The organism is Hallella faecis (genome assembly GCF_018789675.1).
Classification (GTDB): domain Bacteria; phylum Bacteroidota; class Bacteroidia; order Bacteroidales; family Bacteroidaceae; genus Prevotella; species Prevotella faecis.
On sequence record NZ_JAHKBE010000003.1, the window covers coordinates 1 to 57,671 of the forward strand.

Annotated in this window: 35 protein-coding genes (1 of these 35 running past the window's edge); 16 read left to right on the forward strand and 19 right to left on the reverse strand. The window is 56.3% G+C overall.

Translation table 11 applies throughout. The features are described from left to right. The 4 genes from KM934_RS01265 to KM934_RS01280 form a co-directional block, all read left to right on the forward strand. Positions 1-289, forward strand: a 289-nt coding sequence (locus KM934_RS01265; RefSeq protein ID WP_215758802.1) for a tetratricopeptide repeat protein, incomplete at its 5' end; no start/stop codon positions are given. 15 nt (positions 290-304) lie between these two features. Beyond that, positions 305-430, forward strand: coding sequence for a tetratricopeptide repeat protein (locus KM934_RS13315; protein WP_215758803.1), 126 nt, complete (start codon positions 305-307; stop codon positions 428-430). A gap of 218 nt (positions 431-648) precedes the next feature. Further along, a complete protein-coding gene (locus KM934_RS01275; protein WP_215758804.1) occupies positions 649-930 on the forward strand; it encodes a hypothetical protein in 282 nt (93 codons plus the stop codon). After that, on the forward strand, positions 927-2,318 hold the full coding sequence (locus tag KM934_RS01280) for a tetratricopeptide repeat protein (RefSeq protein ID WP_215758805.1): 1,392 nt from the start codon (positions 927-929) through the stop codon (positions 2,316-2,318). Before KM934_RS01275 ends, KM934_RS01280 begins: the two co-directional genes overlap by 4 nt. 135 nt (positions 2,319-2,453) lie before the next feature. Here the strand turns inward: KM934_RS01280 and xylA are convergent, their stop codons facing one another. The 5 genes from xylA to KM934_RS01305 all read right to left on the reverse strand — a co-directional run bounded on the left by xylA (position 2,454) and on the right by KM934_RS01305 (position 16,138). Next, positions 2,454-3,773, reverse strand: coding sequence for a xylose isomerase (xylA, locus tag KM934_RS01285; protein ID WP_215758878.1), 1,320 nt, complete (start codon positions 3,771-3,773; stop codon positions 2,454-2,456). A gap of 10 nt (positions 3,774-3,783) precedes the next feature. Next, a complete protein-coding gene (locus tag KM934_RS01290) occupies positions 3,784-5,289 on the reverse strand; it encodes a xylulokinase (protein ID WP_215758806.1) in 1,506 nt (501 codons plus the stop codon). 214 nt (positions 5,290-5,503) lie between these two features. After that, on the reverse strand, positions 5,504-8,296 hold the full coding sequence (locus KM934_RS01295) for a M6 family metalloprotease domain-containing protein (RefSeq protein WP_215758807.1): 2,793 nt from the start codon (positions 8,294-8,296) through the stop codon (positions 5,504-5,506). A 9-nt stretch (positions 8,297-8,305) separates the two neighbouring features. Continuing rightward, complete coding sequence (locus KM934_RS01300) at positions 8,306-9,352, reverse strand: Omp28-related outer membrane protein (protein ID WP_215758808.1); 1,047 nt, start codon at positions 9,350-9,352, stop codon at positions 8,306-8,308. A gap of 105 nt (positions 9,353-9,457) precedes the next feature. Then, positions 9,458-16,138 carry a carboxypeptidase regulatory-like domain-containing protein gene (locus KM934_RS01305; protein ID WP_215758809.1) on the reverse strand — a complete coding sequence of 2,227 codons (6,681 nt, stop codon included), beginning with the start codon at positions 16,136-16,138 and terminating at the stop codon, positions 9,458-9,460. Between the two features lie 163 nt (positions 16,139-16,301). Here KM934_RS01305 and KM934_RS01310 point away from each other — a divergent pair, with 163 nt between their 5' ends. From KM934_RS01310 to KM934_RS01320, 3 genes are all read left to right on the forward strand, one after another. Next, positions 16,302-17,933, forward strand: coding sequence for a tetratricopeptide repeat protein (locus KM934_RS01310; protein WP_215758810.1), 1,632 nt, complete (start codon positions 16,302-16,304; stop codon positions 17,931-17,933). Positions 17,934-18,478: 545 nt separating this feature from the next. Then, positions 18,479-19,834, forward strand: a complete 1,356-nt coding sequence (locus KM934_RS01315) for an alanine/glycine:cation symporter family protein (RefSeq protein WP_215758811.1) — start codon at positions 18,479-18,481, stop codon at positions 19,832-19,834. A 642-nt stretch (positions 19,835-20,476) separates the two neighbouring features. After that, positions 20,477-21,355 carry a patatin-like phospholipase family protein gene (locus KM934_RS01320; protein ID WP_252344839.1) on the forward strand — a complete coding sequence of 293 codons (879 nt, stop codon included), beginning with the start codon at positions 20,477-20,479 and terminating at the stop codon, positions 21,353-21,355. A gap of 356 nt (positions 21,356-21,711) precedes the next feature. Here KM934_RS01320 and KM934_RS01325 read toward each other — a convergent pair whose 3' ends face one another. Next, positions 21,712-22,764: a hypothetical protein gene (locus tag KM934_RS01325; protein ID WP_215758812.1), complete on the reverse strand. Its 1,053-nt coding sequence runs from the start codon at positions 22,762-22,764 to the stop codon at positions 21,712-21,714. Positions 22,765-23,078: 314 nt separating this feature from the next. Beyond that, complete coding sequence (locus tag KM934_RS01330) at positions 23,079-26,705, reverse strand: alpha-N-acetylglucosaminidase TIM-barrel domain-containing protein (RefSeq protein ID WP_215758813.1); 3,627 nt, start codon at positions 26,703-26,705, stop codon at positions 23,079-23,081. Positions 26,706-27,020: 315 nt separating this feature from the next. On the opposite strand from KM934_RS01330, the gene KM934_RS01335 reads away from it, so the two are divergent. Then, a complete protein-coding gene (locus KM934_RS01335) occupies positions 27,021-27,416 on the forward strand; it encodes a hypothetical protein (RefSeq protein ID WP_215758814.1) in 396 nt (131 codons plus the stop codon). Between the two features lie 511 nt (positions 27,417-27,927). Here KM934_RS01335 and KM934_RS01340 read toward each other — a convergent pair. Further along, on the reverse strand, positions 27,928-28,389 hold the full coding sequence (locus KM934_RS01340) for a SprT-like domain-containing protein (RefSeq protein WP_215758815.1): 462 nt from the start codon (positions 28,387-28,389) through the stop codon (positions 27,928-27,930). Positions 28,390-28,920: 531 nt separating this feature from the next. Between KM934_RS01340 and KM934_RS01345 the strand changes: the two genes are divergently transcribed. Together KM934_RS01345 and KM934_RS01350 are read left to right on the forward strand one after the other, a co-directional pair. After that, a complete protein-coding gene (locus KM934_RS01345) occupies positions 28,921-30,198 on the forward strand; it encodes a metallophosphoesterase family protein (protein WP_215758816.1) in 1,278 nt (425 codons plus the stop codon). Positions 30,199-30,204: 6 nt separating this feature from the next. Further along, positions 30,205-33,666: an AAA family ATPase gene (locus KM934_RS01350; RefSeq protein ID WP_215758817.1), complete on the forward strand. Its 3,462-nt coding sequence runs from the start codon at positions 30,205-30,207 to the stop codon at positions 33,664-33,666. A gap of 382 nt (positions 33,667-34,048) precedes the next feature. Here KM934_RS01350 and KM934_RS01355 read toward each other — a convergent pair whose 3' ends face one another. The 3 genes from KM934_RS01355 to KM934_RS01365 form a co-directional block, all read right to left on the reverse strand. Next, positions 34,049-34,459 carry a hypothetical protein gene (locus KM934_RS01355; protein WP_215758818.1) on the reverse strand — a complete coding sequence of 137 codons (411 nt, stop codon included), beginning with the start codon at positions 34,457-34,459 and terminating at the stop codon, positions 34,049-34,051. Between the two features lie 51 nt (positions 34,460-34,510). Beyond that, positions 34,511-34,777 carry a metallophosphoesterase gene (locus tag KM934_RS01360; RefSeq protein ID WP_215758819.1) on the reverse strand — a complete coding sequence of 89 codons (267 nt, stop codon included), beginning with the start codon at positions 34,775-34,777 and terminating at the stop codon, positions 34,511-34,513. Positions 34,778-34,935: 158 nt separating this feature from the next. Next, positions 34,936-38,223, reverse strand: a complete 3,288-nt coding sequence (locus tag KM934_RS01365; RefSeq protein WP_215758820.1) for a glycoside hydrolase family 2 TIM barrel-domain containing protein — start codon at positions 38,221-38,223, stop codon at positions 34,936-34,938. An 890-nt stretch (positions 38,224-39,113) separates the two neighbouring features. On the opposite strand from KM934_RS01365, the gene KM934_RS01370 reads away from it, so the two are divergent. From KM934_RS01370 to KM934_RS01390, 5 genes are all read left to right on the forward strand, one after another. Beyond that, on the forward strand, positions 39,114-39,512 hold the full coding sequence (locus KM934_RS01370) for an FKBP-type peptidyl-prolyl cis-trans isomerase (protein WP_215758821.1): 399 nt from the start codon (positions 39,114-39,116) through the stop codon (positions 39,510-39,512). Positions 39,513-39,756: 244 nt separating this feature from the next. After that, the gene (locus KM934_RS01375) at positions 39,757-41,103 is read left to right on the forward strand and encodes an ATP-binding protein (RefSeq protein WP_215758822.1); all 1,347 of its coding nucleotides are present in this window, start codon (positions 39,757-39,759) and stop codon (positions 41,101-41,103) included. Between the two features lie 25 nt (positions 41,104-41,128). After that, positions 41,129-42,619, forward strand: coding sequence for a hypothetical protein (locus KM934_RS01380; protein ID WP_215758823.1), 1,491 nt, complete (start codon positions 41,129-41,131; stop codon positions 42,617-42,619). A gap of 84 nt (positions 42,620-42,703) precedes the next feature. Next, a complete protein-coding gene (locus KM934_RS01385) occupies positions 42,704-43,123 on the forward strand; it encodes a nucleoside 2-deoxyribosyltransferase (RefSeq protein WP_215758824.1) in 420 nt (139 codons plus the stop codon). A gap of 130 nt (positions 43,124-43,253) precedes the next feature. Beyond that, complete coding sequence (locus KM934_RS01390; RefSeq protein ID WP_215758825.1) at positions 43,254-43,667, forward strand: (deoxy)nucleoside triphosphate pyrophosphohydrolase; 414 nt, start codon at positions 43,254-43,256, stop codon at positions 43,665-43,667. A gap of 205 nt (positions 43,668-43,872) precedes the next feature. Here the strand turns inward: KM934_RS01390 and citF are convergent, their stop codons facing one another. The 8 genes from citF to KM934_RS01430 all read right to left on the reverse strand — a co-directional run bounded on the left by citF (position 43,873) and on the right by KM934_RS01430 (position 56,448). Continuing rightward, on the reverse strand, positions 43,873-45,414 hold the full coding sequence (citF, locus tag KM934_RS01395; RefSeq protein WP_215758826.1) for a citrate lyase subunit alpha: 1,542 nt from the start codon (positions 45,412-45,414) through the stop codon (positions 43,873-43,875). Then, positions 45,411-46,301, reverse strand: a complete 891-nt coding sequence (gene citE, locus KM934_RS01400; protein ID WP_215758827.1) for a citrate (pro-3S)-lyase subunit beta — start codon at positions 46,299-46,301, stop codon at positions 45,411-45,413. The genes citF and citE overlap by 4 nt, the downstream gene beginning before the upstream one ends. A 98-nt stretch (positions 46,302-46,399) precedes the next feature. Next, on the reverse strand, positions 46,400-46,681 hold the full coding sequence (gene citD / locus KM934_RS01405; protein ID WP_215758828.1) for a citrate lyase acyl carrier protein: 282 nt from the start codon (positions 46,679-46,681) through the stop codon (positions 46,400-46,402). 577 nt (positions 46,682-47,258) lie between these two features. Beyond that, entirely contained in the window at positions 47,259-47,402 is a 144-nt protein-coding gene (locus KM934_RS01410; protein WP_215758829.1) for a hypothetical protein, read from the reverse strand. 70 nt (positions 47,403-47,472) lie between these two features. Beyond that, positions 47,473-48,129: a uracil phosphoribosyltransferase gene (upp, locus tag KM934_RS01415; RefSeq protein ID WP_215758830.1), complete on the reverse strand. Its 657-nt coding sequence runs from the start codon at positions 48,127-48,129 to the stop codon at positions 47,473-47,475. A gap of 178 nt (positions 48,130-48,307) precedes the next feature. Next, entirely contained in the window at positions 48,308-51,799 is a 3,492-nt protein-coding gene (locus KM934_RS01420) for a hypothetical protein (protein WP_215758831.1), read from the reverse strand. Positions 51,800-52,135: 336 nt separating this feature from the next. Further along, positions 52,136-55,129, reverse strand: a complete 2,994-nt coding sequence (locus KM934_RS01425) for a glycoside hydrolase family 16 protein (protein ID WP_215758832.1) — start codon at positions 55,127-55,129, stop codon at positions 52,136-52,138. A 17-nt stretch (positions 55,130-55,146) separates the two neighbouring features. After that, the gene (locus KM934_RS01430; protein WP_252344840.1) at positions 55,147-56,448 is read right to left on the reverse strand and encodes an alpha-L-fucosidase; all 1,302 of its coding nucleotides are present in this window, start codon (positions 56,446-56,448) and stop codon (positions 55,147-55,149) included. Between the two features lie 1,006 nt (positions 56,449-57,454). On the opposite strand from KM934_RS01430, the gene KM934_RS01435 reads away from it, so the two are divergent. Then, positions 57,455-57,671, forward strand: the start of a protein-coding gene (locus KM934_RS01435; RefSeq protein WP_215758833.1) for a carbohydrate-binding family 9-like protein. It continues 440 nt past the right edge of the window; 217 of the gene's 657 nt are visible here — the first part of the coding sequence; the start codon lies at positions 57,455-57,457; the stop codon falls past the right edge of the window.

Here is a 57,671-nt window from a genome sequence, read left to right on the forward strand (position 1 = left end):
GGACAATCCACAGGCCTATGAGCCTGACTTGGCAAGAAGTTACAACAATTTAGCCAATTTGTATAGTGACACCCAACGTTTTGCGGAAAGCGAAGCAATGTTCAAGTTGGCATTGGCGTTACGTGAACGTTTGGCTAAGGACAATCCTCAGGCCTATGAGCCTGACTTAGCAAGAAGTTACAACAATTTAGCCGTTTTGTATAGTGACACCCAGCGTTTTGCGGAAAGCGAACAAATGTACAAGGCGGCGTTAGAAATCCGCAAACGGTTGGCAGAAGCCAATCCGTAGGCATACGAGCCAGTCTTGGCTGATTCATATTGTAACCTGACTATTCTTTATTACGATACTCAACGGTTTAATGAAAGCGAAGATATGTATAACGCAGCATTGGCGATACGCGAACGCTTAGGCATAGAACAACCACGCTGATTCTCCCCCATCGCGTTGGAAAATAAGAATGTCCACGGCACCCAAATGGTACGGTGGACTTTTTGTCGATGGCAAGGCTTAATCCCTTGTACGGAGCGTTTTACCACACACTCCGCATTCGCCATAATAGTGTGTGGGGGTTGCCGTTAATGATTATTAACAGGGTGTCGTGCAGTCATCTGCGGGTTATCCTTATCCTATTAAGGGGAGCCACAATCATGGAAACAGAGGAGATCGCAAAGCGGGCAAAGGCCAACGACGCTGCCGCTCTGGCAACGCTTGTCGAAGCCTATTCGCCCAAGGCGAGGGCGGTATGCTTCGGCATTACGCATGAGGACGAGAAGCTTCGGCTCGTGATGGCGCCTTCCACATTCAACAACAACATCATTCCCCGCTCCACATTCAACATCCAAAATTTCTTTAGTCTGCCTTTTTTTATATACATTTGCAACATAAACCCCACCGCATTATTAACCCACCTTCAAACCACCCTACGATGAGCCTATTCGATTTCTTCAAACGCAAGCAGGCGAAAGCCGACAAGATCACCAAGGTGTACGACAAGCCCCTGCCGGAACCAACCGTCAACCCCAAGGACGACCAACCCTCCGCCGCCCGCTACGACGAAGCGACGAGCGCCTGGGCACGCAAGATGATGGAGCTCGAGGACGAAACCGACCCGGATGTGCTCACCGAACTGGATCCCGATGCCGAGCGCGCCCGCGAGGTAAGGTTTTGGATCGACAATATGGCGCTCTGCGTGAAACACAACTTCGCGCCGGAGCAATATGATGTGGGCGGTATGCTCCATCAGCTCATCGAGGAAGAGGAGTATGAGTTGGCCCGCGAATTGCTCTTCTGCTGCATAGATGAGGTCCGCAATCGGCCTTCCACGCCGTGCATCGACGACATACTGGTCTACTTTGCCTGGATATGCTACAAGGATGGCGATGGCGATGATGAGGACGAAACCGACGACTGCGAGGACGAGGACGACTTGGAGGATGAGGAGAGCCAAGACGACTGCGACGAAACCGACGAGGATGAGGATTGCGACGAAGACGACGAAGACGACGAGTACGAAGATGACGACGAAATTGACGAAGACGATGAGTACGAAGATGACGAAGAAATCGACGAGGACGACGTGACATTCGAAACAGAATACCACAACCTGCGGTCGGCCCACGAGTTGGTGGTGGCCGTAAGCGACCATTTCACGCCCCATTGGCGCGACACGCACCTATGGCTGGCCTGCCTCTACAACGAGTGCTACGTAAACTACGACGATTACGAGATAGCCGATCTTCCGGGCAGTCACTCCCCCAATTGGTATGGCCAGCAGGCGTATCGCTATTTCTCGAAGGCCGCCGAGGAGGGCCAATACTTGGCCATGAACATGAAGGCCCTGTTCCTTGTGATGGGCCACCAGGTGAAACCCAACTACGATAAGGCTTACGATTGGTTCAAACGGAGCGAGGACCATTGCGACGAGTCGCTCCTCTGGTTGGGCCACATGCACTATTATGCGCAATACGGCCGCGAGAACAAGCGATGGGCCATCAGCTATTACATGCGTTACATCAAGCACCGCAAGTGGGAAGGAGAAGGCGCACGCTACATGGGCGCCAACTATGCACAAGCCTCTTGCAACCTCGCCCACCTGTTGCTACACAACAACTCGAACGACGACGAGCATCGTGCCCGCCGCCTACTGGAACGTGTGGCCTACTTCGGCTTCACCCTGGGCGACGCCCTCTACGGCCTCGTGCTCCTTGAAGGGCGTGGCGGCCCCACCGACACCTCCAAGGGCCTCCGGCTCTTGCGCAAAGCCGCCAACGCCGGCGACCCAATGGCTCAGCAAATGCTACGCTTCCACGGCTATTGATGTGCCCCCACGGAGCACCCACAGCAGGTGCGGGCTTATACCAAAAAAGGACCAGGCCTGGGGAGGCTTGGTCCTTTTGGGTTTGGGTTGATTGGCGCTACGATATGCGCGGCGCCATCGTTGCTTTCTTAGGGTTTACTTGGCATAGAGCGCAACGATGGTTTCGTATTTCTCTTGCTTGCCGCTCGTTTGCTTCGGCTCACCGTTCTTCTTGGCGTAATCTACGAGTTGCTCGAGGTTGAGTTTCCCCTCTTCAAATTGCTTGCCCTCTCCTTGGTCGAAGCTGGCGTAGCGCTCCTTAAGCATGGCGGGCAGCTGGCTCTCGGTGAGTATGGCGGCGGCGTTCTCGAGGGCGCGGGCCATGGCGTCCATGCCCGAGATGTGGGCAATGAAGATGTCCTCCGGATCGGTGCTGTTGCGTCTCAACTTAGCGTCGAAGTTGGAACCGCCATTGCCGAGTCCACCGTTGCGTATGATTTGCATCATGGCCTGCGTGAGCTCATAGTTGTCGATGGGGAACTGGTCGGTGTCCCATCCGTTTTGCGCGTCGCCTCTGTTGGCGTCGATCGATCCGAGCACGCCGTTGTCGACAGCCACGGCGAGCTCATGCTCGAAAGTGTGTCCGGCGAGTGTGGCGTGGTTCACCTCGATGTTCACCTTGAAATCCTTGTCGAGGCCGTGTGCACGCAAGAATCCCACTACGGTTTCCACGTCGACGTCATACTGGTGCTTGGTGGGTTCCATAGGCTTAGGCTCAATGAGGAAGGTGCCCTCGAATCCCTTGGCGCGAGCGTAGTCGCGTGCCAAGGTGAGCATCTGTGCGAGATGCTGCTTTTCACGTTTCTGGTCGGTGTTGAGCAGCGACATGTAACCCTCGCGTCCACCCCAGAACACATAGTTGGCACCTCCAAGCTTGATGGTGGCGTCGATGGCGTTCTTGATCTGCACGGCGGCTCTCGCCACCACGTCAAAGTCGGGGTTGGTAGCGGCTCCATTCATGTAGCGCTTGTGGCTAAACACGTTGGCCGTTCCCCAAAGCAACTTGATGTTGGTTGCCTCCATCTTTTGGAGGGCATAATCGGTGATGGCCTTCATGTTGGCCTCATACTCGTCGATATCGTCGGCGGGATCGATGAGGTCCACATCGTGGAAGCAGAAATACTCAATGCCGAGCTTTTGCATGATTTCGAATCCGGCATCCATCTTATCCTTGGCTCTCTGCAGGGCGTTGTCGGCCTTGTCCCACTCGTAGCTTCGTGTGGCGCCACCAAACTGGTCGCCCGATGCCGGTCCGAGAGTGTGCCACCAGGCCATTGCAAACTTGAGCCAGTCTTTCATCTTCTTGCCCATCACCACCTTCTCTGGCTGGTAGTAATGAAAGGCCATTACATTCTTGCTTTCGGGGCCCTCAAATGGGATGACACCTATTTGGGGAAAAAACTCTTTTGCCATAATTGTTTTAAAATTAACTTAGTTTGTTGTTAAGTTTGTTGTCAAGTGCTTCTTTCCATCGCCCGTACGCTTCTTGGTACAGGCTTTCCTTGGTGGCCTCTGGTTCCACCACGTGTAGCTTCTTGAGCGTGGCGAAAGCCTCGTTGCTGTCTTTGTAAATGCCACATCCCATGCCAGCGCCCTTTGCCGCTCCCACGCTTCCGTCGGTTTGGTAGAGATTGATGGTTGCCCCGGTGGTGCTGGCAAGTGTTTGCCTGAAGAGCGGACTGAGGAACATGTTGGCGTTTCCGGCGTTAATCTTCTTGATGTTCATTCCCATGCCTCTCATAATCTCCATGCCATAGCAGAACGAGAACACGATTCCCTCCTGTGCTGCACGTATGATGTGGGAACGATTGTGCTTGTTGAAGTTGATTCCCTGTATGTCGCATCCCGTCTCCTGGTTTTCGAGCACACGCTCCGCTCCGTTGCCAAAGGGAATGATGGTCACGCCATCGCTTCCAATGGGTGCCATGCTGGCCAGTTGGTTCATCTCCGGATACGTCAGGTCGGGTGCCATATTGCGATGAATCCATGAGTTGAGACATCCTGTTCCATTTACACAGAGCAGCACGCCGAGCCTTGTGGTCGACGGTGTGTAGTTGACGTGCGCGAAGGTTCCCACCCTACTCTTCGGGTCGTAGTCGACCTTTCCCAGCACGCCATACACCACGCCCGATGTGCCGGCCGTGGCGGCAATCTCTCCGGGGTTGAGCACATTGAGCGAGAGCGCGTTGTTGGGCTGGTCGCCTGCCCTATAGGCGATGGGGGTTCCCTCGGCCAGCCCAGTCTCGGCGGCGGCCTGTGCCGTCACCCTGCCCTGTATGCCAAAGGTTGGTACCACATGGGGTATGAGGCTTTGGCTTATGCCGAACTCATCGAGCAACGGTTGCGACACCTTTCGCTCCTTGAAATCCCAGAATATGCCCTCCGATAGTCCGCTGATGGTGGTGCATGGCTCTCCGCTCAACCTCATGGCGAGGTAGTCGCCAGGCAGCAGGATCTTGTAGATGCGCTCGAAGCATTGCGGCTCGTTGCTACGCACCCACGCCAACTTGGCCGCGGTAAAATTGCCGGGCGAGTTGAGCAGGTGGCTCAGGCAATAGTCGGCTCCGAGCCTGTCGAACGCTTGCTCTCCATAGCGAATGGCTCGCGAGTCGCACCAGATGATGCTGTCGCGCAACGGGTTGAGGTTGCGGTCTACGCATACCAGTCCGTGCATTTGGTAGGAAATGCCGATGGCCCTTATGTCAGAGCCCTTGCATGCCGTTTGGCCCATAATGGTGGCGAGGGCTCGCTTTGCGTTTTCCCACCACATGTTGGGGTCTTGCTCGGCCCATCCGGACTTTACGGCCTTGATGGGCGCTTCGGTCTCGGGGTAGAAGGCTGATGCGGCGCACTGGCCACTATCGATATCGACGAGCGATGCCTTGACGCTGCTGCTCCCCACGTCGAAGCCCAATAGGTATTGTCGTGTCATGGTTGTTGTATGGTGTTATGTCTGAATGCGACGTTCTTTGCCTGTCTATTCGATTGTTTTAGCGATTGGTTGCTGCAAAGATAAATAGAAAAGAACTTAAAACAAAACAAACGAAAAAGAAAATAGCCCCCGTGCAAAATTTAACCGTAAGCCCCAACGCACAGGCACCATTGGCGCCTATTCGTTGGGGCTGAATAATGAATGATTGGAGGGCTTATTTCACCACAATCTTCTTGCCGCGCACCACATAAATGCCCTTGGGCAGCACGGCGGCCGCGTTCGCTCCAGCTGTGAGCGTGGCCACGCGGCGACCTTGCAGGTCGTAGACGGCCATGGGCTGCGAAGCCGCGTCAACCACATGGATGCCGTTAGGAACGCTCATTGTGTCGACGCTGATGGTATCCGACATGAGCGACAGCCGATCGCCAAGATGCGCCTGCACGCTATAGCCGTAAACCTCATCGGGCGACAGGCCGGCCACCGTGTAGCTCAGCGTGGTTCCGTCGTTGGCCACACGGAAGGCGTCGCTGCCCGTCTCGGTGGTGGCGAAGGTCTGCTTCCACGTAAACTGGTCGAAGAGATACGACAGGTAAACATCGTCGAGCAGCACATAGCCACCCGTCTTGCCCTCAGCGCGTGTTAGCACGATGCGCAGGCTGTCGGCGCCGCCCACATAGACCTGTTCGGTGCGCCATGCCTTCTCGTCGGACGCAAACTGCCACAGGTTGCTCCAAGCGCCATCGGCATACTTGTCGACATTCAGGATGAGGCCATCCGTACTCTCGAAGTGCCAAAAGTGCAGCGAGTCGATGCTGTTGCCCGGTATGGCCACCACGAGGTTGGCGCTATCGGCACGCAACCTGATGGCGGGTGCAGCCTCGCCAAAGGTCTTGTCGTTACGGCCCTGCTTGGCCGTAAGGCTCCATCCCTCAGGCAGGTTGGGCACAGAGGTGGTAAAGTCGTCGAAGCCTGTGCCCATCTTGCCGTGCCCGTCGTGGGTGCGGGTAAACAGCGACACTTCGTAGCCGTCGGCCTCGGGCACCGCCTTCCAATGGGCCGTAAACGAGGTGCCCGTCACGTCGGTGGCGGCAAGCGCCTCGGGCTTCCACTCCTCCATCTGGCGCGGCAGGGTGGTAAACTCCACGCTCGCGGTGTCGGATTTTACCGTGGAGAGCGTGGCCACCACACGGGCCGAATAGGTGGTCTCGGGCTCCAAGCCACGGAAGAGAGTGCTGCCCGGCGCTGCGGCCTTCACCGAGTCGACCTTGGTGCCGCCTTGGTAGACCATCACGTCGTAAGTCTTGGCCAGGGGTGTCTCGCCCCACGCCACGCGGGCCGAGGTGCCCATGAGGCTATCCACCGTCACCTCGGGCGAAGGCAAGCGATAGGCCGAATTGGAGAGGATGAAAGAGGCATGGCCGTCGGCGGCCTCATCCACCCAGTCGAAGCCGAAGGTAGACCGTCCGCTCCAGTCGGTGAAGTTGAAGCTCCTCACGTCGCGGGCGCCGGGGAAGGGATCGGTCGGCAATCCGGTCGACGACATGGTACGGCCCGCCTCCACAATATCCACATGCTGGTGGTTGGCGTCGGCGTTGGGCTGGTTTTTGTCCCACACGCTCTGGTCCTCGTCGATATGCCACACCAGAACGCCATGGCCGGGAAGGTATGTGTCCCACGATTTCTGCTGACGGTTCTCGATGAGGAAATACTCGCCCTTCTCATTGGGCACCGACACGCGGTAGCATTGTCCGTCATCGGTGTAAGGCGAGAGTGTCACAAGGCTGTCGGCCGTGGCCGTGAGCTCCACGGGCGTTTCCCATCCGAGGCTGTAGCGCTCGAAGGCCGAGTAGGTGGGCGGGCAGTTTTGGTCGTCGTTATACGAACCGCTCGCCATCAGGTCCCAGTTGCCCACGTTGTTGGTATAGCCCATGGAGGCTGTCGACCCATTGTTGTAGTGGTCGGCCAATCCCAGCACATGTCCAAACTCATGCACAAAGGTGCCAATGCCCACAGGCACATGCGACTGTCCGTTCACCTCCTGCGACACGGTGTAGCGGTCGATCTTCACGCCGTCCACAAGGAACGAGCGGTCGCGGCCCGTGCCCAGGTCGAGGTTGGAACTGTGGGGCCAGATGGTGCTGGTGTTGCCCGAGTCGGCCTGACCATAGCCCGCATAGATGCAGTAGACATTGTCGGCCGCACCATCCCCGTCGGTGTCGAAGGTGCTGAAGTCCACGTCATACTGACTGTTTACGAGGGGCACGGCCTCCTGTATCATCTTATAGGTCAGGGCCGAGCCGTTCGACCCAGCATAGTCGCTCGCCTTGCCGCTCACCGTTACCGGTCCGTAAACCTTAAACTGCGGGTCATACTGGTTCTTGGAGGCGAAGCGATAGTAATCGTAGGCCGATCCCTTTGCGCCATGCTCCGAGAATCCCTCCTCGTGGAAGAAGCGGTCGTAGTAGTCGACCGGGTCGGTCATCACGTTGTTGTCGGTGAATTTGGTGTCGGCAAACTGCACAAGAATCACCAACACATCATGCTTGCCCATGGTTGGCACATCGTTGATGCGCACCACGCGAGCGGGCGCCTTGGCTTGCAGCGTGGCCTTGCGGGCGTTGGCGACCTCAGCGCGCGTCTGGGTCCACTGGGTGGCAAACGCCTTCATCACCTTCTGCTTGTCGACCGAGGCCAGCAGTTTGCGGGCGTCGGCGGTGCGTAGGCCTTCCTCGGTAGCCGCCATGCCACTCGCCTTCAGTCCGTTGGCATCCTCCACGGCATACTCATAGTTGCGTGTCGAGATGTTGAAGATCAGCGGATAGCCATCGGCCGTGGTTGTCATGTGGCCATACTCGTCGCCCACAAGCTGAATGGTCAGCACAGAGCCGTCGGCCTGCTTCACTTTCATCTTACCTGGATAAGCGGGCACGGCTGAGAGGTTTGCAGGAGCAAGCAGCAGTAGGCCTGACGCAAGTACGCTGAAAACATGTTTTGTAAATTTCCTCATCGTTGTCTATTATTTGATTATTATTTTTCTAACTGAGCCGTTGTTGAACTTCACAATGTTGAGGCCACGGCGCATCGCGCCAAGACGAGCGCCCTGCAGGTCGTACACGGCCTGTATCGTAGCAGAGGAAGCCACCTCCGGTGTGCTGATGCCGTCCACCATATCGTTGCCATCAAGCGCGCACCCCTCGGCGTTATACACCGTGCAGTTGGTGCAGTTGGTTTCATCGTAGTTGGCCACGAAGGCCACGATCTCCATGTTCTCGGGCTTCCAAGAGGCGTCGAGCGTGGTGGTGTAGGTGGCGTAGGGGGGGGCGTCGGTCGAGAGGCTCACGGGGTCGCCAAGCGCTTGCGTGAGGAAGGCGCGGTTGGCCTTCTGGTGCACATAGTTGTCGCCCTCAGGATACTGGTAGGCCACAATGTTGTTTTCGATGATGCATAGCGTGAGCGCGGGGTTGTTGCCAATGGTCTGCCCCTCCACCTGCTTCATGCCCACCTGCACGGTGAGCTGTCGCGTCGTGGCGTCGTAGCTTCTCTTCAGAGCGATGGAGACGGGAGCTGCCTGCGTGCTCTCCCATTGGTAGATGGCCTTCACGAGCGCTGCCTGTGGCACCACAAACACGGGCGTGGGATTGGTGTTGCCGTTCTTCGACACGCCGTAGGCCGACAGGTCCTTGCGGTCGATCATCAGGTCGGGGGCGTAGGTGGTCGACGAGTTGTAGAACCAGTTGAGCTTGGTGGTGCCGGGCGCCGTGAGGGCGTCGGTGCCGTAGCCCGTGTGGTGGGCTATCATCACATAATGGTCCTCGTCCTTCATACCTTCCTCTATGTTGGTTCTACCGGCAGGACAGTTGGAGCATTGCTGACCGGTAAACTCCTCGACGAGCACTTTGCGCCTCACGATCTCGCTGAGCACACGCAAGGGCGCACTCAGCGTGTTGTTGAAGGCATACTCGTCGACCTGCTGCCCATCGCAATAGCCCAGCGAGAGGTCGTCGGCCAAGGCCGGAACCATCGCAAGCAGGGCGAGGAGAAGGGTTGTTAATTTCCTTTTCATAGAGATTAAAATAAGGAGATTGGATCTTTACTGAAAAATGGGACCGTGAACCCCGCACGAAGGCGAGGTTCCGGTTCCATTGCCTATTGAGAATAAACCTTTCGATTACTTAACCACCACTTTCTTCACCTGGTGGAAGCCCGTGGCGGTGGCGCCGAAGAGGTAGATGCCCTGCGGGGCGTAGATTCTCACAACGTTCTTGCCAGCCTCGAGCGATCCGCTGTAGACCTCGGCACCCGCAACAGAGGTTACGGTGAGCGTAGCTGCCACAGGAGCGGTTACCTCGAAGGTGCCGTCTGCAATCTTGCTCACGCTGAAGCCATTGGTCGTGATGTCGTCCACACCCAGCGTACCGTCGCTGTTGAGCGTCTCGGTGAATGCGGCCTCTGAGGTGCCGCTCACGTAGGCGGCCTTCACAGCCCACAGATACTGCTTGCCGGGCTCCACGCTCTTCCAAGCATCGTCGACAAACGATGTGGCGTTGATAGGCGATGCGGTGAGTGCCGTCCAGCGGCTCTCGTCGTTCTCGTCGCCAGCGGCAACACGATACACGAGGTAACCCTTCACGGGATAAGCGTAGGCGAGGCGCAGATGATTGGCGGCAGCCTTGGCGGCCACGGCCTTCTTCATCGGACAGATGCCACCTGCGATGGCTGCCTCTCCACCGATCTTCTCGGCGGGAGCAATAGCGGGAGCAACGGCCGTCGAAGCCGACTCAGCCTTCTCGAGATAGGTGTGAACGAGAATGTTGTAGTTGAATCCGCTCACAGCGCTTGCCAGGCTGGTCCACCCCTGGCCAAAGTTGGCCCAGTCGGTCTTTCCTGTTACGACCGGACCGGCGTCGATGCCGAAGGGCGATCCAGAACCGTAGAAGGTGTATCCGATGAGCAGCGTCTCATCGCCGCTCACATGGTAAGGCGTGTTGAGAGCAACCTCGTTCCAAGCCGGTTTCTTTGCGTTTTCAACCTCTTGCGAGTAAACCTCCTCGAAGTTGTCGCCATTGGTCTTGCGCCAGATGTTCACCGTCCAGTGTGCACCATCGAGCACGGGGTTGTTGCTCGGATCGGTGGTAAAGAAGGCAATCTTGGTGATGTCGAGACCCTTCATGCCCTTCTCGACCTGGTCGGCGGGCGTGTAGAGCTGACCCACAGATCCTGTGCCGGTAGAGGTACCAAAGCCACCATAAGGTTCGTTGGTATCCCAGTAGGCCCATCCCTCCTTGGGCACATAAGAGCCCGGAGCAAGCCAGTTGATGTTAACCGAAGCATTGTCGGCGGCAGTCTGAACAGTCAGTCCCACAGGAGCGGGCTTCACTTCAGCAAGCTGGAAGGTGAGGGTATCGAAAGTGCTGACAATGTCGCTCACAACCTTCAGGGTGTCGTAGCCTTCCTTGACCACAGTGATCTCGTATCCATTGCCCTTCACCACTTCGGGAACTACAGCCATGCCGTCGCTGCCCACAACAGCCTTGTAGTTGAGCGAGCCAGCGTGGAGACGCACCACGGCGCCTGCAGCCGAGAGGTTGTTGTTGGTCTGAACCTTGGCGGTGAGCAGTGCCAGTGCGCCCTTGTTCATCACCTTGCCGAAGGTGGCAGCCGACTCCGTGTTGTCGAAGAACACGCTCTTCACGGCGTAGCGGTAGTCGGTGTTGTCGGCGAGGTCGTTCCAAGTGGCGTCTGTATAGTAGGTCGACGCGATCGGCGCGGCGTTCACCTTCGTCCAAGCGGCTACGTTGGCAGCGTCGTCGGCCTTCATGCGATAGAGGTTGTAGGCCACATCGCCCAGCTTAGCCTTTGCAGAATCGGGCGTGTCGGTGATGTGTGCGCGAATCATCCAGTTGCCAACGGTTTGCACAAAATACCAACCGTATCTGGTATTCATCTGATCCCAACCATACATGTAGCAACCACCCTCTGCAGGATAGCCATTATCGTCGACAGCCATGGGGTATTCGTCCGTCTTCGAAGTTACGGCATAGCCCACATAGTAGGTCTTTGACGGATCGATCTTGATCGGCTTTTCGAGTGTGAGGCCTGTCCATGTTCCCACCTCGTCCTCCGACACGGTGTAATCCTTACGGAACACCTGAACCGTGTGGTCGGCGTCGGGGCCTTCCCAGAGGAGCGGCGAATAGGTTGTGGCAGCATTGGCGTAAAACTCGATGCGGTCGATGTAGAAGTCGTTGTAAGCATAGGCTTCCATCTTGCTGGGCGCGATCATCTGTCCGCAGATGTACTCGGTGCCCGCATTGAGGCCATAAGCGTTGCCAATCGTGTCGTTGGACGCCGTGAGGTAAGCCGTGGCAGCGGCTGTGGGGGCCTCCCAGTTGAGTCGAGCCTCACTGATGTAATCGGTAGCGTTAAGCGTCTCAGGAGCCTTCGAATGGAAGGCGAGAGTCACGGTGTCGGCAGCATTCTTGGCAGACACGCTGATCTCCTTCGTGTAGTAGTCGTAGAGCGGCTTCAGCACAGAGAGCTTGTAGTTGGCGAAACGCACATTGCTGAACGTAGCCTTTCCACCTGCCACCTTGGCGCTGAGCACCTTGTTGCTGTCAGAGAGGCGCACAGTAGCCCCTTCGGCGTCGCCCATGTCGGCATTGACCGTGACGGTGAGTGTGCCATAACGGCCCTTGTCTACACCATCGGTGAATGTGGCATCGCTAAGCACGCCATCGCCCCAAGTGTTTGGATTGCCATAGAACGAGCGCACGGCATAGCGATAAGGCTTGTTCTCGAGCGAATCCCAAGCTGCATCGGTGTAGCTAAGAGTAGTCACAGGCTCACTGTTGAGCAGTGTCCAGTTCCATGTCTGCGATTCCTGCCCCGGCTCAAGGCGATAAACATTGTATCCCTTGATCTTGTTGATGGCCTCAGCCTTGGCGGGAGCCAGCGGGCGAACGGCTGCAGAGAGCATCTTAACACCATAGTGTGTGGCCAGTGCTGCAGGAGCCTCCGTGAGCAGACGTGCAGGCACTGAGTCGAGAGGGATGACATTGTAAGCGCTTGCCACCTTGGCCTCACTCTGTGGGGCAGTGGCCCAAGCCACCTCGCGAGCGTTGTTGTCGTTACCCAGCACGGCCTTGATGGCCCAGTTGTAGTTCATCGAAGATAGCTGTTCGCGCGCCGTCGACCACTTGTTCATGGTGAGGTCGAAGAGGCAGTCGCCACCGTCGGCGACAGGACCGGCATCGAATCCGACAGGATAAGCGCCTACGTTTGACTCCACGGTGTAACCCACGACGAGGCTCTTCTCCGTATCAACCTTGATGGGTTGAGAGAGATCGACGGTAACCCATGCGCCATACTTCTCTGGCGTAAACTTCTGAGCGTACACACGCTCCTCGTTGCCCTCCTCACCTTGCCAGATGGCCAGTTCGAAGGTAGACGAAGCCATAGGCACAAGCTTGACGGCCTTGATGTAATAGAGACTGTCTACTCCAAGAGTCTTCAGTTCGGCAGAGGTGTATCTGTGGCCGATGTACATATTGTAAGCACCGCCAAACTGCCCCACCACCTTGTCAGAAGTCTTGGTGAGCGTAATGTTCTCGATCGGCTTCTGCCATGTAACGACGGCCTTGTTGCCCTCATCGACGGCTTCGGCGCTATAAGGCGCAGCCGTGGTCGGGGTCAGGTTAATGTCGAATGTGGCAGTGCTGTCGTCGGCGCTATCAAAGATGACGGGATAGCCGCCATAATAGTCGTACACCTCATAGCCAGGAGCCGTCACCTTGATGGTGTAGTTCTTCTGGGCATACACACCGCTGAGAGAGTAGCCGCCCTCGGCATCGGTGGTAGTGGTGAGATCGTTGTCGCCCGAGATGGCAATGGTTGCACCTGGCACCGGTGTGGCATTGTCGGTGGCACTGGTTACCTTACCCGACAAACGCACCACGGCACACTTCTTCATCGTGATGTTGAGCGTAGTGGTGTCGCCTTCTGCAATCGTGGCATAATCGCTGAAATCGCTGTAGGCCTTGGCCGTGGCTGAAATCTGCGTGTCATAGGTCTGAGCCGGGAAATACTTGATGAAGTACTTACCCTCGGCATCGGTCGTGGTCTTGATGTTTTTGAATCCACTGTACTCGCCGCCCGACACCGTAGCACCCTTCACGGGATTGCCTTCCGCATCGGTGACGGTACCTGTGAGCGAACCGCAATTAGACGGGTTGAAGAAGAATGTGGCGTTGGGCACGTAACTGAAGTAGCTGCCCACTTCATTATTGAGAGCATTCAAATCGGGTGCAGGAGCCATAGAAAGACTAACATAGGTACGAGAGGCACCCCATCCATATTCGGAGACGTAAGCGCCCATGCCGCCACCTTCCTGCGAGAAGAGCGTCCCGTCCTCAGGACCCACCACAAGCACAGCCAGGTTGCCACCAGTGTAGCAGAACGGCTCGCTGAAAGGAATGGTGAGGTCGTAAACGCCGGTCTTCAGGTCGATGTTGCCATCAAACACTTTGGTCATCGATGTAGGCTGAATCCAACCCGTGTTGAGATCGGGCTGGTCGGTGTTGGCCACAAAAATTTTGAACGGAACGTTGAGGAAGTCGCGCTCCATACCCATACGCACCTTGAACGACAGTGAGTCGATGTTTCCGGCCATGCCTTGGAAATCTTCGGCCTTGTAAACACTTTCGCTGACGATGCGCCCATAGTACTTGAAAGGCACATTTTCTGACACATCAGATGAGGTGCCGATGGTCACGGCGCGCAGCCCCTCACCCTGCACATTGAGGTAAACGGGCACTGTCTCATCGTCGTTGGCACACTCGTCGCCACTCATGAGCACCTTACCGCGAACGGCAAAGGTACCTTCCACATCGGGCACGGTCCATGCAATGTTGGCGGTATCGGTAGCGCCGGCAGCAAGCGGGCGTCGCACGGTCGACGAGCCCAGCACGTTGTTGTCGTTGTCGAGCAACTGCACGGTGAACGACTTGGCGCTCGTGGTGCCACGGTTGGTATACACCACGCCGGTGCTAATCTTATCGCCAGCGGAGGGTGTGTTGTTGAGATTGCGCACACTTGTGGCCTCGAGGTTGTTGTCGAGCAACTCCTCGATGCGGAAGTCGTCGAAGTAAACATAGTTCGACTCCGTGTCGTGGAGCCACCAAGCGAGATAGTAACGTCCCGACTTGCTCACCTCGAAGGTTTCTTCGATCTGGGCATACGAGCCATCCGAAGAAACTCCGCTGTAGCTGAGGATCGTGTTGGTCTGGGCAGCCTGAGCAGCCTCAGTGCCATAGGTGATGTCGAGCGAGAATGTGGAATAAGGAGTGTTCCTAACTACGCACGACACCTTATATTTCTTTCCAGCAACAAGTTCTACAGGAGGAGCATAAAGCGTCTCATCCTTGGTTTTGCCAACATTCTGCCCAACGAAGTGCCAACCAATGGCCGACGGACTGTCATAGCCATTAGAATGGTCGACAGCAAGTGTGCTGCCATCTGCATTGTTGTCCACTATCTGCCAAGCGGCATAGGTCGTACTGTCTTCCCAATTTTGCACAACGGGCAATGAGGCAACATTTCCAGCCAGGAAACTGCTTGAAACGGCGGTGCCACCGAGGCCAGCGTTGGTGCGCGTGGTCACCTCGTAGTAGTAGTTGCCGTAGTTGTCGAGGTCGTCGTCTTCAAATTCGTTTGTCGTGAGATTGTTTGCCAGCACCTTGTTGCCCGGTTGGCGAACCACACGATAGGAAATGCCTGAGGCATCAAACCAACCGCCCTTCATGCCGAAATGCGGCGTGTCCCAGTCGAGGGTTACAATCTCGGCGTCGGCGTCGTAGTCGACCGAGAGGTTCTCGGGTGCGCCTGCCTTGTCGACACCAATATAAGTATTCAGCGTGGCGGCGTCGCCGTCGCCCGTAGAGTTGCCCACGAGCACGCTATAGGTATGCTTGCCCGGTGTGGGATTGGGATCGGTCCACTCCATCTGAGCACCCGGCAGCACATTGTCGGTGATGACAACGGAGTCTTTTCCGTCCTTGAAGATCTTCGCATAGTTGAGGAAGTCGAGCTGTTCGTCCTTCTTGCTTCGTGTCGGGTTTTTCCATTTGAGCGACATGGAAGTGGCTCCATTCTCACCCGGCACCTGCGTAAGTGCCATGGGAGCGGTAGGCAGCGCATTGTTGCTCACGGCTTCCACCTTTACATTGTCGATCGCGGCCGAATAGCGCAAAGCCGTACCATTTTCGCGATACGGCGTGTTGTCGCAGAAGGCGAGGTAATAGGTGCCATCGGCGTGTATCTCCACATCGGCACGGAAATTGTCGGTGGTAGAGGCGTCCTTCACGATGTCGAGCACCTTGATGCGGCCCGCCACAGTGTCGGTGGGCGACGTGAGCAGGTAGACGTGGTGAACAGGCGCAAACCAACTCTGGAACCAGAACGACACGCGGTAGGTCATGCCTTCCTTGAGGCTCAACGCCGGAGAGATGAGCCACGTGTTGAGGCCCACGCCATGGTTTTGATACACCGTTGCACTGCCCTTATAATCGGGGCCGCCCCACTCGTAGCGCTGCCAAACATCCTGATCGTTGGCAGAGAGCCACGTCTGGTTGTTGATCTGCGACCAATCTTTCCACGACACCGTGTCGTTGAAATTCTCATTGTAGGGGATGCTCTTCGCTTCCGCCTTCAATGGAGCGGACTTTGCTATCGGCTGGTGTGGAGATGCCAATAGCCGCTTTTGCACTTCCAACCCATCCTGGGCCGAGAGCGAAAGCGGCAAGGCTCCCAAAAGCGTGAATAGCAAAGCCAAGAAATACATTCTCCTTCTCATACGCTTAATGATTAATAATTGTTGTTACGACTTGTGAGAATCACGCTGCAAAGATAAAGTGAAACCTAATCGAAATCTGTCTTTTTTGTCACCGCATTATCTATATTTTCAAGAAAATAGAGAAAAAAATGGCTATATTGGAGAAAAATAGTAACTTTGTAGCATGTTTATGTATCAAATTTACACCTTCCACCATACAAGGGCCACCCGATTGCAGGGGCTCATCTGCTGCATATTGCCATTACTCATGCTTCTGCTTTCCCTCGGAGCAAGGGCCATAGAGAGAGAACCGGACAACGGCTTGAAGCTGAAAGCGAAGGCCGACCAATACTTCCAAAACGAGCAGTTTTCGGAGGCGCTGTCGCTCTACACGCAGGCTTTGGAGGCCGCGCAGGCCGACGAGGACCGGCAAACGCAGCTCAGGTGTCTCGGCAACATTGGCAACGTGTATGCCTACATGAGCGACTACGACCGCGCGGAGCACTATTTTAAAAAGGTGTATAAGATGGCGCGGGAGGACCGCAACACCGACATAGAGCTCAAACTGGCCATCAACCTCACGCAGGTGTGCTGCCTGAAGGGCGATCCGCAGGAGGCACGCCAATGGTACAAGGTGCAGATGGAACTGCCATACCCCAACACCCCGCTCAACCACTACTATGCCTTGGCCAACAAGAGCTTCATCGCAAAGACCGAGGGCAGCTATGGCCCGGCCCTGTTCTATCAGCAGCAGGCATTGAAACTGGTGGAGACCGGAGACCTGGGACCGCGCTACGAGGCGCTTGCCCACCAGGAAATGGGCGACATCCTCTTTAGGCAGAAGCAATATGCCCGCGCCATCAGCGAATATAAGCGCAGCTACGACATCGCCCACAAGGACCGCGACCTCCAGGGCGAGATATCGGTCTGCCAGGATATCTTTGTGGCCTACCGGCAGATAGGCGACTCAGCCACGGCCGACATATATAAGAAGCGGTATCTGGAGCTCAACGACTCGGTGTTTGGCCATCAGCGCATGAACGCGGCGCTCAACGGGCTCTTCGACTATGAGAACCGACAAACCACCGCCATCATCGGCGGCCTGACGCGCTGCAACTCTTGGCTCACGGTGGTGGTGGGCCTGTTTGTGGCCTTTGGAACGATCATCGTGGTGCTCTACCTCAAGTTGCGCCGCCGCACGCACCACCTGCTCGAATCGCAAAGACTACTGGTCGACAAGAACGAGGAGTTGATGCGCCAGAACGACAACGTGCAGCAGTTGCGCAAGCAATATCTGAAGGCCGTGGAGCAAGAGGTGGCGATCGCCGCGCCCAGCGCTCCCATGGAGGCCGACGCCACGGCCACGGAGCGCCCCACGGAACGTCACGACGCCATAGGCCACGACGCCGGGACAGCCCCGGCGCCCAGCGCCGTCGGCCTGAGCGAGGAGCAGGCCACACGGTTGCTGGAGAAGGTTAACAGCGTGCTGGAGGACGTGAGCGTGATAAGCCGTGAGGACTTTAGCCTCGCCATGCTGGCGAAGATGGTCGACTCCAACACCAAGTATGTGTCGATGGTGATCAACGACACCTACGGCAAGAACTTCAAGACCTACCTCAACGAGTTTCGCATACGCGAGGCGTGCCGCCGCCTGAGCGACACGGCCCACTATGGCAACATGACCATCCAGGCCATCTACGAGCAGCTGGGCTACAAGACGGCCTCGAGCTTCGTTGCGGCTTTCCGCAAGATTATCGGCACAACGCCCTCGCAATATCAGAAGTGGGCCAAGGAGGGCAAGCAGGCCGAAGGCTGAGCGGCAATGTGGCGTGTGGAACGACATTTGCCGTTCAACATTCTCAACATTCCTCCCCCCAATCTACACTGTTTTTGTAGCCGAGCCATGACTCGCCTCGAAATACGCCATTCTCGCGCATTTTTGTAACCGCCTAACATTCAGATACTTATCGCAAGAAGGCTCCATCCAGCATTTCACACTCCACATTCCCCACTGCGAAAGGCCATCTTTCGCACCTCGATACATGGCCTTTCGCACCTCGACGACTTACCTTTCGAGGCTCGAAAGCTAAGCTATCGTGGGTCGAAAGATGCCCAACGCCACGGTCGGCTCTCCATTTTCGGCGTTTCACCCCTTCCATTCCGCTTTTTCGCTCGCTATTTCGCCCCAAAAAGCGACACATGTTTTTCACCAAATATTTTGATAAACTTTTTTCCACTTATTGCGGTTGTTTAACTTTATTTTGCTACCTTTGCGGCAGTTTTACAAGCATTTTGCCACACACCCCATGGCATAACCATCATTCTGAAAGCCGCAAGGCCACAACAACACACACATCGCCCATGGAAAATGCAACCACATTCTTCGCCACGCTGAGCGCGTGGCTCTGGGGCTGGCCCATGATCATCCTGCTCCTCGGCACCCATGTTTTTCTCACCATCCGCCTGCGGTTTCCACAACGCAAGTTGCTCACCGCCATCCGCCTGTCGGTTCAGCGCGACTCGTCGCAGCAGGGCGACGTGTCGCAGTTTGGCGCATTGGCCACGGCGCTTGCCGCCACCATCGGCACGGGCAACATTATCGGTGTGGCTACGGCGGTGGCGCTGGGCGGTCCGGGCGCGGTGTTCTGGTGCTGGCTGACGGGCGTGTTTGGCATCTCCACGAAATACGCTGAGGCGCTGCTCGCCATAAAATACCGTGTGAGGTCGGAGGGCGGACGCATGCAGGGCGGCCCCATGTATGCCTTGGAGCGCGGCTTGGGCTGGCGCAAGATGGGCGTGCTGTTTGCGGTGTTCACCGCCTTGGCCGCCTTCGGCATAGGATGCACGGTGCAGGCCAACGCCATATCGACCATTATGCACGCCTCGTATGGGATCGGCACGGAGGTGTGTGGCGTGGTGTTGACGCTGCTCACGGCGGCGGTGATCATCGGTGGTGTGAGCAGCATCTCGAAGGTGTGTAGCATGCTGGTGCCGCTCATGGCGCTGCTCTATGTGCTGGGGTGCGTCTACATATTGCAGGCCAACGCCAGCTATGTGGTTCCGGCGCTGCGCCTCATTGTGCGGTCGGCCTTCTCGCCCGAAGCCGCGGGCGGTGGCTTTGCGGGCGGCTCGGTGATCATGGTGGCCCGCTACGGCATAGCGCGCGGCCTGTTTAGCAACGAGTCGGGACTGGGCTCGGCGCCCATCGTGGCGGCGGCGGCGCGCACGAAGAACCCCGTGAGGCAGGCACTGGTGTCGTCGACCGGCACCTTCTGGGACACAGTGGTGATCTGCGCCCTCACGGGTCTGGTCATTGTGAGCAGCATCATGGCCTATCCCGAAATCGACTATCAGAACGGGGCGGAGCTAACGAAGGTGGCGTTTGCCAAGATTCCCGTGGTGGGCCCATTCATCCTCAGCTTCGGCCTCCTCACGTTTGCCTTCAGCACCATTCTCGGATGGAGCTATTATGGCGAGCGGGCCATGGAGTATCTGAAGGGCAAGCGCTGGACGCTGGCCTACCGCCTGCTCTACATCGTGGCGGTGTTTGTGGGCAGCGTGGCGAACCTTGCGATCGTGTGGAACATAGCCGACTGCATGAACGCCCTCATGGCCATTCCCAACCTGCTGTCGCTCATCTGCCTCAATGGCGTGGTGGTGCATGAAACGCGCAAGTATCTGTGGCGCGACCGCCTCGACCGCGAGATGGCGGAATGAGCGAGGACTGACGGCCACCGCCGAAGGCGAGAAAGAAACGAAGGAAAGGATAGCCGCCAACCTCCTGTCGCTTGGCGTGCCTATCGAAACAATCGTGCAAGCGTCTGGATTGTCGGAAGATGAAATTACGAACATCCAATAAGGTACAATCAACACAAGGGAGATCTTCGAGTGACAGACGGGCCACTCGGAGACCTCCTTTTCGTTGGCTTCCCATTTCTGTCTAACGGCCGATGTGGGATAATTCTTCCCATTTCGATCTAACGGTCGATTGGGGTTCGTTGTTCTGCCCCAACGAACAGGTGCCAAGGAAGCCCGTCCGCTGGGCAGGTTCCCGATTGAACATTTGTCGCAAATTATTCTTCAAAATGATTGAGTAAACCAATTGTTTTACTTACCTTTGCAACCACAAAACAAATGTAATTTGATATTACATTATGGCTAAGACGGTCATAACAACTTAAGTTTTTTCTAATTATTCTATTTCACGTTATGAAACATTTGAACAAGCTTCGTGTTTTATCGTTTCTCAGCCATGCTGATGATCGGAGGGCTGGCCTCACCAGCCTCTGTTACACATTCTCGGTGGAGTAGTTCCGCCAAGTACTTTGGTGGCGGAGCGTGCGCAAAACAAAAAGCAACATGATGGAAAACAATGTATTACGACAAGTGCCCAAGGGCCTCGTCTTGGAAGGCGGTGGCTTGCGAGGCATGTTCACCAATGGCGTGCTGGATGTGTTTATGAGCCACGGCATTGGGTTCGACGCCATGGTGGGCGTGTCGGCCGGTGCGGTGTTTGGCTGCAACTACAAGTCGCGCCAGCCGGGACGGGCGCTGCGCTACAACCTGAGATACAAGGACAACGCCGACTATATGAGTTGGCGGTCGTTGGTAAAGACGGGCAACTTTGTGAATGAGCGGTTCGCCTACCACCTGCTGCCTTACGAGTACGACCCATTCGATTTCGAGGCGTTCCGCACCAATCCCATGCGGTTCTATGCCGTTTGCACCGACATCGTGTCGGGGCGACCCGTGTATCGCGAGATCGCCGACGCAGATGGCAAGGGTCTCAGGTGGATGCAGGCCTCGGCGTCGATGCCGGTGTTTGCGCGCCCCGTGGAGATAGATGGGCGCCATTACCTCGACGGCGGATTGACCGACTGCATTCCGCTTAAGTTTATTCAGCGAATGGGGTACCGGCGCAACGTGGTGGTGCTGACGCAACCCCTCGACTATAGGAAGCGGCAGGCGCATGTGGGATGGGTCATGAAAATGTTTCTGGGCGATTATCCCAAGGTGGCGCAACTCATGGCCCACCGCCATGTGATGTATAATGGCGAGTTGGACTACCTGCACACCGAGGAGCAGAAGGGCGACACGTTCCTGATTTACCCCGACGAGAAGCTCAACATTGGTCGTCTGAGCCTCAAGGAGGACAAGATGAGGCGGGTGTATGAGGCGGGTGTGGCGAAGGCGACGGCGCTGCTTCCTCAGATCAAGCGGTTTCTTGCTGGCGAATAGGCCCAACGCCCCATCGACCTTAGGTAAGAAGCGCTGCCCGCTTTGTGGCGGGAGCGGCTTGGTGCGCATGAGGTAAAGGCGGTGGCGACAAATATGTCGCCAAAAATGCCTTCGCTCGTTTCAGCGCAGAAGGAGGAACGGATAAGAGAGGTTGCTGGCTCGTTTCAGACTGGGAGGAGGAACGGATAAGGGAGGTTGCGGGCTCATTTCAGCGCAGAAGGAGGAACGGATGAGGAGGTTGCTGGCTCGTCAAAGCGAAGGAAGGTGTGTCGGCCCCCACTCACTATGAGGAGCGGGACCGGCACACCTTCCTTATCTCTCATCGCATGCCTATGTGGTGTGCGAAGCGCTTGGGGTTAATATCTTGCGCTGAATGTGCTTACGCCGTAGGCGCGGAACATCACGTCGTTCTCTTCGTCCATGAAGTCGTGGTAAATGCGAATCTTCTTGCCGTCGAAGCGCACCGTGACATCCATGTACTCGTCCACATCGTCGTCGTCGTCATCATCGTCGATATCGAACGGCTCCCACAGGCGCATGACGCCATTCTGCAGGTCCTTCCATTCCCAGAATCCCACTTCCACTTCGCCATCCTTGTAGAAGCACAGGTAGGTGCCGCAGGGTGAGAACACCAGGCGCAGGCAGTAGTCGTCCTTGTCCTCGGCCACGTCGTCCTCGTCGAAGCCCATGGCGCGGCCCTCGGGTGTGATGGTTACCTCTTGCATCACGCGGCCGAGCTTCAGCCATTGCTTAGCGTAGGCTATATAGGTGTCTTCGGTGGTGAACCACAGCTCCGAGCTGTCCATACGCCATGAGCGGCAGAGCTGGCGCACGACGGGCTTCGGCTTGTAGTCGAAATCGACCGTTACGGCAACCGCGATCTTCACGCCATAGCGGTTGGTGTAGATGATGGTGGTGCTGCCCGACACATGCTTGTCCTTGATCTCGATCATCGTGTTGTTGCTCAGGCTGTACACACCTTCCTTCACACGTGTGAAGGTACCGTAGATGTAGGCGCCGTTCTCTAAGTCGATCGAGCCGTTGATGTCGGTGGCGCGTGTCTTGAGCGGAGCGTCGCCGTGGCGCTTGAAGATGTTGGCGCTGCGTGTGGCGTTTGCTGCGCGCTTCGGCAACTTGCCCGCCTTGGGCGTGGTAATGAGGAAATGGCCATCGGCAAAGAGCTCGATGGATGCAAACTCCTGGTCGCTTTGTCCGCCCCAGTTGTTCACCACCAGTTTGATGGCGTCCTTGGCATTGGCTTCATCCTCGCAATCGCCGAGTTTGAATTCTGTGGGTGGTTTGGCGCCTTCGGGCACCTTCGTCTGCTTTCCGTTATCATCACTGTCGCATGCTATGAATCCAAACGAAACGAGTGCGACGAGAAAAGAATAAATAATGCTTCTGGTCATAGATCTTGTAACTCTTTAGTTGTGAATAATTAATAGAATCTTTAACATTGTAACTATTCAGGCCGTATTTGTTAAAAAACGGATGAATTGCGCTCAATTCACCTGTTAGTTGCAAAGATATGCACTATGTTTCATATTTGCAAGAAAACGCCCAAGTTTTTTTTCATGCCCGCCTACATTGCCCCACCCAAGGCCATGGGGAGCGATGGGGGAATACAAACGAATGGCGGCAATCGCTTCTGTGGGGGAGCGATTGCCGCCATTGTTTCTGAGTGTGCCTGCGGCTTATGGGTTAGGCTTGCCGCGTGCGCTTTTTATTTCACAATTTGCTTGTGCCTGTTCACGATGTAAACGCCGGAGTGAAGGTGGCGCTTGTTGTTGACCTTGCGGCCTTGGAGGTCGCAGACGGTTGCCGACGGGGCGTTGTCGATTCCCACGGCCTCGATGGCGTTGGGCAGGGCCTGCTTGAAGTGGACGGTGTAGGTGCCACTCTCGGGAGCGTAGAAACGGAGGAAGTTGGCGTCGGCCCATGCTTGCGGCACACGGCGTCCGTAGGTGTCTGTCCAGTAGTCCACCGCATAGCCGTCGGCAGGATAGGCGCGCAACACGATTTCCTCGCCGGCGCCATAGGTGTAGGTGTCGGGCTGACCGTTGGCGTCGGCCGTTCCCTGCTTGGCGTCGGCCGTCTTCACCGTCACGGTGCAGGGCTCGTCGGCCTTGTCGGTCACCAAGAGCGGTATGTCGTACACCATGCGCTTCGTTTCGCTCTTAGCCGGCATGGCGTCGGTAGTGCTGTCCCATCCCGGGGCCCAGGAGCTGTCGAAGCGCAGGCGGATGCGTGTGATGCCCAGCGGCACGTCGTAGGGCAAGGTGACGGTCAGGGTGTAATTGTTCAGCGCGTCGTTGCCGGGACTGTCCTTCGCGCCATACACCTGCAGCAACTCGTTGTCGCCATCGAAATTGCCATCGCCGTTCCAATCGATGTAGGCCGAGAGACGGCAGTAGTTGAGTCCGCCGGCCGAGAGCCAGTGGAGCTTAAACAGGCTTCCTTGGGGCGCCTTGACCGTCTGTGTGGTTTGGCACAACGCCTCCGGACAGTCGGTTGTGGCGTAGATGCTCTTCTCCTCGCCGCCGTTTTGCGCCACGGTGAGCGACCGCAGGTATTGTCCGTAGGATTTCATGTCGTTGTAGTCGGCCATGTTCTCCGCGGGCGTTCCCCATTTGTCGGCAAAGAAATGGGCGGTGAAGGTCTCCGGGTCGGCGCCATAGTAGGTGTAGGGATTGTCGGTGCTCACCACGCGTCCCGAGGCGTCGGTCCAGTTGAGAAACTCGCATCCGCTGGCAGCCTTGGCGCGCAGGGTGACCTCCTTGTCGGTTGTGACCGACAGGCCCGTGGCCCCCACGATCTGCACGCTGCCCTGTTTGGTGTCGGCCGTTTGCACCGTTACGGTTCTCGGTTGGGTAATGTTGTCTTTGACGACGATGGTGAAGGCCAGTTGCGTGCCGTCGTCGAGGGTGAGCATCGCCTTCATCTTTCCACACAGGGCCTTAGTAGGAATGTCGAAGGTCGGCGCCTCCACCGTTTCGTTGGGGGCGAACGAGCCGTCGTTGTTCATGTCGATGGCCAACGTGGCCTTGGCGCCGTCGGCGAGGGTCAGGGGCAAGGCGAATGTGGTGCCGCGCAGGGCCGTGAACACGATCGACGCCGTGGCGTCGGTGGCCATGTGGCGATAGATATAATAAGGTGAGGCGTCGGCCTTGGTGAGCGTGGCGAAGTATTTGCCGAGCAATTGCGCAGCCACCTCACGGGTGTTGCCCACGGGCTGGTTCGAATAGCTCAGCGATGCGTTGTGGGCCCATTGCCAGTCGTTGGCAAACCAGTTGGGGAGGGCCGTCCCGTTGTCGCGATGGCTGAAGAACGCCTTCCAGCGAGGGTAATAGAAATCTTTCAGCATGCCGGCCCACTCACGATACGAGTAGTCGCGCAAGCCACCGGCCTCGCTCGCCGTTTCGTTGCCCCATGTGGTGATGAGGGTGCGTGCGTTGTTGAGCTCAAGCCATTGGCGGTCGGCCTCGGTGGTTCCCTCCGCCTCGTCGGCGATGGCGCGCGCCATGGTGGTCCATCGGCCAAGCATGAAGTTTGGGTTGGTAGAGAGCAAGCGGTCGAGGTCGAGCATCAGTTGCAGGTAGGCGTCACGTCGGTTGGCGTAGGTCTTGGCGTCGCTGGCGCTGGCCGCCACTTCGTTGATCGATGCGAGGAGCTCATGGCCATAGTCGGTGAGCGCCTGGCGAGCGAAGTCGGTAAGGTCGTAGCTGTAGTTGGATCCCGTGAGGTTGGCTGCGAGCAGGTTGTGGGCCGCGCCGATCATGCCCTGCGGGTTGTAGAAGATGCTGGTTCCGCCCCAGCTCGACACCCGGTCGACGGTGAGCGACGGACGTGCGCAGAACACGGCCTCGTGAGGGCCCTGCAGTGCCGTCTCGCATCGGAGCGCCGTCTGGCTCACCTGCTTCCACGCCTTCAGCGCCTGTTCGTTGGAAACGCCATATCGGGCCAAAGCATAGTCTTTCAGCCACGTATCGAGAGGGGGTGTTGATGCGCGCCACGGCAGTTCGAAGAGGGCGTCGTAGAGCACGGGCACCTGCTCGATGGCCTCGGGTGTGGCGCCAATGCCCTTCACGTTGGCGTAGGCTGATTTCTGAGTGTAGAAATCGGTCATCACCTTCGACAGACGACCGAAGAGACCGGTGCGGCCTCCGAAGTTGGGCAACATACAGTAAACGGCGTCGTGGCCATTGTATTCAGCGAAATGGGTGTGGGCGTCGCTGAAGAGGTCGAGCACGATGAGCTTGCCCTTGTTCACCTGCGAGAGCACGTTGTATTGGACGCCACTCCACTGCCAGAACTGTATGACCCACTTGGCCTTGCTGTTGGCCTTGAACATGGCCTCACCGATGCGCTTGTAGGCCGATGCCACGTCGATGCCACTGGTGTTGGCGCCCTCGTGGAAGGGGTCCATGCTGTAGTAGGCCGATGTGCCCATCACCTCAGCGAGGCGCGCGTAATATTTCTCGGAAATGTCGGCGAACGCCTGTGTGTTGGGGTCGAGGATGTATGGTCGCACAAAACCACACCAGTTGCCTTGGTTGTTGGCCGAATAGCCCTTCTTGGCAATGTCGCTTGGCACCATACCGGCGTAGCCCGGCAGCACGGGCTGCATGCCCAATTCGCGCTCGCGGGCCAGGATCTTCTTGGCCAGCGCCTCCTGTCGCTTATACCACCAGTCGGGGTTCTTGCCGCCCCATCCCTCGAGGTTGTTCATGCCCCACCACGCCTGGAAGCAGGGCCCGGCAATAAACTGGTTGGCCTCGTCGTCGGTATATCCCAGGTCTTGTGTGAGGAGCTTCTTCCACACCACATCGAGACCCACGATCTGCAGGGGCATGTTGATGCCGTGGAGCGCCATCCAGTCGATTTCCTGCTGCCAGCGCTCCCACGTCCAGGTCGACATGGAATAAGAGAAGGTGCAATAGTTGAGATAGTAGCGGTAGCTCGTGGCCGTGGAGTGTTTCTCCTGCTTGGTGGGCACGGGCAGCTCCCTCTGCGCGAGGTTGGTGGTGAGGTTGTTCCATGCGAGGTTGACATGGGCGTAATGGTTCAGGTACCAATTGATGCCGGTTGTGAGGGCCGACAGGTTGGATCCCTTGACACACGGTTTTCCGTCTTTCGAGGTCACCACGAATGCTTCGCGTATCGACGAGCCCACGGTGGGGTCTACGATGGTTACGATGCGTTCGGCGGTGCCCTCTCCGCCGATACGGTTCAAGAGGTCGCAAACCCCTTGTGGGTTCTCCACGATCTGCGCTGTCGCCTTCGTGTTGGCTATGCCAACGATGAGCAGGAACGCGACAACTAATTGCAATAGTTTGGTTTTAGAAATCATATTTGTGTTATTAGGGTAGTATCGTAGTGGGTAGGCGCCAGGTGGGGTGGGGCGACGTTGGCGCGCTGCCCGGTTTTGAAAACTTCTGCAAAGTTAACAAAAATGGGATAACGTGAGGGTGGTTGCCACAAATTATTTCACGTCATGGCGCATTTTCTCGCCACGGCCTACTCCCACGAGCTCCGTTCAGCTCCATTAGGCCCGACGAACCCGCATGATTATAAAAAAGTTCACTGAGCGAAGCACAATTTCGCCATTTGTTCTTCGTTATATGTATTGAAAAGTAACACTTTATAAATCCTAACAAACCGTGATATGAATGCGCAACCTATCGAAATAGTGAATGGAGAACGCTTGTTGCTTGTGAACCTGAATAAGAGTTATGACCAGAGTAAGGCTGAGGGCGAATATAAGCGTGCTGACCTCTATGAGGCAGCGAGAAAATACTGGTATCTCAGTAAGAAACGAGCCGACAAGGCCGATTTTGTGCTTGGCGTTTACAAGGGGATAGTTAAAATCGTCATCAAGCCGACAAGCGATTGGCTTCCCGTTGACGTGAGCGATGGCGGCACTATGTTTCCCAAGACCCGATACGAGATTGAAGGCGAAGTTGTTGCTTCCTCGCCCTATCTCGGCAAATCGGTTGCGGCTTATCCGTTTGGTCGTGGAGGTGTGGTGACCTATGTTCCTCGTGACGCGAAATTGTGGTAAGTGGAGCGACGCGATGTGCCCAATGGCCGAAATGCCTGGCGAGACGTGCGTCGGGGCATAGCGATCGGCGTGGCCAATGGTTGTGATGGATGTTAAGATATTTGGTGAAAAAGTTGTGCCGGGATTTTGGGCGAAATAGAGCGCGCCATCGCCGTTTTTGCGCCCTCGGAGCGACAAAAACCCGACTTCCATTTGCCGTTAGGCATCTTTCGGGTTGCGATAGCTAAGCTTTCGAGGTGCCGAAGGTAAGCTATCGAGGTGCGAAAGACCATGTATCGAGGTGCGAAACATGCCTTTTCGCAGGGTGGAATGTGGAGCATGGAGCGTTAAATGGGGTGTTTGAATTGTAAACACCTGAATGTTAGACGGTTACAAAAACTCGCAAGAATGGCGTATTTGGAGGCGAGTCGTGGTTCGGCGACAAAAACAATGTAGATTTGGGGGAGGGTTGTTGGGAATGTTGAGTGCGCAATGGGACAAGTGCCATCTGCAAGGGGGGCGATGGCTTGCCTTACAATATGCGGTCGAAGAAGAAGTGGAAGATCCGCAACGGGTAGAGCAGATAATAGATTACCTTCTCATAGAGAGGAATCTTTGTTTTCTTGATATTCTTGTATTGTTCTTTGAGCGGAATGTGCTTGGCTATCCTGTGGATCACAATGCCGTGCTCCTTATAGATGCGCCGGCATTCGGCCTTGAAGCGCCATCCGTGCGACGTCCTATGGCCTTGAAGGGCGTGGGCGAGGTGGATCATCTCGTGAATCATCACCTCGTCGAGCGTCGCCGGCGTAAAGTCGAAACACGACGATATGGTTATGGTGGTCCTCATACGCTTTTTATTGTAATTCGTTTGTCCTGCTGCAAGTGTCATTTTCCTTACGCTCATTTTGGTAGGCATGCGCAGTTGGCCATCGAAGATCTCTTGGTTGAGCGCTCTGAAACGCTCCTTCAATAACGGTTCGGTTATTTCCATGATGTGTCGCTTTTTATTTGGTAGTGTTTCACTGAGTGTGTCTGAGGTAAGTTTGCCTTAGAAGTGATGATGTAAAGTTAATAAATAATTTTGTTTTTCATATCAAGAAAGCTCTTTTTGCAGCCGGACGAGGAAACAGGTCTTGCTTAAGCTGCTGGTTGACAATGGTCTTTAGTTTTTTCGACTTCACGATTGCTTGACCCTTGTGGTGGGCGGCGGTTATTTCAATTTTATTCCGGCGATGTTGTATTTCTCGCCGTTCTTAATGATGTAGAGGTTGCCATCGATGAGGGGTTCTGCCAAATGTGCTAATGTGTGTGTTGCGTTAGGCTATGCTGATAATAGGTATTGCGTTCTGCTTGCAAAGCTACCACATTGTGCGGACAAAGGCCATGGGGCGGCTCATGTTTTTTCGCTGATAGAGGCTTTTTACACGTATCCTTTCTTGGGATAATGCGTTTTAATGGCTATATTTGCAAAAGCCAAGGGATGTGCCCGCGGCTTTCGACCTAACATAAACCCCATTCGGATATGAGAATATTGCATACCGCCGACCTGCACCTCGGACAGGTAATCTACCAAAATTATGAGCGGCGCGACGAGCACCGCCATTTCTTCAACCAGCTGGCCCGTTGGTGCAGAACCTACCAGCCCGATGCGTTGCTCGTTAGTGGCGACGTGTTCGACATTCAGCAACCATCGGCCACAAGCAAGGAGGCCTTCGCCAACCAGTTTATGGAGCTGCACCGCCAATGCCCAAGCATGGCGATGGTTATCACGGCGGGAAACCACGATTCGGCTTCGCGCCTACAAACGGAACGTGAGGTGTGGCAGCTCGCCAACACGCATATCATAGGCACGGGCCCGTCGATCGTGGCGCAGGAAGGATGGGAGGAGAAATTCATCATTCGCCTGAAGGCGGGATACGTTGTGGCCTTGCCACACATGATCGGCGCAAGGCGCGAACAGTTGCAAGCCCTTCTCAACAAGGTGGCGCAAGAGAATGACGAAGGCAAGCCGGTGGTGATGATGGGCCATACGGCAGTGGCTGGCCTCGACGCAACGGGGCATGATTTTGAGATCGGAAAGCTCAAGACGCAGGCGCTCTCTGAGTTTGGCGAGGGCTACGACTACCTGGCCCTCGGCCACATCCATAAGCCGCAGACCATAGGCCATCAGGAGGATTGCATGAAGGAGGAGGTGAGTTATCCGGCTCCTGTGGTGAGATATTCGGGCAGCGCGCTCCACGTTAGTTGCGACGAGGCCTATCCCCATACGGTAAGCCTCGTCGATATCGACAAGCATCAGGGAACCGTGACCGTCAAGCAGCTTCGGATAGATGAGCTGCGCCATTTCCATGTGCTCCCTCACGAAGGCGCCTACCACAGTGCGGAGGAGGCCATAGCGGGCGTGGCGCAGTTTGCCAAGGATCACGCAACAGGCTATTTCCGCTTGAGGGTCGATTATGCCGTCGCGTTGCCTTCCAACTTCAATCAGATGGTTTACGACGAGCTGCTGGCCTATGGCGACGAGATACGTTATAATCCCAAGATCATTTGGGAGGGGCAGGCCGAGGAGCGCACCGACGCCATGGGCAAGCCCACGTTTGAAGTGGCTGAGCTGCAAGAGATGCAGAACCCGATGGACTTCATTGAGAAGACCAAGGACCAATATGAGCATCTGGACCTCGACATGGTGCGCAAAGCCTTTGAGGAGGTAGAGGCCGAAATTGTTCGCATGAACGAGGAGGAGCAGGCCACCAAGAAGGCCAAGGCTGAGAGAAAAGACAAGAACACAAGCATAGCGTAGGGCATTATGGAGTTGAAAAGTATATCTATCAGAAACATTGCGTCTATCGAAAAGGCAGACATCGATCTGCAACACGGACTGAACGACGCCATGACGGGTGAGCCGGCCGGCATCTTCCTGATATCGGGCGATACCGGTGCGGGCAAATCGGTCATCCTCGACGCCATATCCATGGCGTTGTATAAGACCACGCCCCGCATCTCGGGCGTTGCCAACAAGACCAACAACGAATTTAACAATGGGGAGGGCGAGAGCATCAGGGTGAACTGCATAGAGCAGTACACGCGGATGGGCATCTCGCCCAAGGACGAGAGCTACAGCGAGGTGGTATTCGTGGGCAACGACGGTAAGGAATACCATGCCCGCCTAACGCTGGGCTTGAAGCTGGGCAACACCGACAAGACCACGGGCCGCCGTCACATCAAGCACAGAACGTCCCAATGGGACTACACCGTCGATGGAGGGCCGTGGACGAAAGTGGAGGCCAAGACTGGCCAACCGCTCTTGGACGCCATCGGATTGTCGTTCGAGCAGTTTGGCCGCATGGCCATGTTGGCGCAGGGGCAGTTCGACACATTCCTCACGGGAACCAAGGAGCAGCGCGAGGCCATCCTTGAGCAACTCACCAACACCGAGAAGTTCTCCGTCTACGGCCAGGCCATCAAGAACCTTTACGACAGGGCCAAGCAGCAGTGTGACCTCGCCCAGAAGGAACTTGACACGGAGAAGGAGCACGCCCTCAGTGCCGCCGATGTGGAGGCGTTGGAGCGCGCCCTAAAAGAGAAGGCCGCCTCGCTAAACGACAAGCAGCGCGAGAGCGACAAGAACGCTCAAAGGCTTACGCTCGTGGTTGAACTGCAAAACAAAGAGCATGACGCAAAAAAGGAAGAGATGCGCAAAGAGGACCTTGAACGCGTCATGGAGAGCGACGATTTCAAGCGACAAGTGGCTTGGGTAAACGATTGGGACGACACCGACGCTGAGCGCAAGCTGTTGGCCGACAAGCTCTTGGCGGAAAAGAACAAGGGCTTGGCAGAGAAGGCATTGGCAGAGGCGAAAGAGCGGTTCGAAGCGCTGTCGGCCGACTTGGTGTGTCGCAAGGAACAGCTCGATGAGCAGCGGAGCGCTCATCGTGCCCTCAAGCAATGGCTTGCCGACCGTCAAGACCGCGTGGACATTTACGGCAAGGCGGGTGTGGTGGCCGACCAAATCGACCAGTTGGAAGACAAGCGGACTAACCTGGAAAAAGAGTCGGCGCGCCTCGCTGAGCAGGCCAACAAGGCCAAGGCACTGGAGGATAACCTCTCGAAAGCTGTGGAAGCGCTCAAGCAAGTCGAAGGGGCCGTGGACAACAAGCAGCAGGAGATCGACGGCCTTGTGAAGAAGCAAGAGGCGCTCGCGCCAGGCAAGATCAATGCCGACCTGAAGGACGCCAACCAACGCAAGACCCACTTAGACTTGCTGGAGCAGCGCCTTAAGAGTAGGGCCGAGGCCCAAGAGAAGCAGATGGAGCTGAAGGCAGCCATCGATTCGGACCAAAAGGCGCTCGGAACGCTGGCCGCCAACGTCGAGGCTACGCACGCCACCTACGTCCAAGCCACCCAAGAGGCTGATGCAGCCAAGGCGTTGCTGACGACCATGAAGATGGGTGTGGACGAACAGTTGAGGGAGCTCCGCAAGCGCCTGCGCGCCGAGCACGCCTCAACCTGTCCGCTCTGTGGCCAGGGCATCGACCACCTGCTGGTCGACGAGGAGTTTGAAAACATCCTCTCGCCCCTTCAGGCGAAAGAGAAGGAAGCCGCCGCCCACCTCGCCCTTGCCCAGCAGAGATGGAATGGGGCGAAGTCGGCCTACGACACGTTGAAGGGCAAGCTTGACACCCGCGAGAAAACTTTTGCAAGGGAGCAGAAGAACCTGAAAGCCATCCAGCAGCAGCTCCAAAGCATGGCGGCGACGGCAAGCCTCACCGTCGACGACACCTTGGGTGCGCAGGTCGCGAAATCGGCCGATGCGTTAAGGCGCACCATCGCCCAGTTGGAGGACGCGCAGAAAGAAGCCGAATCGTTGCAGCGCCAAATCAACCGCCTGTTGGCAGACAAGAAGACGCTTGATGCGAAGAAAGCGGGGGCCGAGAAAGCCAAGGGCGAAGCGGAGGCGGCGCTCAACGCGAACGAGAGGGAAACGGCACGCCTGAAGTCGACGGTCGATGGCTTGAAGAACGACATCGATGAACTGAACCGCAAGCTATCGACCGATCTCGCCCCATTCTATCCCCAATGGGCGGAGGAAGTGGCTGCCGCCAAGCGCCAGTTGACGGCCGACGCCAACGAATATGCCCAACGGCAGGAGGCCGACAAGAAGCAACGCACCGACATTGAGAAGGCGACGCAGTTGTTGGGCACCCTGCACAATCTACAGCAATCGGTTGGCGCGATCACTGGATGGGAGCCGGCCACCAAGAACAAGCCGTTGGCGTGCGCCGACATCAGCAAGGCATGGGCCGACAACCATGCTGCCGTGAAATCGCTGAGCGACCGTCTCAAGGAGTGTGAGGCAACCATCGGTCAGGCCACCACCAAGCTCGACAGCTATTACCGGCAGACAGGGCGAGGAGAAGCCCACCTGCTGCACCTTATTGCCCAAACGGGTGAAATACCCACCCTACGCCAAATGGTTACTAAGACCCAAGCCGACCTGAAGTCGGCCAACGACGCCCTTGGAACCGCTCGGCGACGGGTGGCAGAGATCACGGCCAAACTGAAGGAGGACAACAACGGCGAAATGCCTTCCAAAGACGCGTTGGAACAACGCAAAGCCGAGCTCGACGCTTCCATCCAGGCCTTGGCTTCGCAGCGGGGAATAGTGGAAAACCAACTTGCGCAGAACAAGGCCAACACGCTCAGGTTGGAGGAAAAGGAAAACAAGCTGAAGGAAGCCAAGGAGACCTTCGGCAAATGGGACAAGCTGAACCGCATCTTTGGCGGATCGCGTTTCCGCACGCTCGTTCAGACCTACATCCTCAGGCCCTTGCTCAACAACGCCAACATCTACCTGAAGCAGATTACAGACCGCTACACCCTAACCTGCAGCGAGGAGAACGAGCAGCTGTCGATCCTCGTGCTCGACCGCTACAACAAGAACCAGGTGCGAAGCATCACGGTGTTCTCGGGTGGCGAACGCTTCATGATCTCGCTGGCGTTGTCGTTGGCGCTTTCGTCGCTCAACCGTCCCGACATGAACGTGAACATCCTCTTCATCGACGAGGGCTTTGGAACGCTCGATGAGAAGAGCCTCGACTCGGTGATGGCCACACTTGAGAAGCTGCGAGAGATTGCCGGACAGTCGAACCGACGGGTGGGCATCATCTCCCACCGAGAGGAACTGATGGAGCGCATCCCCGTGCAAATCCATGTGCAGAAGAGAGGCGAGGGAAGAAGCAGCGTGGAGATACTTAACGGCTTGGAGTAGCTCACAGAGACAAGCAAAGCGAATGAGGGCGTGCCTACAGTTGGGGAAACTGGGCACGCCCTCATTTGCCTATCGTTTACGTTGGATATACCTGTATATCATGTCGCAGGTAATGTCGCCATGTTCCAGCAGGCGATTGATCTCTTTCCTCTCGTAGAAAAACTGTTCGGTGGTGAGCCTCTCGCGCTCCTTCGCAAGCGGGCGAAGGAGTTTCTGATACGCTATGTTGTCAATGCTGTCAATGCTGTTCTGTTTCAGTTGCGGCTGCCTTTCAGGATGCTGCTCGCATGCGTGAAGAATAAGGAAGCGTGGTTGGTAAAGAACTTCTTGTCGGTTTGTCGCTCAATAAGTCGATTGTTGTTGTCATATTCATTCCTTACAATTAGATTCGTACCAGTTGGAGGTCGGCTGTTAAGGCAAAGGGGTGATGGCAATCAATGATCGACACGGTGCCAAGGGTCAATGCCTCATTGCCCGAGAACTGGTTGTGCCCCACGATCTGCCGGTCGAATGGCACGTCCTCTAACGCGTCGTGGGTAAACTCACCTCGGTCGGCCCACAGCACGCTGCCATAGGCTTCGCACCCATCGCGAAACGCGCTGATGTCGGCCAAAGCCTCCCATCCCTCCTCACGCTTGGTGAGCCCATTGAGGTTGTCGGCCGAGAGCTCGCCAATGATGTTGCGGTGGGCGAGATACCAAGGATATGTAAAGCCCGCATGGGTAAACAGGATGCGCTTGCCGTTGATGCGGGTTTCGTGCGCAATCTGCAAGTCGACGCTGCCGAGCAACACGCTTATTGTGGCGCGCCACCTGGCGCTGAACCGGCTGCCTTGCGCCAACCGTCAGAAGGTAGCGCTCACATAGTGCGCATCGTGGTTTCCCATCAGAAAGACCACCTCCTTGTTGGGGTGCTGACGGAGCGTTAGCTGCAGTTCCCACCAGTTGCGGATGGCGTCGTTCGGCGCAATGCCATCACTGGGATAAGGGTCGAAATAGTCGCCGAGAAATATCAGCCTGTTGGCGGTCCACTCGCAGGAGTTGGCGAGCGCCTTCTTCCAAAAATCGCGTCCGTGAAGGTCGGGAAACATAATGCATTCTGCTTTCTTCATCTGTAGAAACATGTAAGAAACGTAGTTAATATAGCGCTTGCTACCGATCGTTCGCGCTTATTTATAAGTAAAAACGAGGGGCGGCAACGAAAAGAGGAAGGATGTTACGACATGCGATGCGTAACATCCTTCCTTGGGGTTATAGCGTTATTCCCTATTTATTTGGCCATTGGCGTGAAGCGCAAGGTAAACGCGTGGGCTCCGGTAGGCGTCATGTATTGGGGCAGGCACGAGTCGCCACCGCAACTACGGTTTCCGATGCCTCGCTGCCAGAAGTCGAAGTGGGCGAAGACCTGCGGGGAACGCACCAGGTCGTAGGGGTGCTTGCCGCCATAGAACACGTCGTAGTTGAACTGTGCGTCGTCGAAATGTGACAGCGAGAAGGCCACCATGCCCTCGGTGGCAATCTGCAACTGGGTGCCGTCGTTGCTGAGAGTGAGCTGGCGCAAACCCTGGCGGTCGCCCATGGTCTGGGGCGCACTCTGCTCTTCGAACATGCCATCCACGGTGGTGGTGTAGCGGCCGAGGAGCGATCCGCGCTGGCGGTCGATGTAGTTGCTCCACGGCCCCTTGGCATAATAGGCAACGTTCTCGAAACCGGGCGCAAACTGCATGGTGATGCCGATACGTCGGGTTTCGGCCGACGAGTTGTTGGTGGTGACCTTCATGTCCACGGTTCCGTTGGGATAGATGGTGTAAGCAATCTGATGGGTGTCGGTGCCGTTGGAAACGGCCGTTTCCACCACCACGTTCTTGCCCTGCTTCTTAGGAGCGCTCACCAATGTCTTCTTGCCGGTGAGGGCACCCTCCTCCTTGTTCTCGTTCTCGGCCACACCGCCTGTGGCGCCGAGGTTGATGTTGTCGTTGGCTATGCGTCGGAAGCCGTTGAAGTCGGGTCCGGCGTTGGGCTGCACGAGTTGCGTGTTGCGATAGGTCCATTGGGCGATGGTTCCATCCTCGGCGAAGGCAATGCAGAAATCGTTGCCGGTGATGGTGTTGCCCTTCACCTTGAGCTTGCCCTTCTCCTGGATGGTGGGCAGCTGGCCGTGGCCCTTCTGCACGAAGGTGGGGTCGGCAACCGATGCGCCCGCAGCTTGGTCGGCTGAGAGCTTAAACTGCTGCTGGGCCATGGTGTAGCCCTGCTTGCCCCACGATGTGGCCTTCTTCAGAACGAGGCTGAAGGTAATGACATACTCGGCCTCCCCGTCCACAGTGGTGGTGTAGGGAATGTTGATTTGGCAGGTGTTGCCGGGCAGCACCGATGGGATGGCCACCTGGCTCTTCTCCACCGAAACGCCATTGCGGAGCACCTCGTAGCTAAGGTCGTAGACGTCGGCCAGGTTGGTGAACGCGCGCTTGTTCTTCAGGGTGAGCGTGTGGTTGGCGAACGACTCGAAGTTGGCGTCTCTGTAAACATACTTCACCTCGGTGAGCTTGGCGGTCCACTCACGTCCCGGGGTGATGATGCCGTTGCTCATGAAGTCGCCCTGGAAGCCTCTGTAGCCGTGGTTCATCTTGGTGTAGTCGTAGCCCGAGGTGTAATAGTGGAGCCCCGTCTTGGGATCCTTCAGTGGAAGGCCCTCGCGAATGCGGCGCGTGTCGTAGATGCCCTGGTCCACCCAGTCCCAGATGCAGCCTCCGGTGATGCCTGTGCTCGTCTCGATGAGGTCCCAGTATTCTTGCAGGTTACCCACCGCTTGACCCATGGCGTGGGCATACTCGCAGATGAAGTAGGGCTTGTTGTTGAGGCCGTCCATCTGTTTCTTCACCACCTCGATTCTCGGATACATGTCGGAACCGAAGTCGGAGTATTTGGCGCCGTGCTTATAGCCCTCATAGTGGACCCACGCGTCGCGGCCGGGGAGCAGTTCCTTCACTTTGTCGTAGGTGGCCTGGAAATTGTCGCCACCGCCCGACTCGTTGCCGAGCGACCAGAACACCACGCTGGGGTGGTTGCGGTCTCTCAGCACCATGCGCTCCGTGCGGTCTACGTAAGCGTTGCGCCAGGTGGGGTTGTTGGATAGCGAATGGTTGTTGTGGCACTCCACGTCGGCCTCGTTCATGCAGTAGAGTCCGTAATAGTCGAACATGGCATACATCTTAGCCTGACGAGGATAGTGGCTGGTGCGAACGGTGTTCACGTTGGCCTGCTTCATCAGCACCACGTCGCGAAGCATGGTCTCCACGTCGATGGCGTGGCCATAGAGCGGGTGGATGTCCTGTGTGTTGACACCCTTGAAGAATACGCGCTTGCCGTTTACATACACCAGTTTGCCCTTGATGGCCACATCCCTGAAACCATACTTGGTGGAGAACACCATCTCCTCCTTGCCTGCTGCCTTCTGGCGCACAACAACGGTATAGAGGTTGGGCTGCTCGGTAGACCAAGCCTTCAGGCCGGTGAGGTTGTCGAGGGTGAGGCTTATTTGCTTCTGCGCGTCGTTGGCGGTCATGGCCACCTGCGCCTCCTGCTTGGCCACCTGCTTGCCCTGGGGGTCGAGGAGCTCTATCTCGAGCGTCTTCTCAGAGCGTTCCTTGGCTGCGTTGTCGAGGGTGAGGTCCACCTTGAGGTTGCCCGACGCATAGTCGGCGTTGAGGGCCGACGTGATGTAATGGTCGGCCACGAAGGTCTTGGGCGTGGCCACGAGATACACGTCGCGGTGGATGCCTCCGAGGTGCCACATGTCCTGACCCTCGAGGTAAGAACCGTCGCACCAGCGGTAAACGCGCACCGACACGTTGTTGGCGCCCTTGCGCACGAGGTGGGTCACGTCGAATTCGGCGTCGGTGTTGGCACCCTGCGAGTAGCCGGCATACTTGCCGTTCACCCACACCACGATGGCGCTGCAGGCACCGTCGAAGTGGAGAAACACGCGCTTGCCCTCGTCCCAACCCTCAGGCAGGTTGAAGTTGCGGCGATAGGAGCCCACGGGGTTCTTGTCGAAATTGTCGTTGAACGCTGTGATGAAAGGGGGCTTGTTCTCGAAGGGATAGCCCACGTTGTTGTAAACGGGCACATCGTATCCGGCCATCTCCCAGTTGAGGGGCACCTGGAGCTCTTTCCAAGAAGAAACATCGGCGTTGTCGGCCCAGAAATCGTCTTTCTCGGGCTTTCCCTGCTTCCAGTCGGCCGTGTAGCGGAACTTCCATTTCCCGTTGAGCAACAGGTAGTTGGCGCGCTTGGGCCTGAGCCAAGGGCGCTTGTAGTAGTCGTCCTGCTGCATTGAGGCCGTAGAGGCATAGGGCACAAATGTGGCGTGGGCCTTTTGCTTTCGGTCCTCAAACTTGGTCTCGTCTTCTACCCATTTGTCGGTAAAGGGGCATACGTCAGCCTTCGCTTCCACCACCTTTTTCTTCTTGGCGTGGCGGGGTTGCGCCATGGCCGATGCGCTGAAAAGGAAGGTCAACGCGGCCGCAGTTGCCCAAATTAGATGTTTCTGTTTCATTGTATGGTTGTATGGTTAATTACTAATTTCTGCAATTGAAAATGTTAGGTTATGCGTCCCTGACGCGGGTTATTAGGAGGTACAAAGTGCTACTTTACCTTCTATATAACGAAGAACGCGTGGCGAAATTGTGTTTCGATGCCGATTGTTTTTCATAATTGTGCGGTTTTGTCAGAACAAAGGAACAAAAACAGGCCGCTCGGGGGATGGACGTGTCGGGGGAACGACGGAACGAAAACACTACGTTTCGACTTATCGGCAGCATTGAAAACATCTTCACAAACTACACCCCAATCTACACAGTTTTTTCCGCCGAGCCGTAACTCGTCTCCAAATACGCGATTCTCACGCGATTTTGTAACCGCCTATCATTCAGGTGTTTACAATTTGAGCGCTTCGTTTAACGCCCCACACCCCACATTTCACGCTGCGAAAAGCCATCTTTCGCACCTCGATACATGGCCTTTCGCACCTCGATCTCTTACCTTTCGCGCCTCGAAAGCTTAGCTATCGCAACCCGAAAGATGCCCAATGGCAAACGGATGTCGGGTTTTTGTCGCTCCAAGGACGCAAAAACGGTGATGGCGCGCGCTATTTCGCCCAAAATCCCGACACAACTTTTTGACCAAAAAACCATACAATAGCCAAGCGAGGTGCACGACCGACGCATCTTCGAGGAACACTACTTGCAAGCCATGCGTCGGCCCATTCGGCCCGCTGCGCCGTGGCGAGAGGCCGCAATATGGAGCCATTCGTTTCCAAAATGCGCCGTTTGCGGCCGTTTTTTTGCAACCGATGTTAGGAGGTTCAAGAATTGTCTATTACCTTTGCATGTTGGAAACGTGTGGCAAACGACATGCGTTGCCATTCACCCAAACAACATAACCATCATGAAGAAACAAGAATATGCGCGGGTAAACAAGGAGTGGCTCGCCGAAAAAGCAAGCGAAGAGGGAGTGAACGAGCTGCCTGGTGGCATCTATTATAAGGTGCTGAAGACGGGGCTCAACGACGATCGCCACCCGTCGTCCCGCAGCATCGTGACGGCCCACTACACCGGCCGCACCATAAACGGCAAGAAGTTCGACTCGTCGCTGGGCGGCGCGCCGCTCGCCATTCGCCTTTGCGACCTCATCGACGGATGGATCATCGCCATGCAGCGCATGTGTGTGGGCGACAAGTGGGAGGTGTATATCCCCGCTGAGAAAGGCTATGGCAAATTCTCGCAGCCCGGCATCCCCGGCTACTCGACCCTCATTTTCGAGATAGAGTTGCTCGGCATCGCCTAAAAACCGACACCCATTAGGAGAACGCCGCCCATCCGCCGCACCCCGACAGAAGGTGGTCCCACGGCTCAGCGAAAGGCTCCGCAGGGCGCTCGGGCCCCAACTGGCGGGTGCTTCCCATAGCCAACATTTTGCGGTTTTCGGCATTTCGGGCCTAAAACATTTTGCGGTTTTCGGCATTTTGTGGCCAAAACATTTTGCGGTTTTCGGCAAAAGCCGTATCTTTGCCGTAAATATTTGGAAGAATATGGCAACAAAAAATAAGCTTTTCAAGCGCAAACTATACGACAAGATGCTCAAGTGGAAACAGGAGAGCAACGGCGAGACGGCCTTACTCATTGAGGGTGCAAGGCGTATTGGCAAATCAACGCTGGTTGAGGAGTTTGCCAAAAACGAATACGACTCCTATATTCTCATCGATTTCTCTCAAAATGCCGAGGAGGTTAACAATCTGTTCAAGGATTTGTCGGACCTGAACTATATCTTCCTTCGTCTTCAGGTGATGTATGGCGTAACCCTGCATGAGCGAAAATCGGTTATCATATTCGATGAAGTGCAAATGCAGCCATTGGCTCGGCAAGCCATCAAGCATTTGGTAAAAGATCATCGGTACGACTATATTGAAACGGGGTCGCTCATTTCCATTCGAAAAAACGTAAAGGATATTGTTATTCCAAGCGAGGAAATGCGGATGCCTATGTATCCAATGGATTTTGAGGAGTTTAGATGGGCTCTGGGCGATACGGCGTCCATGCCTCTCCTTCGCCAAATCTTCGAATCACGCAAACCTTTAGGCGAAGCGGCTCATCGCAAGATGATGAGAAACTTTCGGTTATACATGTTGGTGGGAGGTATGCCCCAGGCAGTAAGCAAATATATTGAGACCAACAATCTCAGTGCGGTGGATATGGTAAAAAGAAATATCATATCTCTTTACGAGGAAGATTTCCGCAAGATAGACGAGTCGGGAAAAGCAGCGGCAATGTTCGATGCCATCCCAGCTCAACTGAGCAAAAACACCTCAAGGTATAAGATATCTTCGGTCTTTCCTGGAGAAAAGCAAGATAGGGTTGTCGATGTTGTGAAAATGATGGAAGAATCGAAGGTCATCAACGCCTCATACCATTGCGATGATCCGAACGTGGGACTCGCCTTGACCAAAGATCCGGAATATTACAAGATGTATGCAGGCGACACAGGGCTGTTTGTAACATTGGCATTCAAGTCGAAAGAATTTACTGACAACATCATCTACCAAAAACTTCTTAGCGATAAGCTCGAGGCCAATTTGGGCTATATTTACGAAAATGTTGTGGCTCAAATGTTGAGGGCAACGGGGAAAGACCTCTACTACCATACCATCAAGAAGCCTGATGGCAAGGGGTATTACGAGATTGATTTTCTCATAGCCGACGGCAGCAAGGTGAGTCCTATCGAAGTGAAATCGTCGGGGTATAAGGCGCATACTTCCATCGATAAGTTCTCGGATAAGTTCTCCTCCAGAATCCAGCGTAAATATTTGGTTTATACGAAAGACTTGCAGAAAGACGGCGACACCCTTTGCCTACCCGTTTACTTGACCCCATTCCTATAAACATCTTAATAACAGAATATCAGCCATGACGTTTGAAAGAGAAGAAAGGATTGCCTTTGCGCGCATCATATCCGACCTCATCGAGGCCGACTTTATCGTTGAGGATGAAGAGATGGAGTCGTTCGACCGCATCAGGAACGAGAAGGACTTCAGCATCACCATGAGCATGCTCTCGGAAGCCAAGACCATGACCTTCGCCGAGGCGGTGGGCACGCTCCAGGCGCTCCGCGATGAGGCCAAGAAGGCACGCATCAGGGAGAAGCTCCACCACATGTCGCTCTCGGATGGCACCTGCGTGCCGCTGGAGGCCTTGCAGATCATGGCTGTCAACTATGCGCTCGACGGCAAGGCGCAGGTGTTCTCCATTCCCGAGGGAAGCAGTTTCATAGAGAACATGAAGGTGATCTACATCGAGAACGAAGACCGCACGCCGACCGATGCTTACATCAGGCAACACTATCGCGCCATCAGCAATGAGTTTCGGTTGGCGGGGTTCAACTTCGTGTATATCCCCCAGATAGCCGACGACTACAAGCAGATTCGGGGGGATTATCTCCACAAGGTCATCAAATACATGATACCCACGCTCGATGAGGCGAAGGTGGAGAAAATTCAGCGCGACCTCTGTTCGATGACCACCTCGCGGTTCACCCACGAGTTGCTGTTTAAGAAGATGGGCATCAACATGCTCAACTCCAAGCCGGCCTTCCTCTTCAAGATTGGCGAGTCGGCTGTGGCCGACAAGAGTGGGGTGGACGATATGGAGCGCAACATGCATTCCAATTTCTTGCTTGTGCCCATCGACCAGATGCTGGGCGACGCCCTTCACGGCACGCCTGCCTCCATTCTCGACCAGGTGGTCGACCTGATGGACTCGTACCGCTCGATGGTGAGCGCCAAACTGGTGATAGAGAACCAGCCCTTGTCGAAGAAATTCCTTTATTACGGGTTCCACCGCTCGTTGTTCGACCTCATTGCCTATGGCAAGGAGCGCGCCAACTACAAGCTCGTCATCAACCTGCAAAACCGGGCGAAGCCGGTGGTGCTCAGGCCCGTCGACGCGCAGAACGGCCAACCGGACGAGGGGGGTGGCGACTTGGTGATCGACCTCACTCCACAGCCTTACACGCTCTACATCCTGATGGTTTACATGTCGTTGCTCGAAGAAAACCTCGATTGGACCGACTATGTGGAGAAGGATGAGACGCACAAGTTGATATTGGAAAAATACAACGCCATCTACAGGCGGGTGAGCAAGGGAAACCACAGCGGCGAATATCGCGACAAGAGTCATGTGTCGCGCATCAAGAAGGCGCTGAAGGCCCATGGAAGCATTGTGTCAAACATCGACCTGTTTGTCCCCGACAAGGTGCAGGCGGGAAAGACCGTGAGCTACAGGGTGCCCCTCCCGCCCGACTTGGTGTATGTCGTTGAAGGACCCAAAGGGAAGGAACGCGAGGTCAGAATGGTCGACTCCAACTTCTGGAAATCCCATTTCTGGGAAGACAACCATTAGCATCGTGCCACCTTTTCGCTTTCGGCTCATGTCCTACATAGCGTGCTGAGCGATTGCGTGGGAACGACAAAAAACAGGATTGCGATGAATAAGAAAATATACTTTGCAGGATCCATCCGGGGCGGAAGGGTCGACTCCGCTCTGTATCAGAGAATCATTCAGTACATCAATCAGACGGATACGGTGCTGACGGAGCACATCGGCAAGATGAACATGAGCGTGAAGGCGCAAACAAAATCGGTCGACACGCATATCTATGAGCGCGACACCGAATGGCTGAGAAGTTGCGACATGGTGATTGCGGAATGTACCTGTCCGTCTCTGGGGGTGGGGTACGAGTTGGCTTATGCCGAAGCGCATAACATACCGGTGCATATCTTCTACGACAAAAGCAAGACCAACATCTCGGCCATGCTCAACGGAAACGCTTATTTCAACATGCATCCCTATGAGAAGGAAGACGATATCTATCCTTGTTTGGACGAATTACTTTGTAGGCGATAACACACATCGCCTTATAAATCCTAAACCGTACTCACTTGAAGAAATACGGAACATTCCTCATGCAATGAACTTGCTGTGGGTAAGCATGGGGAAGATTGGGGCTTCACCCCAGCAATGGTAGCATTTGACTATGGAACAAAAGAAACAGATAGAGGTCGTGGCCGCCGTGATTTGTGAGGCCGGCCGGGTGTTTGCCACGCAGCGTGGCTATGGCGAGTGGAAAGACTGGTGGGAGTTTCCCGGCGGAAAGATGGAGGCCGGCGAGACGCCTGAGGAGGCGCTGCGCCGCGAGATTTGTGAGGAGTTGGCCACTGAGATTGAGGTGGGGCCGCTGCTCACCACGGTCGATTACGACTACCCGAAGTTTCACCTCACCATGCACTGCTTTCGTTGTCGACTGGCCAGTGGGCGCCCCACGTTGCTCGAGCACGAGGCCGCTCGCTGGCTGGACCGTACCGAGCTCTCCACGGTCTGTTGGTTGCCGGCCGACAAGGTGGCGATCGAGAATATGGACCACGATGGCTTTTGGTCGCCCATCCCGTAAGCGGCATCCTTTGCAACGGCTTGCCTCGCAGCAAGATAGCTGTGGACGTAGATAGCTATGGATGGCAAAAAAAACATGGATCGCAAGAGGAACGTAACACATAAAAAGGCCATGGGGCGCTGGCGCGAATGTCGCTGACCCCATGGCCTAAATTAGTTAAGCAAATGTAATGTTAAGCTATGCTGTGTTATGCTGCCCTGTTCGGTTATTCCTTGATGTCCTTGATGACATCCATGACGCTGCCGCCGCGGTTGAGCACCACACCCACCACCTTCTCGCCGAAAGGTAGTGGCGCCGGTGTGCCGATGATTTTGAGGGCGCGGTCGCGCAGCTCCTCGAGCGTTACGAGGTGGAGGCCCGCCTCGCGCAGGCGCTCGGCAATCTCCGGACGGTTGGGATTGACGGCAATGCCATACTCGGTCACCACCACGTCGACGGTGCGTCCCGGTGTGATGAGCGTCGTCACCTCGTCGACGATGCACGGTATTCGGCCGCGCAGCATTGGGCAGACGATGATCGAGAGCGCCGAGTCTTCGGCCGTGTCGGGATGGCCGCCGATGGCGCCGCGGATGATGCCGTCGCTGCCCACGAGCACGTTCACGTTGAAATGGACGTCGACCTCAAGGGCTGAGAGAATCACGATGTCGAGGTAATGGGTGGCTGAGCCCTGCTCTTGCTTGCTGGCATACTCGTAGGCTGCCACCTCCTTGTGTCGCGGATCGTTCTTGAGCGACTCGGCCGCCACCTTGTCGAACGACTGCACGTCGATGAGTCGGCCGATGAGACCTTCCTCGTGCATCTTCACCATGTGGGCAGTGATGCCGCCCAGGGCGAACGACGCCTGGATGTTGCGGTCGATCATGCTCTGGCGAATGTATTTTACGGCGGCGAGCGATGCGCCGCCCGATCCCGTCTGTATGGAGAAGCCGTCGTTGAAGTAGCCGCTGTTCACGATGACCTTCGCGGCCTGCTTGGCCAGCAGGATGTCGCGTGGGTTCTTCGTGTCGCGAATGGCGCCCGAGGCAATCTTCGATGAGTCGCCTACGCTGTCGACCTCAACCACGAAGTCAACGTCGTGCTCGGAGATGGAGTTGGGCGTGTTGGGATAGTTCACAAGGTCGTCGGTGAGCACCACCACCTTGTCGGCGTAGCGCGCGTCGGGCAGGGCGTAGCCCAGCGATCCGCAGATGCTCTTGGCGTTCTCGGAGCGCGAGTAGCCGCAGGCGTTGCCCAATGGATCGGCCGATGAGGCGCCCAAGAAGGCCACGTCGATGTGGAGCTCGCCCGAGGCGATGGCGGCGCCGCGTGCGCCGTGTGAGCGGAAGATGACGGGCTTGGCCATCAGGCCGTGTGAGATCTCCTTGGCCAGTTCGCCGCGAAGGCCCGATGTGGAGATCTGGGTGATGACGCCGTTGCGTATGTGCTCAATGAGCGGAGCGTGCACGTCCTGCAGGCTCGAGGCGGCAAGGTGGAGATCCTTGAAGCCCATCTCGGCGAGCTTGGCCACCACCATGTTCACCACCTTGTCGCCACCGCGGAAATGGTGGTGGAAGGAGATGGTCATGCCGTCGCGCAATCCTGAGCGGCGAATGGCGTCCTCCAGGCTCACGAGCTTGGGGCTCTCATGTTGCAGTTCCAGACGAGGCGCGGTTTCCTTGTGGTTCTCGGCACCGTCGTTATACACTCTCTTTCCCATTGCCTCAGCCACTTGGCTGACAAGGGTCTTTCTGTCGTTCAGTGTGTTCATACCAAGTCCTCCTTTTTAATTACGCCCGAAGCCAGTGCGAGGTCGATGACGCGCTGTGCGCGGATGACAACTGGTCGGTCCACCATTTTACCATTCACGGCGATGACGCCCGATCCCTTGCTTTCGGCCTCCTTGATGGCGGCGATCACGGCGAGGGCCTTGTCGATGGCCTTCTGTGTGGGAGTAAACACCTCGTTGATGATCTCAATCTGTCGGGGGTTGATGATCGACTTGCCATCGAATCCCAACTGATGGATGAGCTCCACCTCCTTGCGGAAGGTCTCCATGTCGTTGAGGTTGCTGTACACGGTGTCGAGGGCGTCGATGCCCGCGGCGCGTGCCGCCACAACGATGGTTTGGCGTGCCATGAGCAGCTCCATGCCCTCAGGCGAGCGTTGGGTCTTAAGGTTGGCGCAGTAGTCCTCCGCTCCCAGGGCGATGCCCATCATGCGTTTCGATGCGGTGGCAATGGCGTAGGCGTTCACCACGCCGAGGGTGCTCTCGATGGCTGCCATGATCTGCGTGCGGCCCAGGCAACCGATCTCGCGCTCCACTCTTTCTATCTCGCGCTCCACCTCCACGACTTCCTCGGCCGTCTCGGTCTTGGGCATGCGTATGACGTCGACTCCGGCTTTCACCACGGCTTCCACGTCTTTCTTGCCGTAGGGCGTTGAGAGTGGGTTGATGCGCACCACCATCTCCGTCTTGCCGTAGTCGATCGATTTCAGTGCATTGTATACCAGCAAGCGCGCCGTGTCCTTTTCGGCCATGGTCACCGAGTCCTCAAGGTCGAGCATGATGGAGTCGGGACCGTAAATGTATGCGTCTTGCATCATGCCTGGGTTGTTGCCCGGCACGAACATCATGGTTCTTCTCAGTCGTTTCATAGTTAATGGATTTTTAGTTTCACTTGTGGCGCCTTTTTTCGCCATGGCGGAGCGAAGGTGCGCTCCGCCTATCCTGACCTGAGGCAACCTGTTCTAAATTACTCGCTCCAGACGTCGTTGCCGGTGGCTCTGACGGCGGCGGCAGTTGTGCGCGCCCGTATGGTGCAGTCGAGGGCGCCCTTGTCGGTGGCGTACACCTCGGCCTTGGTGATGCCCAGGCCCATGAGGGTCTCACGGATCACCTCGCGGATCTGGTCGCCAAACTGAAAGGCAACGGAGCTCTGCAGATGGATGTCGAGCCCCGGATGGTCTGAGGGGGCCAGTTGAATCATAATGTCGCCGGACTCCATCGTACCGGCTGTAGCCATTTTAAGTTCCATAGATACAATGATTTATAGTTATACGGGTTAGAGTAGACATTGGGGTTAATCCGGGGCGTTGCGCAACGTGAGGACAGCTCGTGCCTTTCGCTCTGGCGAGCCGTGGCTTGATGCCTTTCGGTCATTGCCTTTCGCTTGGTGGTCCTATGGCCTGATGCCCTTTCGGTCATTGCCTTTCGCTTGGCGAGCTGTGGCTTGATGGCCAATGGGGTGGTGCCCATGGTGTTGGCTTTTGCCTTAACGGAATGAATAGAAGGTTCTTTTGCGTAAATATACGACAACACTTCCTTCCAAAATGTTGAAAAGAACCGTTATCTATACTTACGCTCACGCGAGTGGTATGGATATTAAGAGAGGCTGTGCTCGCACAAAACGTAGCCGCCGTGCGAACCTTAGCGTTTATGCGGTAAAGATACACAAAAAATGCGAAACCGCAAACGTTTTCGGCGAATATTTTTTATTTGGGGCGGGAATGGGGAAGAGGCGGGCGCAAATATGCGCCCGAAATTCTTGCCGCTGGACAAAAGAGGGTAATGGGTAAAAAGCGGTTCAAGAAGTAAGAGGGGCAGGCTGGGCGTTACGGTTGGGCAGGCATGGAGGCTAAGAGGGGCTGGCTGGGCGTAACGGAGGGTCCGGCATGATAGGCAAAATGGGTATAATAGGCATGATGGGAGGCTGGCGCGATACGTGCGGTTTGTCCCATCTTGTCTATTATACCCATTGGTTTTTATTGCCGTGCTTGGCTTTAAGGCCTTTCCCTTTTGGGCTTTATGGGTTTCAAGGGTTGGCTTTTAGATCTTGCCGCCGTAGCAGAGGTCGCCGGCGTCGCCGAAGCCAGGTACGATGTATTTGTGCTCGTTGAGGCCAGGGTCGACCGCTGCGCACCAGATGGTGGTGTCTTCAGGGAAGGTCTTGCGGATGTGGTCGATGCCGTTGGGCGTTGCGATGACACACACCACGTGCACCTTCTTCGGTTGGCCCTTGGTGAGCAGGGCCTTGTAACCCATCTCCATTGAGCCACCAGTGGCCAGCATCGGGTCGACGATGAGCAGCGTGGTGTCGTTCAGGTCGGGTGTGGCGAGATACTCCACGTGTATGCCCACCTTCGTGTGCGCTTCGTCGGTGTACTCGCGGTAGGCGCTCACAAAGGCGTTGGCGGCATGGTCGAAGATATTGAGGAAGCCCTGATGGAAGGGCAGTCCGGCGCGGAAGATGGTTCCGAGCACGAGGCGGTCGGTGGGCACGCTTACCTTTGAGACGCCAAGCGGAGTGACGATGTCGCGCTCCTCATAGTCGAATGTCTTGCTGAGCTCGTAGGCGATGAGCTCGCCCACACGCATGATGTTGTTGCGGAACAACAGGCGGTTGTGCTGATAATCTTTGTCGCGCATCTCCGCCATGTACTTGTTGATGATGGAGTTTGATTTGCTGAAATCAATTACTTTCATGGGTAGATAATGGGTTTTGTTTTGATAAACTGGGTAAAAGTACAAATAATATTCGAAACCCACGTTCCTTTCGCTTGTTTTTTTGTGCTTTTACCCCATAAAAAGGGCGCCCACCGCTTGTGAGCGCCCTTTGTTATGATAGCTTGGTCCAATCCGTTGGGGATTGGCTTAAGGCAGATTACTTCACTACAACCTTCTTGCCGGCCACGATGTAGAGACCCTTGGGCAGTCCCGTGAGGCTCTTGGCGTTCTTGCGAACGAGTTGGCCGTCGACGGTGTAGACGTTGGCAGCAGCGTTGGCGTCGATGAGGATGTTGCTAACGCCTGCGATGACAGCCTCCATCTCCTCCTTCGAGGCGTAGACGGTGATGGCCTTCTCTGAGCGAACCTTCTCGCCCTCGGCGTTCACATAATAGAGGTAGAAGCTACCTGTGGCGGCAGGAGTCCAGGTGGCGCTTGCCACAGCCGACTCGCCTGCGTGCAACGGAGTGGTGCTGACGCTGGCGGGGTTGAGGCTTCCTTGCTGCTCGGCATCGTCGGCGTTCTCATAGCCCACGGCCACGCTGAACGGAGCGATGGTTCCGGTGGTTCCGGTGTGGGCGATGGTAAGGCTCACCTCCTTCTCCTGACCCACGTAAGCCATCCACACATTGTCGGTGGGAGCCACGGTGATGGTTGTGTCGCGATCGTAGTCCATTACGCCAATCTTCACAAGGCGGAAGTCGGCGAACGACATCCAGCTGTGTGCCGTATTGGTTGATCCCTCCACGCCGATGGTCACCGCGCCGTCCATAGGCACGTCGATCACCACGTAGTTGCGCTCCCATCCAAAGTTGAACAGGCCGTTAGATGAGCCATGGTGCATCATGTCGACGCTGCCCAGCTGGTCTTCGCCAAAGTTGGCGTAGAGCTTGAAGGTCTCCATCTCTGCGTTGGCGCGAGCCATGACCGAGAGGATGTACTGGCCCTCGGTGAGCTTCAGTTCCTGAGTCATGTTGGTTGTCCAAGACTTGTCGCTCCAGTTGTCGCTGTCGAAATAGTGATGCTCTGCGTTGCCCTCGGCGTCAGTCCAAGGCTCGCTCGACTTGATGTTGATCTTTCCGCCGCTGATCTTCCAGACGTTAGCGTCGATGGCGTCGGCAGCCAGCGGGTTGACGATGAGGTCGGTCATGTTCAGAGCGGTCTCGTCGGCCTCAGCCAAGCTGTTGCTCTCCGAAGCTACGCGCTCGAGCTGCGGCAGGACGGCTGCGATAGAGTCGGCCTGGGCGGCATTGGCGGGAGCGAGGTCGATGGCGGCCTTCAGGTCGTCGACCTTCTGAACTGCTGCGTACGGATAGTTCTTCACAGCCTTCTTGGCGTTTGCCAGAGCCAGATATGCGTTGCGAGCGTTTTTGAGGTTTGCTGTGGCAGCCTTCAGGGCGCTTGTGGCCTCCTCGTAAGCCTCCTGCGTTTCCTCGGCGATGGTGCCATACTGCTCCACGGCAGCGTTGAGAGCGGCCATCTCCTCGCCTGTGACGATGGTGTCGGCCTGAGCCACCTGGGCAGCGGCCAGGGCAGCCTCGTAAGCCTCCTTGTAGATGGTGAGGTCGATCTTGTTGCTTGTGCAGAATACGCGGAAGTTGTCGAAGATCGTCCAGTTGCTTCCTCTACCTTCGACGGTCTGCTTCACGCCAATCTTCAGCGATCCCTGGTTGACCACCACATTCTTGATGGTGTCGTTGTAGAGCCCAGCGCTGAAATACTTCGAAGCGTCGTTCATGGTCTGCGGCACATAACCGAAGGTGGTGTTGGTACCCACATTGTCCTTTTGTCCAGCGGCCGCAAAGATCGAAAGCATGGGCTTCTCCACCTCGCCAGCGTACACGACGGCGTTGATGTTCTCGGTGGAATCTGTGCGTGCTGCAGCAGCTTCGGCAGCCTTACCGTCGCGGTAGAAACCTTGGTACACCACGCTGTACACACCGTTGGGCACCTCGGCTGTCTGGTTGACATCGAAGACGGTATTGTATTTTTCGGCGCAGAAGTTGTCGTTGTCGCCACTCAGTGTGGGGCTACCCTGCCAAGCGCTGTTACGCTGGTCGTTGCGACCGAAGTTCATGCCCTGGAAGAGCAGAGTCACATCCACGGGGTTCTCCTTTGATGCAGTGGGCAGAGCGTCCATGATGTCCTGGATGCGCTTTTCGCGGCTCACAGCAATCCACTTGGCTGCATCGGCGTCAGCGACGTTGGTAGCGTTCACCACTGTTCCCTCACCAGAGAAGGCCAGGAACTTGCCATCGGCAGTGGTGAGCTGGAGCACCTTCTCGGTATCGCCCTCAGCGGTGATGTCGGTGATGTTCCAACCGTAAGCGTTGGCATCGACATACGCGTTGGCGCCCAGGAAGTGCTGCGTAGCATTGTTTGCCACACGCGAGTCGAGGGTGTAAGTGCCATCCTCGAGCATGCTCACGGTGAAGTCGAGTCCGTAGTCGTTGAGCGAAGCCTGTGTGCCCCAGCTGTTGCCGGCAGCCAGCCACTTCTTTGTGGCCACGTTGTAGAGGTAGTAGACACCGCTCTCGAGCGCAGGCTCGGGCTTTGCCTCGATGGCTTCAGCCGACACCGGCATGAGCTGCACGTTGCCCTTGTAGCTGCCCACGATAGCTGTGATAGAGAGTGCCTCCTCAGGCCACACATACTCCTCGCCCAGCACGCGGAACTGGTCGTACACCTGCATGGTGTCTTCACCCTGCACGGCGTAGTGGTTTCCGAGGCTGTCGATGAGCTTGGCCTCACCGAGCTTCACCAGTTGCGAGAGGATGTCGTTGTTGACCGTGGCCAGCGTTACCTCCTTCGGTGTGGCAGCGCCCTCAGTGATGACCACCTTGTCGAGGTTGGTGCTGTCGTTTGCTGCGAGCTCAGGAATGTCGTTGTAGGGAGCCTGCTTTCCGATGATGGTTCCGTTGAGCACCTGTCCCTCCTCGAGGTTGAGGCCTGTGTTGTGGAAGATGGTTGCAGCGGTGGCGTCCTGCACGTAGATGTTGCCATTGTAAACCTTCGTTACGTAGGCGTCGGTGAGCGTGAGGCGCACGGCGCTGTCCTTTGGAAGGGCGTTGAATGTGGCGATGTTATCCACCGTTTTGAATGTTACGACCTTCACCTCAGGCTTAATCGTCTCTTCGTTGGCGTTGGCGTAGGTCACGGTGATGGTGTTGATCTGGCACTGCTTGCCAATCGTAGCGGTGACCTTCACGGCATTGCCTTCCCACTGTTTCTTAGCGGTAGCGTTGTTGGCCGGCTCGTAGGTGGGCTCTTCCCACTTCTTGTCGGTAGTGAACACGATGTTTGTGATGGCGCGTCCCTCGGGAGCCTCAAACACCATTTTGCCACCGTAGAGGCGCAGCTGTGGCTTTCCCTTAACAGCCCAGAAGCGGTTGGCTGTGCTGGAAGTGCTCGGTGTGACGGTCATTGTGCCCTCACCGATTTGGAAGACGCGGTCCTCAGTGATGTCGCCCTCATTGCTCTCGGCAGACGATGTGGCGTAGGTCGAGTCGGCGAAGTTGATTGTCGCCACGCCGTTGGCCATTGTTTCCCCGACGGTGTCGTTGATGGCAGGCAGAGCGGCCACTGCAGCGATGCTGAGGGGCAACGCCAGCGCCATTGCGCCGACGATGTAAGAATAGAATTTCTTCATGTGTGATAGTTGAAGTGTTGGCGCGTCGTCGGTCCGTTGGCGCACCGTGGTAGGGTTTGGATAGAATGAAGCCATCTCATCGGACCGATTGATCCTTCCCGTCTGAGGGGTAAGGCCTGAGAGGCTTTTGGGTGATGGGGTAGTGCTTGTTAGTTGATAGCTTTTAACTGTTTGTTGTTGATATGTTTGATGATAGTGATGTGGCTTGATCGTTCGCTAAACACATCGGCCGCCACACTCGGTACGGCGGCCGATGTTAGGATTGTTTACAAAGGTAGTGCTTTTTTATGTAACGGCACCCTCCTTGCAACAGAAATATGACATCGTTCCTTGGTTTCAAGGTATTACTACCTTCTGCTTGTTGATGACATACACGCCGTGGGGCAGCGTCACCGTTTCGTTGCCTTGCAACTCCTTGTGGTACATAACCTGTCCCTGCGCGCTGCAGATGGTTACCCACTGCTTCTCGGGCGCTACCAGTCTGACGTGATTCTTGCCCACGTAGAAGTCGAAGGCCGACGTGGTGGTCTGCCCGATGCCCGTTGGGTCGACCTGCTGGTACACACGCACCCAGTCGAAGAGCGTGGTGTAGGTGTGTCCCAGGTCGGGTGCGCTTGCCCAACTGCCGTTGCCCACACTCTGGTTGAGGATGATGTAGAAGTCGTTGTCGAACGGCCACTGACCATTGTTCAGCGCGTCGGTCTTCTTGCTCTTGGCATACGAGAACACCTTCTTGCCATCAACAAACCATGTGAGCATCTTGTTGGTCCACTGCAAGGCGAAGACGTGATATTCGTCGGCCTGCGTGGCTGCGCTACCCGACTTCACGGGGTCGTTGGCGTGTCCGAGCGTGTTGCCCCACTTCGAGTGGATGGTGTGGTACGACTTGTTCTCGGTGTTGATCTGCTCCCAGATGTCGATCTCGCCATCGTTGGGCCATCCGAGCGGTTGCTTCGACGGCATCATCCAGAATGCGGGGAAGTTGCCCGTGTACGGATTGGTCTTGATGCGAGCCTCCACACGTCCATAGTGGAAGTCGAACTTGCCATGGCTCTCCACGGCTCCGCTGATCATGTCGAGTTTTTGTCCGTTCCTATCTGTTTCCGTTTCGAGCGGGTTGGGCATGCAGTGCATGACGAGCTTGCCATCCTTGATGTATCCCGTGAGGCGACGTCCCTCCTCGGTCTGGGCGATGAATCGGTTCCATGCAGCGCTGTAGCGTGTGGGGTTTACCCACTTGTCGGCGTCGGGATAGGTGCCGTCGGGCGCGTTGAACTCATCGGAGAACACCAGTTTGTTGACCGGATTGCCCACCGGTTCAAACTCCAGTGTGATGCGCACGTCGCCGTTGGCCTGTTCCTTGGTCAGCGTGTAGGCGTTTCTGACCTCCAGCGTGTCCTCGCTCCACTGGCGGTTGCCGCAGACGAACTGGTCGCCGTCGAGGTTGTGGCCATGTCGGATAAACATGTTCTCGGCCGCATACTCGCGGTTGAAAGGCGTGGTCATGAGCGCCAGTTGTTCGCCATAGGCGATGGTCTCGCTCACACCCTTGTTGCCTTTGCCCATGATGTAACCGTTGAGGGTGCGGATGTCGAGTTTCGAGCGCTCTGGGTGCACGTTCAGGAGGAAATCGACGACGTAGCCGCCCTTGGCGTCTATTTGGTTCTCGCCACCCTCGGTCCATTGGCCTGCGGGATTGGTGTTGTCCCAATCGATCTTGTAACGGGCGCGGTAGTTGCCCTCTGGCAGATCCTCGGGGATGGTGAAGGCAGGCAAGACCACCCCTGCGCTGTCGGCGTCGCTGAGGTTTTGTCCCAGACTGTTCTTTCCATTGAAATAGGTGTACGACAGCAGTTCGCTGCTCACGTCGGGCTTACCGTTCTCGGAGATGTCGGCAGTGAATTGCCCATCGTTGTCGAGGTCCACATAGAGGTATCCGTGCATGGGGCTGCCCGTGTAGCTGGCCGTTGCGGCAACCTGGTCGCCCGGCACCACCGACACCTCCGTGTCGAGCATCTTTCGGTACACGGTGTTGCCCGTCTCGTCGATCGCCACCTCCGTGGTTCCACCCTTTGTGGCCACCATGGTGAAGCTTTCGAGGCGATTGTCGCCTTGGCGTTGCAGCTCCTCGTTGAAGTTGAGCGCGTAGTCGCCCTCTCCCTCCTGTGATGATCCTGTGCTCTTGAAGTAAGGCGTGATTTCCACATCGCCGTCGATATACTTGGCGGGGATGGTGTAAAGGTTGTTCTTCACCAGGTAGCTGGGCACCGTGGCGTCGAAGAACTGGGGCGTTTCGTAGAGCAGGCTGTCCTCCGAGCTGATGTTGCCGTGGCGGATGAGGAAGTGTGAGAACTTAAATCCGGGTGCGGGCTTCACCGACACGTTGTAAGGCTCTCCAAACGGAATGAGCTCCTCGGTGAGCTTCGATCCGTCGGCCTTCAGCACATCGCCGTTCAGTCCACCGCTGGTGCCGCGTGTTCCGCGCTTGATGGTCACCTGGTCGTTGTGCACAACGAGACGCACGTCGACGATGGCGCCGCCGTTGCTCAGGATGGAGTTGTCCTGTGTGAGCGATCCTCCGGGCTCCACATTGTCCCAGTCCACCTTGAAGCGCATGCGGTACACGCCCGGCTTGAGGTCGCTTGGCAGCGTGAAGGCGGGCGGGTTGAGGCGGTTGCCGTCGGGCTGTGTCTTGCCGCTGCTGTCCTTGCCCTTGAAGAACGAGTAGGCCATGAGGTCGCGGTCGTTGGTGATGTTGTCGCCATCGGTCACCACGTTAAACTGGCCGTCGTTGTCGCGGTCGAGGAACACATAGCCGCTCATCCACGTGCCTTGGTAGTTGAACGTGGCGGTGATGGTCTGTCCGGGTTTGGCCGTGAAGGCCTGCTCCAGCATCGGCATGTAGAGCATCTTGGTCGACTGCTGACCCACCTTGAGCGTCTGCGTCTTGCCGTCGGCCTTCAGGGTGATGCTGTTGAGGTGGCGGTCGGTGCGATTCAGCTTTTGCGTCTTCTCGTAGTTGATGTCATAATAGGTGGTGCAGAATCGCGGTGTGGCCGACGTGCTCAGCTCGATGTCGTCGATGTAGAACAGGAAATCGCTCGTGCGGTTGTGGGGCGATTGCAGGTCGGGCACCACGAGCAGTTTGTGAAGCTCGGCTCCGGGATTGCCGCTGATGGGGAACACAGCGTCGAACCACTGGTTCTCGCCCACCTGGGTATAGCTGTCCTCGCTTTCGAAGTCGCAGATAATATGGTTGTTGCTGGTCTGTGCAGTTGTGCCGATGGGCAGGAACAGCGAGGCCAAGCAGATGTATTGTTTCAGATTCATGGTGAATGGAATAAGGGTTAGTAGATGGAAACCGTGTGGAGCAGCGGGCAAGCCTTCGCGTCGTTGATGGTGATGCGTACGGCCTTGGCCTTCACGCCAGCGTCGTAGCTGCTGGCCGTGTTGCCGTTGAGCGGAACGATGCGCTTGTAGCCTATGGTGGTGGTCTTGATGTTTCCACCGCGGCGTGTGAAGGTCGTTCCGTCCTCGCTGGTCTCAATGGTGAAGCTCTTCACGCGCTGTCCGAGGCGTATAAACTCCATCATCGACACGTAGTGGAGGGTCTGCGGCGTGTCCCATGTGAAGGTCAGCGAGGCCGATGTGGTGCCGTCGTCGGTGGCCCAATAGGTGTTCTTGTCGCCGTCGGTCACGTTGCCGGCCTCGTAGCTCACGGTGGCTCCGCCCTGTCGTGTGGCCGAAGCCTCCACCTGTGCGTTCTTGGCCAGGTCGTTACCCAGCCGGTTGGTTATCATCTGTCCCAGTTCCTTCATGCGGTTCACGGTTTGCGCGGGCAACTTACCCGTCTTGTCGGGCGGTATGTTGAGGATGAATGTGGCGTTGCGCCCCACCGTCTCCAGGTACATCTGGAACAGGCGTTCGGCGCTGTAGATGCCCTCGCCCTCGTGCCAGAACCATCCCTTGGTAGTGGCCTTGGCGTCGCTCTCTCCCGGATGCCATTGCCATCCGTTCTCGTCGCCATACTCGCCTGAGCCCATGGCCCAGTTGGTTTCGCCGGCCCATCCGGCCTCGTTGCCTATCCAGCGTGCCTCGCCGCCTTCGCCCCAGAGGATGATGTTGGGGCAAACCTTGTGGATGGAGTCGCGCAGGTTGGGAATGTCGTAATAAGTGGTGGCGTTGGGAATGTCGCGCTTGCCGCCCTTGCCGCCGTAGTGGCCAGAGCCGCCGCGTGCTCCGTCGAACCACATCTCAAACTGGTCGTCGCCATAGGTGGCCGCCTCGGCACACTGCTTGAAGAACACGTCGTTGGTGTAGGTCGACGTGTAGTTGCCGTCGTCGTCCTTCTCGGCCCAGTAGGGGCTGTTGCGGTCCCACGGCGAGATGTAGAAGCCATACTTCATGCCGAGCTTCTTGGCGGCTGCGGCGAAGTCGCGTGGCACATTGGTCTCCTTGGCGTTGGCGTTCGATGACGAGGTGAGGTTGTGCTTCGTGGTCGATGTGGGCCACAGGCAGAAGCCATCGTGGTGCTTGATGACGGCGATGCCGCCTTGCATGCCGGCCGACTTGGCGGCTGTGAGCCACTGCAAGGGGTCGGGCACAGCGGTGGCGCAAACTGGTTCTCCGACTCGCTGCCCAGTCCCCATTCCTCGCCGGTGTAGGTGTTCATGCCATAATGGAAGAAGGCGTAAAACTCGGTTTCGTTCCATTTGAGCTGGCGCTCAGAGGGAACGGGAAAGACGGGTAGGGGCGTGTTCTCAGGATTGGGAAGCGTCTGCTCAACCAATCCGAAGTCGTCCTGGGCGTTGACGGTTGTTGGACTCACTGCCATCAACCCCAACATGGCGCAAAGGAGCGCTCTCGTTTTTTTGGTAATCATTTGGTAGTAATTATTAGGTTGCGTTTAGGTTGGGCTCGACCCCGTGGTGCCGCTCCTAAAGGCTCATCGCGAGCACGGCGACAGGTAGGCAATCGATGATTAGGTCGTAGCTGTAAGCAAAATTAAGAATTTTTCTTCGTTTGGCGCATATCCATTGCCAAGTTTTAGCGTTTCCGACCCCAAATTTCCCTCTTGTGGTTCACCAATAGGGTGGGGGCAGGGGCGAAGCGGAGGATGGAATGTGGAGCGAAAAGACCATGTGTTGTAAGGATGTTTGGCTAAAAAGTTGGTCTCTGTTTTTGCGTGAAATAGCGCGCGAAAACGCGTTTTTTACGAGACGGGCGACAAAAAACCGACTTCCCGATTTGCCGTTAGGCATCTTTCCATTTGCGATACCTGCCTAACCGAGCCTCGAAAGAGCATCTCTCGTAGTGCCGTTAGCCATGTTTCGAGCCTCGAAACGTGGCTTTTCGCAATGCGGAATGTGAAAACAGAAGGGTTGAACGAGTTGTAGGAATGGTAAGTGGTTAATGGTCAGAGTGTTGCGAAGATTCTGTGAGAATGGCGTATTTGCGACCGAAGGCATGGCTGGTCGTAAAAAACAATGTAGATTACGGTATAGATTGTTGCGATGTTTTAATAGTTGCATGCGTGTCAAATGACCGACGGGTGCGGCATAAATCGGCGGGAAGCAATATTCTTTTGCCCATTTCGCGCTCACTTTCGTTTCTTAGTTGTATCTTTGCATAAGATAGCAAAACCAAACCTAAACTATGCAACCAACGATCCTGATACCCCGCATTGCCGACGCTCCCGTTAGCGCCGCCGAAATTGTTAGCGTGATGGACAATGCCCATCTGCCATTCATCCCCGTGGCCCATTCATGCTGGGCCGAGTCGTTCCCCTACAAGCCTCAGGTGGAGGTGCGCCTGGCCCACACGGGCTCTCACCTGCTCATCCATTACCGCGTAAGCGAGGCTTGCGTGCGCG

Excerpts from the sequence above, each read along its gene's own strand:
- KM934_RS01275 (WP_215758804.1), top strand. The coding sequence starts at position 649 with ATGGAAACAGAGGAGATCGCAAAGCGGGCAAAGGCCAACGACGCTGCC.
- KM934_RS01280 (WP_215758805.1), top strand. The coding sequence starts at position 927 with ATGAGCCTATTCGATTTCTTCAAACGCAAGCAGGCGAAAGCCGACAAG.
- KM934_RS01290 (WP_215758806.1), bottom strand. The coding sequence starts at position 5,289 with ATGACACGACAATACCTATTGGGCTTCGACGTGGGGAGCAGCAGCGTC.
- KM934_RS01295 (WP_215758807.1), bottom strand. The coding sequence starts at position 8,296 with ATGAGGAAATTTACAAAACATGTTTTCAGCGTACTTGCGTCAGGCCTA.
- KM934_RS01300 (WP_215758808.1), bottom strand. The coding sequence starts at position 9,352 with ATGAAAAGGAAATTAACAACCCTTCTCCTCGCCCTGCTTGCGATGGTT.
- KM934_RS01305 (WP_215758809.1), bottom strand. The coding sequence starts at position 16,138 with ATGAGAAGGAGAATGTATTTCTTGGCTTTGCTATTCACGCTTTTGGGA.
- KM934_RS01310 (WP_215758810.1), top strand. The coding sequence starts at position 16,302 with ATGTTTATGTATCAAATTTACACCTTCCACCATACAAGGGCCACCCGA.
- KM934_RS01315 (WP_215758811.1), top strand. The coding sequence starts at position 18,479 with ATGGAAAATGCAACCACATTCTTCGCCACGCTGAGCGCGTGGCTCTGG.
- KM934_RS01320 (WP_252344839.1), top strand. The coding sequence starts at position 20,477 with ATGATGGAAAACAATGTATTACGACAAGTGCCCAAGGGCCTCGTCTTG.
- KM934_RS01325 (WP_215758812.1), bottom strand. The coding sequence starts at position 22,764 with ATGACCAGAAGCATTATTTATTCTTTTCTCGTCGCACTCGTTTCGTTT.
- KM934_RS01330 (WP_215758813.1), bottom strand. The coding sequence starts at position 26,705 with ATGATTTCTAAAACCAAACTATTGCAATTAGTTGTCGCGTTCCTGCTC.
- KM934_RS01335 (WP_215758814.1), top strand. The coding sequence starts at position 27,021 with ATGAATGCGCAACCTATCGAAATAGTGAATGGAGAACGCTTGTTGCTT.
- KM934_RS01340 (WP_215758815.1), bottom strand. The coding sequence starts at position 28,389 with ATGGAAATAACCGAACCGTTATTGAAGGAGCGTTTCAGAGCGCTCAAC.
- KM934_RS01345 (WP_215758816.1), top strand. The coding sequence starts at position 28,921 with ATGAGAATATTGCATACCGCCGACCTGCACCTCGGACAGGTAATCTAC.
- KM934_RS01350 (WP_215758817.1), top strand. The coding sequence starts at position 30,205 with ATGGAGTTGAAAAGTATATCTATCAGAAACATTGCGTCTATCGAAAAG.
- KM934_RS01360 (WP_215758819.1), bottom strand. The coding sequence starts at position 34,777 with ATGAAGAAAGCAGAATGCATTATGTTTCCCGACCTTCACGGACGCGAT.
- KM934_RS01365 (WP_215758820.1), bottom strand. The coding sequence starts at position 38,223 with ATGAAACAGAAACATCTAATTTGGGCAACTGCGGCCGCGTTGACCTTC.
- KM934_RS01370 (WP_215758821.1), top strand. The coding sequence starts at position 39,114 with ATGAAGAAACAAGAATATGCGCGGGTAAACAAGGAGTGGCTCGCCGAA.
- KM934_RS01375 (WP_215758822.1), top strand. The coding sequence starts at position 39,757 with ATGGCAACAAAAAATAAGCTTTTCAAGCGCAAACTATACGACAAGATG.
- KM934_RS01380 (WP_215758823.1), top strand. The coding sequence starts at position 41,129 with ATGACGTTTGAAAGAGAAGAAAGGATTGCCTTTGCGCGCATCATATCC.
- KM934_RS01385 (WP_215758824.1), top strand. The coding sequence starts at position 42,704 with ATGAATAAGAAAATATACTTTGCAGGATCCATCCGGGGCGGAAGGGTC.
- KM934_RS01390 (WP_215758825.1), top strand. The coding sequence starts at position 43,254 with ATGGAACAAAAGAAACAGATAGAGGTCGTGGCCGCCGTGATTTGTGAG.
- citF (WP_215758826.1), bottom strand. The coding sequence starts at position 45,414 with ATGAACACACTGAACGACAGAAAGACCCTTGTCAGCCAAGTGGCTGAG.
- citE (WP_215758827.1), bottom strand. The coding sequence starts at position 46,301 with ATGAAACGACTGAGAAGAACCATGATGTTCGTGCCGGGCAACAACCCA.
- citD (WP_215758828.1), bottom strand. The coding sequence starts at position 46,681 with ATGGAACTTAAAATGGCTACAGCCGGTACGATGGAGTCCGGCGACATT.
- KM934_RS01410 (WP_215758829.1), bottom strand. The coding sequence starts at position 47,402 with ATGGGTATAATAGACAAGATGGGACAAACCGCACGTATCGCGCCAGCC.
- upp (WP_215758830.1), bottom strand. The coding sequence starts at position 48,129 with ATGAAAGTAATTGATTTCAGCAAATCAAACTCCATCATCAACAAGTAC.
- KM934_RS01420 (WP_215758831.1), bottom strand. The coding sequence starts at position 51,799 with ATGAAGAAATTCTATTCTTACATCGTCGGCGCAATGGCGCTGGCGTTG.
- KM934_RS01425 (WP_215758832.1), bottom strand. The coding sequence starts at position 55,129 with ATGAATCTGAAACAATACATCTGCTTGGCCTCGCTGTTCCTGCCCATC.
- KM934_RS01430 (WP_252344840.1), bottom strand. The coding sequence starts at position 56,448 with ATGGGGACTGGGCAGCGAGTCGGAGAACCAGTTTGCGCCACCGCTGTG.